Below are 57,671 nucleotides of genomic sequence, written 5' to 3'. Positions count from 1 at the left end.
CGATAATATAGGCGGTCGCGGGATTGTTCGTTTTTCCGTTGACTTCCCCGGGTACAGTTGCTACACTATTCATGCTGCCTGATCGCGAGTCATGCGATTTCGGGTGGCATTATCATGCCGGCGTGGAGAACACCCCGGGTGGAGGGATTGCATTGTCAACAGTCGTTGTTGTAGGTACGCAATGGGGAGACGAAGGCAAAGGAAAGATTACGGATTTCCTAGCGGAGAAGGCCGATGTGGTCGCTCGTTATCAAGGCGGTAATAACGCCGGACATACGATCCTTATAGAGAATAAAAAGTACAAATTGACGATGGTACCTTCAGGCATATTCAATCAGAATAAATTATGCGTCATCGGCAACGGAATGGTTATTAATCCCGGTGCGTTGGTGGAAGAAATTCAATATATTCGCGACAACGGATTTTCTACCGACAATCTGAAAATCAGCGATCGCGCTCACGTTATTATGCCGTATCACCTTGTGCTGGACGCTCTGGAAGAAGACCGCAAAGCGGACAACAAAATCGGAACGACCCGTAAAGGGATCGGGCCTTGTTATATGGATAAAGCCGCTCGCAACGGAATTCGCATCGCCGACCTGATGGTTGCCGAAGCGTTCGAAGAGAAAGCGCGCGCGATTATCGCGGATAAGAACCAAGTCATTACCCAGATGTATAACGGAGAAGCTCTGGATGCGGATAGCATCATCCAGGACTATCTGGCGCTCGCGGAACAATTGCGTCCGTTCGTCACCGACACGTCGGTTATTCTGAATGATGCGATCGATGCGGGCAAGAAGGTTCTATTTGAAGGCGCGCAAGGCGTCATGCTTGATATCGACCAAGGTACTTATCCGTACGTTACGAGCTCCAACCCTTCGGCTGGCGGCGTGTGCATCGGTTCCGGCGTCGGACCGTCCAAGATCCGGGAAGTCATCGGCGTTGCCAAAGCCTACACGACCCGCGTTGGCGACGGCCCGTTCCCGACGGAACTGAACAATGATCTCGGTCAATGGATCCGCGACAAAGGCCACGAGTACGGAACGGTAACGGGACGTCCTCGCCGCGTCGGCTGGTTCGACACGGTTGTCGTTCGCCATGCCCGTCGCGTCAGCGGTATCACGGGATTGTCTTTGAACTCCCTCGACGTGCTGACAGGCCTTGAGACGGTTAAGATCTGTACGGCGTACAAATTTCGCGGCGAACTGATGGAGCACTATCCCGCGAACCTCAAGCTGCTGGAAGAATGCGAAGCGGTGTACGAAGAGTTGCCGGGTTGGAGCGAAGATATCTCGGGCGCTAAAACATTAAGCGATTTGCCGGAAACGACTCGTCGTTTCGTCGAGCGGATTACGGAGCTTACGGGCATCCCGATCGCGATTTTCTCCGTCGGCCGTAACCGCGAACAGACGAATCAAGTAGCGAAGATCTACGGAGAGTAAGGGCTGCGATATAGAAAGCCGTTAGTGGGAATTCCACTAACGGCTTTTGTCGTTCGTGCGCCTGACGGTTAATTTTCCTCTTTAGGAACCCAATCGAATATCTCCCCGGATTCCAACGAATCGATAAAACGGTCAAGCCATTTGTAGTACCGGAGCGCTTGAGTCATTTTGGAAATATCGAAGTCGGTTTGGGCGATAAGCATCCCGTTGTCCAAGTTTTCTTCGCGTAGCTTGCGCATTTCCGCAAGCGATTTATTTAAGGCATGTATATTCATCTCCATCGACTTGCGCCACTTGATGGAGAAATAATCCACGAACGCTTGATGCCAATCCTCTTCTGCCTCGTAAAGGTCTTTCCTAGAGCCTTTTCCCCAAATTTTGCTGATCATCTTCAGATCGACGAGCGTCCGCATTCCGGTACTCATGCTCGTCTTGCTCATGCCCATTTCCTCGCCCATGTCGTCCAGCGTAACAGGACCGTCGTGGAAGTACATCATGCCGTACAAATGTCCTATAGAAGTGGTGACACCGTATAAGTCCATGTTATTTCCGATAGAATCGACGACGCGCCGACGCGACTTCTCGATCACTTTGATCTGTTCCTCATTTAATCCGTCGAATGGTGTCATGCCTTACACTCCCTATCTCGAACGTTTCGATTCACGAAACGATATACCCTTGTTCTTATTGTAGAAAAGAGTCCCGATTAAGTAAAGATTACGGCTCGGGAGGAAGTGTAAGGAAACCGGAGCATACACTAAATATAGTACGTAAAGTTAAAACTGTACGTACTATACGGACTTATATCCGTTTTGACCCCCTCCGGAGCGGGGGCTACACTTGTTTAAGCGGCTATATGAGAAAGATGAGAAGGATCGAAAGGGGGATTGCTATGGCGATCATAGAAGTCCAATCGTTAACCAAAGTATTCGGCAATGATCCTAAGCGGGCTTATAGCTTGCTAGACCAAGGCTGGTCGAAGGAACGCATTGCCAAGGAAACGAAGCTAACGGTAGGGGTCAATCGGGTCAGCTTCGCTATCGAGCCCGGCGAAATTTTCGTCATCATGGGTTTATCCGGAAGCGGAAAGTCAACGCTGGTCAGATTGTTGAACCGGTTGATCGAGCCCACTTCGGGGCAAGTACTCATCAACGGTAAAGACATCGTGCAATTAAGCGCGGAAGAGTTGCGTCAAGTCAGGCGCAAGACGATCAGCATGGTTTTCCAGAAGTTTGCCCTGTTTCCCCATCGAACCGTATTGGAGAACGTGGAATACGGTTTGGAGATTCAAGGGGTAGCCAAAGACGAGCGACGGGAGAAAGCGATTCGAACGTTAGCGCTCGTCGGATTGGCGGGACTGGAGGATAAACGCCCGGACGAGCTGAGCGGGGGAATGCAACAGCGCGTCGGTCTCGCCCGCGGATTGGTGAACGATCCGGACATCCTGCTGATGGATGAAGCCTTCAGCGCGCTTGATCCGCTCATTCGCAAGGATATGCAGGACGAACTGTTGGAGCTGCAGTCCACGATGAAGAAGACGATTATTTTCATCACGCATGATCTGGACGAAGCGCTGAGAATCGGGGATCGCATCGCGCTAATGAAGGATGGAGCCGTCGTTCAAATCGGTACGCCCGAAGAAATTCTGACCCATCCGGCGAACGCTTACGTTGAACGGTTCGTCGAGGATGTCGACCTATCCAAGGTGCTGACCGCCTCTCACGTGATGATCCGCGCCGAAACGATCACGATGGATCGCGGCCCTAGGGTGGCCTTGCAGCTCATGCGGGACCGGGGGATTTCCAATCTCTACGTCGTAGATAAATCCCGTCAGCTTATCGGCGTCGTTACGGCCGAAGACTCGGCCGCGGCCATTAAGTCGGGGCAGACGCTCGACGAGATTATGATTCGTGAGACGCCGGTCGTATCGCCGGACGTGCTGCTCGGAGAATTATTCGATGCGGTGAGCAGCGCGAAAATTCCGCTTGCCGTCGTCGATGACCGTAAGCGGCTGTTGGGCATTATTATTCGCGGCGCCGTGTTATCCGCACTAAGCGGCAATTCCGGATCGGGAGCGGGTGAGTCCCGATGAACGTGCCTAAAATTCCGATCGGCAAGTGGATTGAGTCACTGGAGACTTGGCTCGAAACGAACGCGGGACCGCTCTTCGACGGCATAAAGCTGATTATCGGATCTACTGTTAACGGGCTAGCGGAAGCGTTCAATTTCTTGCCTCCGCTGCTGATGATCTTGCTGTTGACGGCTATTGCTTACGGGATAGGAAGAACGAGAATCGCCGTTTTTTCCCTGATTGGGCTGCTCCTCGTCCACAACTTGGGCTACTGGGCGCACACGATGGAGACGCTGGCATTGGTATTGACGGCTTCGTTCATCTCTATCTTGCTTGGCGTGCCTCTAGGAATTTGGTGCTCTAGGAACGACAAGGTTCAGAAAATAATTACGCCGGTGCTCGATTTCATGCAGACGATGCCCGCTTTCGTTTATTTGCTGCCGGCGGTCGCTTTCTTCTCGCTCGGCGTCGTACCCGGCGTTATCGCCTCCGTTATTTTCGGCATTCCGCCGACGATTCGGTTAACGAACTTAGGCATTCGCCAAGTTCCGGCGGATCTGGTAGAGGCAGCGGACGCCTTCGGGTCGACTCCGATGCAGAAGCTGTATAAGCTTCAACTACCGATCGCTGCGCCGACGATCATGGCGGGGATCAACCAGACGATTATGCTATCGCTCTCCATGGTCGTCATCGCTTCGATGATTGGAGCGCAAGGCGTTGGAGCGGACGTGTACAGGGCGGTCACCCAAGCCAAGACGGGAGTCGGCTTCGAAGCCGGATTAGCCGTCGTCGTGCTTGCGATTATTTTAGATAGAATTACGCAAAATCTCGTAAGAAAAAGAAGAAAAGGATGAGTGATTGAATGAAGAAGAATCTAAATTTGATGTTAGCTGCGATAATGATCGTTACGTTGGTATTGGCAGGATGTTCGAATAAGAAGAACGAGGGCGGCGGTGACGCAAGCTCTCCGGCTAAGGATCGGGAGATCACGCTGGCTTACGTCGCATGGGACTCGGAAATCGCGAGTACGAACGTGGTGAAGGAAGTACTGGAAAGCAAGCTCGGATATAAGGTAAACATGCTCCAAGTAGACGCGGGGCCGATGTACGTGGGCATAGCGGACGGCAGCGCCGATGCGATGGTAGCGGCCTGGTTGCCTAGCACGCACGGAGAAAACTATTACGAGCCGAACAAAGATAAATTCGAAGACCTGGGAACGAATCTGGACGGAACGAAGGTTGGACTGGCCGTGCCGGCCTACATGGATATCTCATCCATCGAAGACCTGAAAGGCGATGTGGGCAAGTCGGTCAAATACACGATTACGGGCATCGAGCCCGGCGCGGGAATTATGACGGCCACTAGCAAGGCTATCGAGGAATACGGCTTGACCGATTGGAAGCTGTTGGAGAGCTCTTCGGCCGCGATGGCTAAAGTGCTTCGGGATGCTTACGACAAGCAGCAGCCCGTCATCGTTACGGGCTGGACGCCTCACTGGATGTTCGCCGAGATGGATCTGAAATACCTGGATGATCCTAAGGACGTATTTGGCGGAGACGAACAGATTCACACGTTGGTTAGGAAGGGATTGAAGGAAGATCAACCGGCCGCTCACCGTTTCCTTGATCAATTCGAATGGACGCCGGCGGACATGGAATCCGTGATGGTCGACATTTTCGCCGGAATGAGCGAGGAGGAAGCCGCCAAGAAGTGGATTGCGGACAACCAAGAAAAAGTGAGCAAGTGGATCGAAGGCATTTAAGGGACGATTGGTAAGGCGGTTATAGATTCAGAGGCAGGCCGATTTCCGTTATTCGACGGGAGTCGGCTTTTTTTATTTTCTCGGATTCCCGTCCCCTCAATGCGCCCTCACGAAATAACGTGAAATGTACAGTTATTTCAGCAGAGTCCTCGGACTAACCTATTCATCGCGCGATAATAACTGTACTTATACAGGTATTGCTTTTAAATGAAAACTCTCTCGTTAAATAACTGTACTTATACAGGTATTTTCTCAATCGCTGCCGCATTTGCATTCCAATATTCATCTATAAACCCGTAAAAAACGTACCGCCGCGCCAAGGACGGCGTAACGGGTTTGCGTTTACCGCGACACGAGAGACTTAGTCACCCCCCGCCCAAGGTCGAGGTACAAAAACATCCTCGGGGATATTTTGTCCCGTGTGGAAACAAATTACAATCAGTTCCGTAGACTTCCCGATCGACGATACATACAAGCGTGATTAAAAAGAGAAGTGGAGAGAGTGCATATGAAGTTTTTTACGAATTTTTCGCTGAGGAATCCCGTGGCCATCGTTCTGTTGGTCATTCTGGTGGCGGTGGGCGGGATGTATGCCGCTACGCAATTTAAGCAAGAGCAGCAACCGGAGATCGCGTTTCCGGGAGTCATGGTGTCGGCGGTATATCCGGGAGCGGCTCCTAACGAGGTCATGAATCAAGTGACGTTGCCTCTGGAAAAGGTGCTTAGGAACGTGGAGGGCGTGAAGAACGTCACCTCTCAATCCGGCAATAGCGTCTCCATGCTGCAACTGGAATTCAGTTTCAAAGACGACATGAAGAAAAAGCAAGAATTGGTGAAGCAAGCGATCGGCGACGTTCAGCTTCCTCAAGACGTTCAGAAGCCGGAGGTGCGCTACTTCTCCACGACGAACCAGCCAATCATGTATACGACGGTAACCGCCGGCGAGGGAGTGTCGCAGGAAGCGTTTAATACGATCGTCAAAACGACGGTGATCCCCGAGTTGCAAGCCATTGAAGGCGTCAGCGACGTGCAGGATATCGGGCTGAAAGACGATGGAGTGTACATTCGGCTAGATGCTCAGGCCATGGCGCAGAAGGGAATATCCTACGAGCAGGTCATGGGCGTTCTTCAAGCAAACAATCTCAGCGTTCCACTGGGAGAAGCGACTTTGCAAGGCAACAAGCTTCCCGTTTTCGTACAAGGAGATTTAAGATCGATCGATCAATTGAAGGAATGGAGCCTAGATGCGGCGGGTAGCGTTAAACTGACCGATATCGCGCAGATCGAACAAGGCAAAGACCTTAGCATGATCAGCTTGACGAACGGCAGTCCGAGCGTCACCTTGAACATCGTGAAATCATCGACCGCGAACACGGTGGAAGTGGCCGATAAAGTTCTTAAATTATACGAGGATGCCGAGAAGTCCGGCCAAGTTCAATCCTTGATCATGTATAACCGCGCAACGGACGTCAAGGATTCCGTCAATACGCTTGCCCGTGAAGGCGCGCTCGGCGCGTTGTTCGCTTCGATCTTGATCCTGTTCTTCTTGAGAAACTTCCGTGCTACCTTGATCGCGATCGTATCGATTCCGTTGTCCATGCTGATCGCGATGATCTGCTTGAAAACTTTTACGGACGTGACGTTAAATATTATGACTTTAGGCGGCTTGGCCGTCGCCACGGGACGTGTCGTTGACGACAGTATCGTCGTTATCGAGAACATCGTGCGGCGCATGAGGGGCGAGAAGATCAGCAAGGATCTGATCTTAACGGGAACGATGGAGGTCGGCCGCGCGATTACGTCTTCGACGATCACGACGGTCGCGGTGTTTGCTCCTCTCGGATTGTTGCAAGGCATGATCGGCGGATATTTCCGGCCTTTCGCCCTGACCGTCGGATTCGCGCTTTTATCCTCGCTCCTGGTCGCGCTCACCGTTGTTCCTCTGATGGCTTGGGTATTAATGAGGAATGCCACGCTGAAGGAAGTCAAGGAATCGGGGATGAGCCGCGGTTACAAGCGGGTGCTGCGCTGGTCGCTCGGGCATAAGGCCGTTGTCCTCATAGTGGCGCTGCTGTTATTCGTCGGCAGTCTAGTTCCGATCTTCGCGGGCAAGGTGGGAGTCGTATTGCTTCCGCAGTCGGACTATAAATACATTTTCGCGAGTCTGACGATGCCTAAGGGGACGTCCATTGAAGTCACGAAGAAAGAAACGGATCGATTGGACGCCATTATCCGCGGACATAAGGACGTTGAGAATACGAATGTGACTATCGGCGGCGGAATGAGCGGCGGAAGCGGCGATAATTGGGCGGAATGGTTCATCGGGCTGCGTTCGGAGGCGGATCTCGATCGGTTCTCGGAAGAAATCGGTCCGCAGGTTCAGGTCCCCCAAGGCTCGGAATTCAGCTTGATAAAAGACGATATGTCCGGCGGGGGAGCCGTATCGATTACGGTAACGGGATCTTCTATGGAGGACATTCGCGCGGCAACGGAGAAAATCACCGCAATGGTTAGCGGCATGCAAGGCATCGAGAACGTCAGCAACAATCTGCAGGATGGAACGAAGGGGATCGCCATCGAAGTCCGGCAGAAGGACGCTTCCCAATACGGACTCTCCGCGGCGCAAGCCTCGATGATTCTTCGTCCGTTCTTGACGGAGGCGAATGCGGGCCGTATCGGCGACGGCTCCAAGGCTAGCGATCTTTACCTTTCATTGAACGGCGCATCTATTACTTCTATAGAAGACATTAGCGGATTGAAGCTGAATACGCCTACCGGCAAACAAATTCAGGTAAAGGATATTGCCGAGGTCAACGAGATTCAGCTTCCTAGCACGCTGCAGTATAAGAACGGCTCGGAGTTCGCTACCGTATCGGCGACGATTACGGATAAGAATGTAAGCAAAGTGAATAAAGCGCTGGACAAGGCGCTTAAAGAGTTAACTTTGCCGACCGGAGCGGAGTACTCTCTTGGAGGCAGCGACGAGGAAATCGGTCAGATGATGAGCGATATGCTGATGGCAATGGGTATCGCCGTCGGAATGGTGTATATCGTCATGGTCGTCGCGTTCCGGGAAGGCAGAGCGCCGCTGGCCGTATTGTTCTCCTTGCCGTTCGCGCTGATCGGCGGATTGGTCGGAACGATGGCGGCGGGCGAACCGGTATCGGTCTCCAGCATGATCGGATTCCTGATGCTGATCGGTATCGTAGTAACGAACGCGATCGTGTTGATCGAACGCGTACAACAGCAGATCGAGCACGGTTCCACGATCCGCGAGGCGCTTATCGAAGCCGGCGGAACGAGATTACGGCCGATTCTCATGACCGCCATCGCTACGATCTGCGCATTGATTCCGCTGGCTATCGGTCTGGGCGGGGGAAGTATCATCTCGAGCGGGCTGGCCGTCGTCGTGATCGGCGGACTCGCGAGCTCGACGCTGCTGACGCTGGTCGTCGTTCCGGTCATCTACGAGCTGCTGTACTTTAAGCGTTCCCGTAAACAGCGCGCGATCAATTCGCAAACAAGAGCGGGAGTGGCGGCATAACGCGAAAGAGCAGTCGCTAGGGTAGTAGGAATAGTCGTTTAAGTAGATGAAAATCTAGCAGTCTGTGTGCCATATCGGACACCTCTTATCGCGAACATTGGAGCCTTCCGCTTGGAATGGAAAGTCCAATGAATCGTGCATAAGGGGTGTTTTTTGACGAAGTCGGACCGTTTAGTAGTAGATATTAAGGAGCGGCAAAATCTGGCGGATTATTGAATGTTTCTAGATAGGTTTGCCCATACTAAAACTATGAAAACCTTTTAACAGGAGGTACCTTGATGTTTAAGTGGGTAAGCTGGGTGATCCGGATGGGAGCGACGGCTTTGCTGCTCAGCTTCTTGTGCATATGGACGACGGGTTATATCGTGAACAGTTACATGGAGTCGGTGGTGAAGGGACTGGATTTGCCTATAGAAATACAACCGATCGCGATGTCGGGCGTGTGGGGGACGTTATGGGGAGCGGATAAAAAACCGAAGGCGGAAGCCGAGTCGACTGTTTCGACATCGAAGACGGCTGAGCGGGAGAGTGCGGAAACGGGCGAAGTAACGTCGGAGCCGCAACACTCGCAGTCGAGCGGCAATGTAGCGGACAAGCCTTCGGATGAACCGGAGGCACAAGCGGATCCTGGAGTCCTGCCGGGAAGCGACGGAGAGAATGGAACGGCTGGCGATGCAAGCCCGGGACCGGATAGCGGAGATGAGGGGAACGGTTCGGTTCCCGCGTTTAACGGCGATGCCGCGTTGGGTCAGCTAACGGATGCAGATAGACAAGCCTTGTATGCGATGGTCGTCTCCAAGCTGAACCCGGAACAGCTGTCGCTGTTATCGGAAGTTTTGAAGGACGGAGTGACTTCGGAAGAGTTAACGCAGGTCCAAGACATGCTCAAATCGTCCCTTTCCGAGGGGGAATATTCTCAAATGATGGAACTGCTCCAAGGCGTGAAAATACCGGACAGGGAAGCAACTCTCGAGTGAATAAAACGCTTACAATAACACAAGCCGCCGGGCGTGTAAACCGGTGGCTTATTCCATTTTTCATAATTCTAATGAACCCAAAAGGTTGATAGATTTGTCGGACCTATGCTAAAGTGAGGTACAAGCTTCTGCCAAAACCGGGAAATAGAATAACGAAAGCAAGGGAAAAGGAGAAGATCATGGCCGTTTTCAGGGGAATGGATCGAATCCGGAAAATAATTGCCGCACCTAAGCAAATCTTCCGGCATGTTCGGTTCACGCAATTGAAAGGTAAGACTCTATCCGACAAACCGACGCAGCCTAGTCTCAGCAACTTCATTCGAAATTATCGCCAGCCTTTCGTCGTAACTCTTTGCGGTATAGCCGTAGTGGTCGCGGTCGGAATAGGCGGACATAGATATGTGCAAGCCAATAGCGTAGAGTATTACAAAGTTCTCTTAAACGGAAAGCCCGTCGGAGAAATCAGCAGCGAGGAGAAAGTCGAGCAATTACTTGCGGCCAAAGCCTCCGAACTGGAGAAAGCGGACACACCCGTACTCCTGGCTCTGAATGACGATCAGGTCACCTACACGCCTGAAAGGGCTTACAAAAAGAAAACGGACGATGATGCGACGCTGACTCGTCTCGAAGGCATGCTTCAGACTCACCCGATCGGCGTGAAAGTGATCGTTGACGGCGAGGAAGTCGGAGTCGTACGGGATGAACTGACGGCCAAGAAGCTGCTGCAGCGGGTGAAGAACAAGTATGCGCCTGCTCGTCTCATTGCCAACAAAGCCGCGACCGAGGTGCGGTCCTTATCTTACAAAGCGACGAACGATGCTTCTCCGGCTAGCACGGCTACTCCGGCAAGAACGATCACTTCCGTCAGCTTCGAAGAGAAGGTCGAGATCGTATCGACGGATATCGAAACTCCGAAGCTGTCGGATCCGGACGAGCTGTTCCTTAAGCTTACGGAGGGAGAGCCGATCCCAAGGAAGTACACGGTTAAGAAAGGCGATTGCATCGGATGTATTGCCTCGAAGCTCAACATAAGCGAAGAGCTCATCTACCAAAACAATAAGTGGATTAAGAATGATTATATCAACGTCGGCGACGTGCTCGATCTGTCCGAGGAAGAACCGCCGATCCTGAACGTGAACTCCGAAGAGCAAGTGACGGAGATCGAAGTCATCGAACCTCCGGTCGAATACCGGAAGAGCGATGCCATGAAGCTTGGTCAGCAGAAGGTACTTCGCGAAGGTACGGAAGGCAAGCAGCAAGTGACTTACCAGTTGATTAAACGGAACGGTTCGCTCATCGAAGAAGAACAGATCGCCAAGAAGGTGCTGAAGGCTCCGGTCGCGACCATTATTCTCAAGGGAACGAAGGTCATCCGCGGCGAGGGCTCGGGTAAATTTGCTTGGCCGGTCTCCGGGGCTCGAATTACGAGCTACGTAGGAGCCCGTTGGGGACGCAACCACAACGGAATCGATATGATCGGCAAGAGCAGTATCATGGCGTCGGATGAAGGCGTAGTCGAATTCGCCGGGTACAAGTCAGGCGGATTAGGTAACGCAGTTATTATTAACCATAATAACGGATTCAAAACCACCTACGGCCATATGAAGAGCGTTAACGTGAAGAAGGGACAGATCGTCGAGAAGGGCGATGTCATCGGCATTATGGGAAGCACGGGGCGTTCCACCGGCACTCATCTTCATTTCGAAATTCATTTGAACGGCAAGCTCAAGAATCCGACAAGCTACTTATAATAGAAATAGAGAAAGCTTTCCCGTCGGTCCGTCAGGACCCGGGGAAGCTTTTTATTTTCTCTGGGTGTTGGAGTCAGCGAGTGAGAAGAGAGGTCGTTGATTGGCTAGCAATAACGGAACTGCTTTCCGTTAAGTTGGGTTCGATGGGGGAGTTGAGCGGGGATAGCGGAATGGAGATCCGTTATGACGGGTTCGATTGGGGCTTACAGGGAGTAACGGCGCGGAGCAGCAACGTTCAAACGAGGGCTTGGCAACAATAGCTGCAGTACAGAACATGAGAGAGAAACAATCAGAAAATGGTGTACGAGATATTGCTAGGCAAATGCCACGAAACGCCATTGGGCTCTCGTCCGCATTATGGTAAGATAGCTATAGATTAGCTTCCGAGAAGCGGAAGGCGGTGGCGAGTATGTTAGGTAAAATTCTGGTCGTCGACGATGAACGGCCGATTGCGGATATTCTTAAATTCAATCTTGAAAAAGAAGGCTACGAGGTCGTCTGCGCGTTCGACGGGGAAGCGGCCGTTCGGCTTGCTTTCGAAGAGGAGCCGGATCTGATTCTGCTCGATCTCATGCTTCCGATTAAGGACGGCATGGATGTGTGCCGCGAGGTTCGGACGCGCCTATCCACGCCGATCATTATGCTGACGGCGAAGGACAACGAGATCGATAAGGTGCTCGGGCTCGAGCTCGGCGCGGACGATTACGTGACGAAGCCGTTCGGCACGCGCGAGCTGCTCGCGCGGGTGAAAGCGCACTTGCGTCGCCAACGCAAGGTGGAAACCGCTAGAACGGATGATGAAACGCAGCCGGAACCCGAGCGGCAAGGATTAAAGCTATTTAATCTTTTTATCGATACGGATATGTATGTCGTCTATAAGAATAATCAACCGCTCGATCTCACCCATCGGGAATTCGAGCTTGTTCACTATCTGGCCAAGAATAGCGGCAAGGTAATGACACGGGAGCACCTGCTTCAAGCGGTTTGGGGCTTCGAATATTTCGGGGACGTAAGAACCGTCGACGTGACGATTCGCCGGCTCAGGGAGAAGCTCGAGGATGACCCGAGCCGTCCGGAGATCATCATGACTAGACGCGGCTTAGGTTATTTGGTGCGCAATCCGAGGATGACGGGCGGTCATTACGGATGAGAACCGTCGGTTTGTTCCGCAGCATTCAGATTAAGCTCATTATGATGGTGCTGCTGCTCATCCTGATCGCGGTACAATTGATCGGGGTGTACTTCATCAGCACGATGAAAAGTTCCTTGATCAATTCCTTCACGGACAATCTGAATAAGCAAACCAATCTGCTGACGGCCTACTTATCCACGTCGAATTTATTATCGGATAATAAGGACGCCAACGCTCTGGTAGGAACCGAAGCGACGTTAAACGCTCTTGTGAGCAATTTCGATACGATTAGCGGCGCGCAAGTTCAAGTTCTCGACGCGGGAGGGAAAGTACTCGCTATTTCCAATACTTCCCCGCAAGTCAATATCGGGCGCAAGAATACGTCTTTGCTCGTCAGCCGGGCGCTTCAGGGCGTTCGGGACAACGAGGAAGAAATCATAGACGAGGACAACACTCGCAGCAAGGTCATCGCTAAGCCCGTCATTAGCAAGGGCAAGATCGTGGGCGCAATCTATATCGTAGCTTCGATGAACGAGCCGTACCAGACGATGGAGAACATAAACCGGATTTTCGTGTCGGCCACTTTACTTGCGTTAGGGCTTACGGCCATTCTGGGAGTGTTGCTCGCGGGCACGATCACGTCGCCGATCAAGGCATTAACGCGGCAAGCGACCGCAGTGGCGGAGGGCCGCTTCGACGAGCGGGTTCCCGTGTTCGGGAAGGACGAGATCGGCCAGCTTAGCGCAGCCTTCAACGACATGACCGATCGTCTAAGCGATGCGTTATCCATCAACGAAGAAGAGAAGGAGAAGCTGTCGTCTATCCTCTCCAACATGAGCGACGGCGTACTGGCTACCGACGAGTTGGGCCGGGTAATCGTGACGAACCGAAGAGCCAAAGGAATGCTCGGTTTCAAGGAACTGGAGGACGGGGTAACGCTGTCCGAAGCCCTCGGCATCGAGAAGGCTCCGATCGCGGACACGCTTCAAGGAACGGAATCCTCTCTGTTGCTGAATCGGGTATCCTCCGATCAGGAAGAGGATATGGTATTCCGCGTCACGCTGACACCGATCCGCCGCAGGGACAAGGGAGTGGCCGGAGCGATAGCGGTGTTGCAGGACGTTACCGAGATGGAGAAGCTGGAGCAATCCAGGCGGGAGTTCGTCGCTAACGTGTCCCATGAATTGAGAACGCCGCTGACGACCATTAAGAGTTACGCGGAAGCGCTCGATGACGGGGCACTGGACGAACCGCCGCTTGCGGACCGGTTCGTAGGCGTTATCCGCAGCGAGACCGAACGAATGATTCGGTTAGTTACGGACCTGCTGCATCTGTCTCGGTTCGATTCCCGCCGGAATCAGTTGCGCAGGCAGAATACGGACTTGTCTGAGATGCTGGAGGAGGTCGTCGACAGGTTCTCGTTCCAATTACGCCAGAAGGCCATCACCGTCTCGGTGAAGGTCGAGAACAAGCAGAATACGGCATGGCTGGATCGGGACGGAATCGATCAAGTGTTGGACAATCTCGTATCGAACGCCATTAAGTATACCCTTGATGGGGGCTCGATCGATATTTCCGCGAAGAGCAACGAAACAGGACAATTGGCGATCGCCATTAAAGATACGGGGATCGGTATTCCGAAGAAGGACCTGAATCGGATATTCGAGCGGTTCTACAGGGTGGACAAGGCCCGTTCGCGGAATATGGGCGGTACGGGTCTCGGATTGTCGATTGCCCGGGAAATCGTCCGGGCGCATGGCGGTTCGATTACTCTCGAATCCGAATCGAACGTCGGAACCGTCGTGACGGTGCTGCTGCCGATCGTGCAGGAAGGGGGTGAGCCGGCATGATCGAGAAAGGCAAATCGGTACTTTTATTCCTCCTCGTCGTCTTCAGCCTCGTTCAGAGCTATTTGCTAGCCTATAGCAATCCTTACATGGATGCGAAGGTGAAGACGGAGTTGAATTACGTCACGACGGAGCCGCTCGGCATGGAGGAGCAGGTGGAGAACCTGATTTTTCCTGAAATGCTCGTGCTCCACCTTGGCAATGACAAGCATACGGTGTTCTATCCGAGCACGCCTCCCTTCTACGAGCTTATTCTGGATAAGCTCACGAGCCGAGAGTTCAAAGGAATGCAACGGGCTTCCGTAAACTCCGTGGACTGGGATCAAATCAGGGAAGAGTATCGCGGGGTAGAGCTTCGCTTCGGGCGCGCGGTTCCTTTCGAACTGTTGTCGAGAGTGTTTAAGATCGATCGCGATTTCTTGTTCTTCGGGGATTCCATCGATCGGATCTGGATCTACACGAGCGAAGTCCGCGATGAGGTTCGGACGTATTTCTTCAGCTCGGACGGTCGCTACGTCTATGAATCGCAACGCGCCGATCTGACAATCGGGGATGTCACGGGGTATGTCGGTTTCGGACAATATTGGGATCCGTACACGACCAAGGACGGGAATCTCTATCTCCCGGAAAAGCCGATGACGCGACTGCTTAAGATGGATGTCGACTTCGATAGCTATACGACCGAGCAGATGCAGGACAACTTATTCGTCGATCCGGGAATCACGCGAACGATTCCGGACCAACCCGGACAGTTCTTCTATACCGATGGCAAGAGAGGGCTCATGATCGAACAGGACGGGACATGGCTGTCCTTTACGGATCCCGTGGCGTCAACGGAAGGGGATAACAACCTGATCGATAACGTCCTGGGCGCGATCAGCTTCGTTAATCAGCATGGCGGCTGGAACGGGAAACATCAGTTCGTTAAGGAATCCGAATCGGAGACGGGCAGCGACGTGGTTCGGTTCCAACAATATTACAGGGATGTGCCTATCGTATCGGGGAACGCGTTGAACTTCGGGTTCATGCAACTGACGATGCGGCAAGGAGAAGTCGCTTCTTACTATCGTTCGTTGATCAATCTCGGCAAAGAAGTGAGCAATAAGAGCAGCAGGCAGTTGCCGGGCGGAGAATCTTTACGATCCATCCTTAACGGCATGGATTCGAACGGCAAGAACATCGAAGCGCTGTTCCCGGCATTCAAGCCGACTCTCTCGAAGGATACCGTGACCTTGAGTCCGGTATGGGCGGCTAGATTGCTCAGCGGGGAAGTCGTTATCGTGTCGGAATCAAGTCCGGTTCAATTGAAGTGATCTCGAATCAACGATAAGGAACGATCGGGAGGAGGAGGAGAAGGATGGACTGGAGACGAGCCAAGAGCGTGCTTATCTTTTCTTTTCTCATGCTGAATATCGTGCTTGGCTATCAGTTATGGACGGAATGGCGCGAGCGGCTAAACACGGCGGTAGACTGGACGTCCCTTCCTCCCGAGACGTTACAGGCCATGCGCGATAAGAATATCCAAGTAGACGACAACGCGAAGATCCCGACGGAGACTCCGTCCATGAGAGAATTAACGTATACGATCAAGCACCGCGCGGGAAGCGGGATCTCTGATCGAATCGCGATCAGCCCTGCCCCCGAAACGAGATTCGTCTTCTCCGAAGACGAGCTTGCCGGCGCGCTGGGCAAAGTCATTCCCGAGCTGAACAAATACACGTTGGATCTGTCGGCCAGCCGCGAGGGGGTATTCTTCGTCTTTAACCGGATGGAGGGCGGGTGGCCGATATTCGACATCCATTTGAACTTATTCTATAGCGAGCAGAAAATCAGGGCTTATTCGCAGGATCTGATCGAAATCAAACCTTCGACGGGCGTTAAGGAACAACAAGTTCTATCGGCGACGAAGGCATTGGCGAAAGTCATCGAACGAAACTTGCCGGTAGGTTCGGTCATTAAGGAAGTCCGCTTGGGCTATCATGGGGAAATATTCGCCGACGCGGAGGCGCAGGTTTCGGCGCCCTCCTGGAGGGTATTGTTGGAAAATGGCGAAGAAGTATATTACGTGAATGCGATCAGCGCGGAAGTGACGACAGAGAAAGGCGAATTTCCCGGTAACCCTTAGTCGGGCGGGAATTTGGCTGGGAGAGGAACAGGAAACGAATATGGGACTTCGATTCACGGTATTGTCCAGCGGATCGACCGGCAATGCGACAGTCGTGTCTACGGACTCGGCTAGCGTGCTTGTTGACGTCGGTCTCAGCGGCAAAAAGATAGATGAGTTATTGAGAGAAAGAGAGATTGCGGGACAGGATCTCGACGGGATCTTCGTGACGCACGAGCATTCCGATCACATCAAGGGATTAGGCGCTTTCGCCCGTAGACATCGGTTGCCTATCTACGCCAACGAGAGAACCTGGGGCGCGATGCTCCGCACGATCGGAGAAATTCCGGATGAGCAGCGCAAAATCTTGCCGACCGATAGCGTCATGGAAATCGCCGATCTGCGGATTGAGTCTTACGCCATATCGCATGATGCGATCGAGCCGGTCGGCTATTGTTTTCTAGCGGACGGCGCGAAACTAAGTCTAGCAACCGATCTAGGTTACGTGAGCGACAAGGTGATGCGTCAGCTGCAAAATTCGGACGTCATGGTATTGGAATCCAACCACGACGTCGATATGCTGCGAATGGGGAGATACCCGTGGAATATTAAGCGGCGTATCTTGGGAGATACCGGCCATCTCTCTAACGAAGCGGCCGGGGAAGCGTTGTGCAGGCTGCTGACGGGCAGCTTGCGAAGGGTTTATTTGGCCCATTTAAGCCAAGAACACAACCTTATGGATTTAGCCAAACTAACCGTGAATACAGTATTAGAAGACAACGGATATTTCTACCAGAAGGATGAATTCGCGCTCTGCGAAACGTATCACGATCGGCCGACTTTGTGGGATGTCGTTAAGTAATGGAGAGCAACCCGGCAACTTCTTCTCGGTCATCGATGGACAAGGAAGAGTTACCGGTTACAGCAGGAGCTGCCTGTCGAGCTCCGCTTCCATCTGCGAGGCTTTTTCCCTGATTTCGTCCGGAGTTAGGAGGCCCTTCTCGACTAGAAGCTCGATTAATGTACTGACAGCGAGAAGCTGTCTGTAGTGGTCATGTTTCATATCCGACACCTGCGATGCGAGATCAAGGAATTGCCAGCTAATCTCCGAAGTTTTCATTGGGAATCCTTCCTTTCTTTACATATGGATTATGAGGGGAAATCACTTGCTTGTCCTCTCTCATTCTATTACTATTCTAGTCAAAACCTTTATAAACATTCCTATTCTTTTCGTCGATAGTATAGAAGATCAATAATTAGTTATTATGATTAGTAGTGCAAGTTCAAAAAGTCCGGTTTTCAGCACCGAGAAGGTTGAAAGAAGCTAGGGAATGAGGATCGGAGCGTAGGCAAACCTGCGTGAGAACCGGAAGTCCCGGCTGAATTCAAGATTCGATGTCGAAATGACTCCTTGAAATGACTTCGTGATCAATTGGGCTTTTTGAACAACCTCTAGTAGGAAGACCGGCAGCGGCTTGGGGAACAGCGGATTTCCCCTAATAGAAGGATGGTGCATGACCATGAGCTTGTTCGATGATGATTTTTACTCCACACGGGTTAAGAGGCGTTCTCGCCATGCGACGAGATCCGAATCACGCTCCTATGGAGGGTACCGCCAAGGTTCCATGCTCCGAGTTGCGCTCATTTCTTCTATAGCAAGTTCCCTGTTGGTCGTGTTATTGTTCGTCCTCTTGAACGGAGGGGGGGACGCCAAGTCCGAGGCTAAGCCGGCGCTCGCCGGAGGACAATCGCTCGTAGAAACGTCCGAGAGGATTATTTCTGCATCCGAGAAAGTTCGCCCCGGAGTTGTCAGTATCATCAACATGACGAACGAAGCCTTGGAGATGCAGGGCGAGGAAGAGCTGGACGCCGATGAGCTTCCTTATCATGCGAGCATGGGGTCGGGCGTTATTTTTCAGAAAAAAGACGGAAAAGCCTATATCATTACGAATGCGCATGTGGTCCAGGATGCCGGCAAAGTCCAAGCTGTACTGGTTAACGGAGATAAGAAGGACGCCAAGATCATCGGCAAAGATATTGTTACAGATCTCGCGGTGTTGCAGGTGGATGCGGAAGGGATCGATACCGTCGTTGAAATCGGCAATTCCGACAAGCTTCGGGTCGGAGAAATGGTGATCGCCATCGGCAATCCGCTCGGCTTCGGGGATTCCTTGACCCAAGGAATCGTATCCTCGACGAAGAGGATCATCCCGGTATCGATTAACCAAGACGGCAACTACGATTGGGAACAAGAGGTCATCCAGACGGACGCGGCCATTAATCAAGGAAATAGCGGCGGGGCGTTGGTCGACCTTAACGGCAAGCTCGTCGGCATTAATAGCATGAAGGTAGCCGATACCGGAGTTGAAGGGATTGGTTTCGCCATCCCGATCGATCACGCCATGCCGATCTTGAGCGAGTTACTCGCCAAGGGCAAGGTTTCCAGACCGTATATGGGCGTCTACACGATGGACTTGGGATTGTATCTCGACAGTCCGGTAGCCGACGATTCGGACGGGGAATCGGGCAAAGATTCGGACGAAGGGGATGGAGAGGGCGACGAGTTCAGCGTTGAACCGCCCGTCATTCCGAAAGACGTCTCGGAAGGCGTCATCGTACTGGAATCCGTCGGACCCGCGCTCGATGCAGGGCTGCAATTCAACGACATTATCGTAGCTTTGGATAATAAGCCGATCGAGAGCACAATGGATCTTCGCAAATATTTGTATAACGCCAAAAAAATCGGGGAATCGTTGAAAGTAACGTATTATCGCGACGGAAAGAAAAAGACGATCAATCTCAAGCTAGAGGAAAAAGTAGAAGAGCCGGAAGAACGCTAAAGCAGGTTCTAGATAGCCGAACGGACGAGAAGGGAAAAACATCGATGTATTGTGTATGCCGCGAGCACGTTGAGCTCGCAATCGACAAATTCGTAGACGAATACGAGGATGCGCCGGACTTGGTCAATCTAGAATCGACGACGTTCTCGGCATGGACGGCTCCCGATCACTGCGAATGGTGCGGCAATAAGGCGGAAGTGCTGGTCGTATAGAGGAAGCGGGAAGAGGCGGTATGGGAGAGGGTTCCTGTGCCGCTTCTTTTTTCATTGGATAGGAAATTATACTCGATTAAGAATTGGGGAACGGCTATTAGACCGGTTTAGGGCTTTGCAGCAGACAACAAACGAGCGTTATTTTTCTAACGGCTGCCGTAGCCTCTATTTTATCGATAAGAAGTGTTTTAGAATTTTAACGGAACCAGTAGCCTCTATTTACGCGCAAAAGGCATGATTTCACTGGAAAACACACAAATAAGAGCGGCCATCTCCGTTAGATTTTGAAAAGTACCTTTTTGAGCAGAATAGCGGCTGCTGGTTCCGTTAGGTTGAAACCAACGTAGTGAGCCTAGAACACTAAGCCATTCCTAATACGATTGCCCTGCATCCATTCCGCTATAGGGTTTGTAAGTATGTGCAGTTTATTCAGGTCCAGGCAAAGCTCGACGAAAATCCGAAACTGTTGTCTTAACCGGTCGGAATTGAAACGAATGAAGCTTGTCGTACAAGTCATCGTATCCCGTGCCGCCCAAGAGCGGAGAAAATCTTGCTGGCGGATAACAACAGTTGCCGGGTCGTTATTTTCATTAAACCGTAGGTTCGATTCGAGCTGTCCGACTCGAAGGAAGCGAACAAATCGTCCAATACCTCGAATACCCGTTCATCCCCGTTCCGCAAGTATTGCCCCCGCTGAAACTCCTCCTCGAATGAAAAGCCTATGACATTTTCCGGCAAGGATCTGTCCATGCCGGCTGCACCCACGAGCTTTTCTTTTCCCAGTATGGCGCTTAAACAAGCAAACCTTATCGAGCGTTCTGAAGACAGCGTTACAGCCTCGTTGAGCGATAGAAACGACCCTTGTCAGGGGTCGTTTTTACTTGTTATTTTCTCCTGCGCCGCCGAACGAAATCCCGCCCCCACTTCCACAAGACGCCGATGACGAGCAGGAAAGCGACGGTCAGCCCGGTGAAGGTGACGCCGAAGGCAATCCATTGGAATGCCGAATAGCCGGCTAAGAAAGACCAGTCGAAGCTTCCTTCCAGATCCTCGATAACCTGATTCATGCCGTATATTCCGCTAATGACCGTATAGATGGTCAGGATGGTGAGCAGGTAACTGGATTGCTTGGAGGCATGGGTCTCCTGATATTTGAAGAGATCTTGTAACGTCTGCTTCACGTCTTCGAACAAGTCGTCGTTACCATAGACTTTCTTCAGTTGGTGGAAAATTTCCCGTCCTTCGGTCTGCGAGACGATCTCGACAAAATAATACTTGGCGGAAAAACAAGTAATGTCCCGAATGAGATTTTCCGTATGCTCCTGCTTGCGTTCCAACTGAACCTTGGAATAAGCGATGGACAGCTTCAGCAAGACGATTCGGTGAAACAGGTTAAGCAGAAGTCCGTAGTAATACTCTCCGTACATTTGATTGGCCAATCGGTTCGAAATCTCCGTCTTCTCGCGGGTGAGGCAGACGTAGCTGGTTTCGCCGGTTAAATAATAAGTGTTAGGAGCCCAGCGGTCGTATCCGAACGTCTCGCAATATTTTTCTATGTACGGCTTATGGCTCGCGCTGATCCTCGGATGGCCATCCAAGCCCAATCCGTCCAGCCGTCCCGCGCGATAGCGGTCATGCAGCGAAATATCGCAATCTTCGGCGAATGCGCAAAACCCGATCACGAACATTCTTTCGTCCACGAAAAAGGGCAGCTTCTCGAAGTGCGCTTCTTCCATTTGCGAACGATCCAAGAACGGCAGAACATGAGGAGCCACCGTTTGAAAAACGAAATTTTCGATTTCCTCGTAACGATTGCCGTCCGCTTCGACGAACGTAAGAAGATCCGGCTTATTCGTATCCTGCAGATGACGCATCCGGTCCGCGAATTCCAATGCCCGGCCGTAAGTAAGCTCGGCATCCGCATCGATTTCTACTCGCAAAGTTAGAAAGCCGGTATCAAAAGGACAGAGGAACACATCGACGGAGTGAACGGTGAACGGGAGGGTCATATGGCGAGTATGAAGAGCGGCCTGAATATTCTTGGATTTGGTTAGTCGCCGGAACGCTTCGGGGTCATCCCGGTTCGGAAAGAGAACATGGTTGGTGAAAGGCAGAAAATACCTCTCCATATCGCGATGGGAGACGCGGTTGTCCGGTCCGTAGAACCGATCCTCGATTTCCAGGTTTCCCAATTGAAAATCGACGTATTTTTCCGTAAGCAGGCTTTCTCGCATCCGGTTCTGGCAATCTCTCTTGAGCGCGAATGGGTATAGGAATTGAAATATCGCCTTTCGTAGTAAGGGATCCTCGCTTGGGGCCATTGTCACGTCAACCACCTCCGTCGTTCTATACATGTTACCCAGAGAGTATGCCGGCGCAAACATTGGAAGGAATAGCCTGGGAATGAGGGAATGTAAAAAACTTATATTTTTTTCCGTTTTGCCCGTTGACAGCATTTGGGGGGCGATGGTAAAGTGACAAATATAACTTTGATGAACGGAAAGGAGGGTTACGAACATGAGTAACGGATTTAGTAATATGTCCCATCTGCCTATTGTCGGAATCAATGCTAGTCATGGACGTAACCCTCTCGCGAACAATCACTAAGCAACCGGAGAATAGCGGATTCTCTTGGATGACGTAGTGAGGCGCATGGTTACGGTGACGTAATCGTGCGCCTTTTTTATCGCATTCGGTTGCTGTGGCGATCCTAGGATCGGTTCGGCTCCGAGCGCGACAGGGATGGGGAAACCCCATTCTGGAGGCGTATCGCTTACGGCGGTAGGCCTTTTTTGTTCCTCTACAAGTAAAACGGCTTCGTTATCCATTGGATGGCGATAGACGTTTGTATCGAGCGGCTGGATAGGCAAGAGGGAGAAAGGAAAAGTCCCGTTGCTTTCCAGGCGTTATAGAAGGGTGTGAACACATAGATATGTTTATCGTATTGAAGAAATTAAGTTGGTTTTTTCGCATGCACTGGAAGCGTTACGCGATCGCGATCTTGCTTCTGACGATCGTGGGAATCATGGACGTTATCCCTCCTAAGCTTATCGGAGTCGCGATTGACGGGATTAGGCAGGAAACGCTGACTTCGGGTAAGCTGACCGAGTTGCTCGTTTTCTGGATTGCGCTCACCGTCGTGGGCTACGGAATTACTTATGTGTGGCTATATCAGCTGTTCGGCGGCGCGTTCGTGCTGGAGCGGTTGTTGCGGTCTCGTCTGATGCGGCATCTGCTGAAAATGAACCCTACGTTCTACGAACGCAACCGGACGGGCGATCTGATGGCCAGAGCGACGAACGATCTGGGAGCCGTGTCGGTTACCGCGGGTTTCGGAATTCTTACGCTCATTGACTCGACTCTGTTTATGTTAACGATCCTCGTCGTTATGGCGGGCTTGATCAGTTGGAAGCTGACGCTAGCCGCTATGCTTCCGTTGCCGATCATGGCGCTGCTCATGCAGCACTTCGGCAAGAAAATTCACGATCGGTTCACGAAATCGCAGGACGCCTTCGGCCAACTGAACGATCAGGTGCTCGAATCGGTATCCGGCGTAAGGGTTATCCGGGCATTCGTGCAAGAGGACGCGGACCGGAAACGGTTCAGTGAATCGACGGATAACGTGTTCGACAAAAACCTTCAAGTCGCCAAGATCGATGCTTTATTCGAGCCGACGGTGAAAATTCTAGTAGGCTTGAGTTATTTGATCGGTCTCTGTTACGGAGCGGTGCTCGTATTCAGGGGCGAAATTACCCTTGGGGAGATGGTTTCGTTCAACATGTTCCTTGGGATGCTCATCTGGCCGATGTTCGCGATCGGCGAGTTGATTAACATCATGCAACGCGGTAACGCCTCGTTAGACCGCATCAACGAGACGCTGGGCATGAAAGAGGACGTGAAGGAAAGCGAGGCTCCGGTCGCCCTGGAAGTACCGGAGACGATCGCGTTCGATGGCGTAACTTTCCGATATCCATCTTCGTCGATAGACAATTTAGTCGATATCTCCTTCACGCTTCGCAGAGGTCAGACGCTCGGTATCGTGGGCAGAACGGGAAGCGGAAAGACGACGTTGCTTAAGCAATTATTGCGCGAATATCCTATGGGAGCGGGCAAGTTGACCGTCGGAGGAGTTCCCCTGACGGAGCTTGAACTGAACCGGCTGAGGAGTTGGATCGGCTACGTGCCGCAACAGCCGATTCTGTTCAGCAAGACGATCCGCGAGAATATCTGGTTCGGAACGGCGGACGCCGCGAAGGACGACGAGCAATTGAACCGCGCGCTGGAGCTGGCGTCATTCCGTAAGGACGTCGCGTTCCTGCCGGACGGCTTAGAAACGCTAGTCGGCGAGAAAGGCGTTGCCTTGTCCGGAGGACAGAAGCAACGCGTCAGCATCGCGAGAGCGGTTATCGCGGATCCCGAGATTCTGATGCTCGACGATGCCCTATCGGCCGTCGATGCTAAGACGGAGACGGAGATTCTGGAAGGAATCCGCAACGAACGCGCGGGGAAAACGACGATTATTACGACCCACCGGTTAACGGCGGTACAGCATGCCGATTGGATCGTCGTGCTCGATGAAGGGCGAGTGTCCGAAGAAGGCACTCATGAAGAGCTCCTACGGCTTAACGGATGGTATAAGGAGCAGTACGATCGTCAACAGCTCGCTTCCGTGGTGGAAGGGTAAGTATAGAAGGGCACAGTTATGAGCTAAGAAGAAAAGTAGGTGAGATGAATTCATGGGTAACAACGGCAAGCGATTGTTTCAATATGCTTTGAACTATAAGAAACCGATAATCCTAGCGCTGGTGCTGCTGTTGGTAGCGGTTGGCGTCGAGCTCGTCGGTCCTTTCCTCGCGAAGAGGATGATCGACACGAACATCATGGGAATCGAGAAGCCCTGGTACGAGACGAAGCAAGGCGAGAAATACGCGGTATCGTATCGGGAAGGCTGGTACAAGAGAGAGGATCACTTCCGGGAAGGCGAAGCGAAGGGCAAGGAAGTGCGCGTTCTGCAATCGGGGCGCAGCTATTATTTCGTCGATGCGGCAGGCGTACCGAATACCGGCAAAAGAACATTCGAGAGCGGTAAGCTTACGATCTCGAAGGAAGACGGGAGCAAGCAGCTCTATCCCGCAACCAAGCTGTCCGTAGGGGAGACTTACGAGTTTTACAAGCCCGAATTCCGCAGCATCTTCTTGCTGGCAATCAGTTATGTCGGGTTGTTGTTAATCGGCGCGATGCTTGCGTATTGGCAGAGATTGCTTCTCCAAGTGTCCGCGAATCGGATCGTCCGCAAGATGCGCAACGATGTGTTCAGACACATTCAGCGTCTTCCGGTGCAATACTTCGATAATCTGCCCGCGGGTAAAGTCGTGGCCAGGGTCACGAACGACACCGAAGCGATCCGCGAATTGTACGTATCGGTGCTGGCGAACTTTTTCTCCGGAATTATCTATATCGTGGCCATCATCGGCGCATTATTTTTGCTGGATACGAATCTCGCGCTTATCGCTTTGCCGTTCATTCCGATCTTGTACGTCTGGATCGTCATCTACCGCAAGTTCGCGGCGAAATACAATCACGTCATTCGTTCGCGGCTCAGCGATATTAACGGGATGATCAACGAATCGATTCAAGGGATGCCGATCATTCAGGCGTTCCGCAAGGAAAAGGAAACGATGGCCGAGTTCAACGAGATGAACGACGAGTATTTCAAGTATCAGAACAAGCTGCTTACTTTGAATTCCATTACCTCTCATAACCTCGTTAACGTATTCCGCAACGTGCTGTTCATCGCCGTCGTCTGGATGTTCGCCGGAGATTGGCTGGGAACGGCCGTGACGGTTGGCGTGCTGTACGCCTTCATCGACTACATGAACAGGATGATGCACCCGATCGTGGGGATCGTTAACCAACTGTCGAATCTGGAAGTCGCGCGCGTATCGGCGGAGCGGGTGTTTACATTGCTTGACGAGCCGGGTGTTGAAGTGTCGGACAGCCGGATGGACCGGTACAAGGGGAATGTGGCGTTCAAGGATGTTACATTCGGCTATAAGCCGGGCGAAGACGTGTTGAAGAACATCAACTTCAGCGCGCGCCAAGGGCAAACGGTCGCTCTCGTCGGACACACGGGTTCGGGAAAAAGTTCGATTCTTAATCTGCTATTCCGGTTCTACGACGTGGAGCGGGGAGAGATCTCGATCGACGGCGTCGACGTGAGGACGTTGACGAAGCAGCAGCTTCGCCAGCATATGGGCATCGTGCTGCAAGATCCGTTCTTGTTCACGGGAACGATCGCATCCAACGTTAGCCTGGACGATCCGTCTATTTCCCGGGAAAAGGTGGAGCAAGCGCTACGGGATGTCGGCGCGTACGATATGTTCATGCAGCTGCCGGGCGGATTGGATGAGCCGGTGATCGAGAAGGGAAGCACGTTGTCTGCGGGACAGCGGCAGTTGATCTCGTTCGCGCGGGCGCTCGCCTTCGATCCGGCGATATTGATCCTGGACGAAGCGACGGCGAGTATCGATACCGAGACGGAAGCGATCATACAGGGCGCGCTCAACGTGCTCAAGCGGGGACGGACGACGTTCGTCATCGCGCATAGGCTGTCGACCATCCGCGCGGCTGACCAGATTCTCGTGCTCGACCGCGGCCAGATCATGGAACGCGGCAACCACGACGAGCTGATGCAGCAGGGCGGCAAGTACTTCGCCATGTACCAGCTGCAGCAAGGCGCTGCGGCGGAGATCGTGGCGTAGTTGGGGGAAGAGCTTCGCGCTTGGGCGCGGGCTCTTTCTTTGTTTTGTGTTTTGGGGAAGCTGGGGGGCAGGATGGAGTCACGAGAGTAGCTTTTTCGCACCGCGCGCAGCTCTCAGCGCGCGGCTGTGGCGTTGCATGACGGTGGTCGACCACAGATAGTGCTGGAATCCGGCACTGTAGTGTTGGATATTATTCCCCGTTTTCGTTGGGCTGAACTTGGTCGTTCTTGAGTTAATAAGTACTGAGAGTATCTTAAATCCTCCGCAATGCGGTTGACGAACCAAATAGAGCACTGAGAGTAGAGTACCTTATCTTAACCGGTGACTAGGCAGCACGCCATAGAGACATCCAATAGAGCACTGTAAGTACCTTATCTCTGCCACAGTGTGGGTGACGATCCAAATAGGGCACTGAGAGTACCTAATAACCGCCGCAATGTGGTTGACGAACCCAATGAGCACTGAGAGCGTAACTACTCCGGTCAATATATCTGTTCTGTTTTCATAAAAGTATCGGACGTGAGCGCTGGAGGTGGCTATAGTGCTGAAATCTGGCACTATAGAGTTGGGTGGAGCGCGGAGAGTGGCTATAGTGCTGAAATCTGGCATTATAGAGTTGGGCGGAGCGCTGGGGGCGGCTATAGTGCTGAAATCTGGCACTATAGAGTTGGGCGGAGCGCTGGAGGTGGCTATAGTGCTGAAATCCGGTACTATAGAGTTGGGTGGAGCACTGGAGTGAGCTATAGTGAGCCGGAATCGGCCCGAAAACCGGCTTTCTGAGCGAAAGTGCTGTAATCCGCTGTGAGCGGTCTAAATGGTCGGAAACCGAGGAAAAGTGTGCTGCAAGCCGCTGAGGGCAGTCTAATTGGTCGGAAACCGAGGAAAAGTGTGCTATAAGTCGTTGAGAGCGGTCTAATCCCAGGACTAAAGCGTTGGTGGAGCGCCGAGAGTAGCTATAGTACCGGAAAGCGTGTTAATGCGGCGATTACGGTTTTTGGTGCACCGCGGACCACGTATGTTTGGACAATTTTCCTCATTGGTTGACAAGGTCTAATTTTGTATAATGTAGTCAATAAGAACAAGAGGGTGTGTAAACCCCGGAAAAGGAACTACGCCGACATGACGGATACGACGATTATTCGGTTCGAGAACGTAACGAAGACGTATGACCGGGATACGGTTGTCCTGGATAAGGTAAGCTTCGAGATCGAACGAGGGAAATTCTATACGCTGCTGGGTCCGTCGGGGTGCGGGAAAACTACGATATTGAGGCTGATTGCCGGGTTCATGGAGCCTTCGGAGGGCAGTATTTATTTTAATGGAAAACTGATTAACTCCGTACCGGCGGACAAGCGCCAAGTGAACACCGTTTTCCAAGACTATGCGCTGTTTCCGCACTTGAACGTGTTCGAGAACGTCGCGTTCGGCCTGAGAATCAAGAAGATGAAAAACGCCGCCATTACCGAGAAGGTGAACGAAGCTCTCCGGTTCGTCAATCTGGTCGGGTACGAGGATCGCGAGATTTCCGAGATGTCCGGAGGTCAACGGCAGCGGGTGGCGATCGCGCGGGCGATCGTGAACGAGCCGGAGATTCTGCTGTTGGACGAGCCGTTATCGGCGCTCGACTTGAAGCTCCGAACAGAGATGCAGTACGAGCTGCGGGAACTCCAGCGCAGGCTGGGCATCACGTTTATTTTCGTTACCCACGATCAGGAAGAGGCGCTCGCCATGTCCGACGAAATCTTCGTCCTGAACAAAGGGGAGATCCAGCAAAGCGGAACGCCTACCGATATTTATGACGAGCCGATCAACCGGTTCGTCGCCGACTTCATCGGGGAGTCGAATATCGTGCCCGGCCGGATGATTCGCGATTTCCTGGCCGAATTCGCCGGTAAATCGTTCGAGTGCGTCGACCAAGGCTTCTCTCCTAACGAGCCGGTGGAAATCATGATCCGGCCCGAGGATTTGGAAATCACGACCCCGGAACAGGGGAACATGCTGATCAAGGTAGATAGCCAATTGTTCCGCGGCGTACATTACGAGATTAGCGGTTACGATGAATCGGGCAACGAATGGCTTGTCCACTCGACGAAGAAAGCCATTGTAGGCGATAGCGTCGGTCTTCGATTCGATCCGGAGGCGATTCACGTCATGCGGTTCGGCGAGACGGAAGCGGAATTCGACAAGCGGCTGGAAGCCTACGGCGACCATGAGCATGAGCACGGGCAAGCTCCGTTGCCGGGCGGGGCGGTGGAATCGCGCGATGTCTAAGACGCGTAACCTATACCTAATTCCTTACGTGGCGTGGATGCTGCTCTTCGTGGCGACTCCGATCGTGCTGATCGTCTACAACTCCTTCTTCGACGTGGAAGGGAACTTCACTTTCGACAACTTTCAGAAGTTCCTGACTCCCGTTTACTTAAGAATGACGTTCAACTCCTTCTGGTATGCGTTCCTGATCACGCTCTTCTCGTTGCTGGTCGCCTACCCGACGGCGTATTGGTTGACCCGAACGAAGCACAAGCAGCTGTGGCTGCTGCTCATTATCGTGCCGAGTTGGATTAACCTGCTGCTGAAGACGTATGCCTTCATCGGGTTATTCGGCACCTATGGGTTCGTTAACGCCATATTCGAATGGGCAGGCATCGGAACGCAGCAAATTTTGTTCACCGATTTCAGCTTCGTGTTCGTGTCCGTGTACATTTTTATCCCGTTCATGATTTTGCCGATCTATAACGCGCTTGAGGAATTGAATCCTTCGCTGATCTACGCGGCAAGGGATCTAGGAGCTTCCCCGTGGAAAACGTTCCGCAGGGTCGTGTTCCCTCTCACGCTCGGAGGAGTGAAAGCGGGTTGCCAAGCGGTGTTCATTCCGGCGTTGTCGTTGTTTATGATTACGAGGCTGATCGCGGGCAACCGCGTCGTCACGTTGGGCACGGCGATCGAGCAGCATTTTCTCGTTACGCAGGATTGGGGAATGGGTTCGGCGATCGCCGTACTATTGATTATCGTAATGGCCGTCATCATGATGATGACCGGTAACCGGGGAGCGAGGAATACGATCCGATGAGAACAAACGGCAAGCTCGCCCAGCTATATCTCGTAATCGTGTTTATCATCCTGTACGCGCCGATCCTGTACTTGATGTACTACTCGTTCAATAGCGCGGGAACGATGCACGGCTTCGACGGATTTACGCTCGAATGGTACAAGGAAGTATTCCATGACACTCGACTGCTTATCATCGTTCTGAATACGGTCGTCATCGCGCTGCTGTCGTCGGCGATCTCGACGATCCTTGGCGTCGTTGGCGCGCTGGCTATTCAACGCGTACGAAGAAACCGGCCGAGAAATTCGTTGCTGGCGATGAACAACGTGCTTATCGTAAGTCCCGACGTCATTATCGGGGCGTCGTTTCTTATTTTCTTCACGATGATCGGCATTAAGCTCGGGTTCACCTCGGTGCTTCTGTCGCACATCGCGTTCAGCGTACCTATCGTCGTCCTCATGGTGCTGCCTAAGCTTCAGGAGATGAGCCCGACTTTGATCGATGCGGCCAAGGATCTGGGAGCAAGCGGATGGGGAGTGCTCACGAAAGTCGTGTTGCCGTTCCTTCGCCCGGGCATTTTCGCGGGATTCTTCATGGCGCTCACGTATTCGCTCGACGACTTCGCCGTTACGTTCTTCGTCACGGGAAACGGGTATACGACCTTGTCCGTCGAAATCTACTCGCGGGCGCGCCAAGGCATCTCGCCTTCCATTAACGCGTTATCGACGCTGATCTTCTTGTTCACGATCACCCTTGTCGTCGGTTATTACTTCTTGACCCGACGGGGGAGCAAGAAGCCGGATTGGGGGGTCGTGCAGCCATGAAGCAGCTCGTCCGACTGTTCGGCGCCGTGTTCATTATCGCGATCGGGCTTATGTATTTCACTTCCTACCTGAACTCTTCGCAGGGGTATTCCGGAGCGAATACGCTCACGATATACAATTGGGGCGATTACATCGATCCCGACCTGATCGCCGAGTTCGAGGAGGAAACCGGGCTTAAAGTCATCTACCAGACTTTCGATTCGAATGAAGCGATGATGACGAAGATCGAGCAAGGCGGAACCACGTTCGATATTAGCATTCCGTCCGAATACGCCATCGACAAGATGAAAGCAGAAGGATTGTTGCTTCCGATCGACCATAGCAAGATTCCGAACTTAGGCAACATCGATCCCCGGTTCATGAATCTGAGCTTCGATCCCGAGAACGAATATTCCATTCCTTATTTCTGGGGAACGGTAGGGATCATCTATAATACCGAATTGCTCGAGGGACGGACGTTCTCCAGCTGGAACGATCTGTGGAGCGAGGACCTCCGCAATCAAATTCTGTTGGTGGACGGGGCTCGCGAGGTAATGGGATTCGGGCTCAACAGTTTGAATTATTCGCTTAACGATACCGAAGAAGCGCATCTGCAAGAAGCGAAGCGGAAGCTGGGCACGTTGACCCCGAATATTAAAGCGATCGTCGGGGACGAGATCAAGATGCTGCTCGCTGGCGAAGAAGCGGCGGTCGGCGTCGTCTGGTCCGGGGATGCGTCCGAGATCATGGGAGAGAACGAGAAGCTGGACTACGTGATCCCGGAAGAGGGCTCGAACCTCTGGTTCGATAATATGGTCATTCCCAAGACGGCCAAAAATATCGAAGGAGCGCATAAGTTCATCAACTTCATGCTGGATCCCGAGGTTGCCGCGAGGAATACCGAGTATGTCGGTTACTCGACGCCTAACGCGAAGGCGCTGGAGCTGCTGCCCGAAGAGATCTCGCAGGATGAGCGCTTCTATCCGAATCCCGAGATGACGAGCAAGCTGGAAGTGTACAAGAATCTCGGCAAAAAAATGCTTTCCCATTATAACGAGCTGTTCCTGGAGTTTAAGATGCATCGAAAATAGTTCATAAACGACAAAATGCGCCGAGCCCCGACCCCTTATTGCGGTTGGAACTCGGCGCATTTGGCATGCGTTTCTTTACAGCTCATACTGACGAATCAAGTAAGTCGGCGTACAACTCCATGCATGGCAGTAACTGTTGATCAGATGACTGCCGTAGGGAGAGAAATTTTTATTTTGCGGATCGTATAGCTCCCAGAACGTATCGGCGCCATCGGTTAACATCCCGCCCCAATATTGTTTCAAACGATCAACCGCTTCTTCCCTGCACCCGACTACGATTAAGGCCTCAACGAAATGATGGTACATGTAAGGCGTGGTCGGCCCGACTTCCGGGTTAGCGGACAGCAGGCGAAGCATCAGAGCCTTGTTCTCGTCTTTCGGTAACACTTCGGCTAGAGCCATCCAAATCTGCGTTGCCCAAGACACCTGCCGTTGATCTCCGCTCACGAACAAGCCTTGCTCCGCATCCCATAGGCTCTCTTTAGTCGCGTTTTCGATGACGGTAAGCCGCTGTTCAAAATTCGCGCTTTGTTTACATCCGACAGCCTTGGCGAGAGGGATGGCGCGTTTCAACGCGTAAATGAGCACGGCTTGAGAAGGGGCTTGCTTGTTTAACTGCTCATGCCAGTCTATGAAACTCCACCAGGTATCGTCGTCCTTCACGATTCCGCGTTCATCCAACCGCTCCAAGGCTAGCTCGACTTGCCGTCTCGCCGTCGGCCATAACTCATTCAAAGTAGCTTCGTCGTTGGTTTCCAAGTAGTAATCGTAAAGCGTCACCGTAAAAAACAACGAGTAGTCGAATAAATAGGTGTCGTCGGCGATCAGATGAGGTTCGATGAAGAGGTTCGCGGACACCCGCCCGCTTTCGTCGGGTACGCTGGCGAACAGGTACAAGCATCTTTTCACTAGATCGTTATTTCGAAACGTTCGGTAATTGACCAATGCCTGAAGGCGAAGATCGCCCAGCCAAAGCCTGCGGTCGCGTTTGGGTCCGTCCTCGAACACGTCCTGCATGCAGTCCTCTAATGTCTTGACGCTGACGCGATCGATTTCTTGCAGCAACGGATCCGCATGGTTGAACGGGAGCGTATTCGATAGGTCGGCCGATGTGACGGTCGTGCAAGTGATATTGCGAAAGCTGACTTGATACTTACGGGAAGTATCAAGCACTTCCAGTTTCAAATATCGGAAGCTATAACGTCTTGGTAATTTCACTTGTCTAGGCAATACATCCACGATAAGAGTCTCTTCTTGGAGCCAGGAACTGCTGATCCACCCCTCATAGCTGGAAAAAGGCTCCGCCATCTCGACGGGCATCTCGCCGAAGGTTAACTTCAACTTAAGCGGAGCATCCGGAGGACTGCCCACGGGTTTGATATCGAAAGAAACATATCCGACCCGATGGTCTCCGAAATCCAGGATGACGGATTCCCCTTTGCCGAAGGCCCGATTCTCGAGCGTCCCGATTTCCGCTTCAGGTACAGCGCGCCAATCGTGCATCGCCGTCCTATCCGATTGTACGCGAACGATTTGCGTGGGCCGTATTCCTTTGTAAAACAAAGACGGTTTAAGATCGTCCGCCGTTTGGATAAAAGCGTCGTTACGAACGATCGTCGTTTGCGCGGATTGGATTTTGGCTTGATCTCCCATCTCTTCTACCGCCCTCTCTTAAAGCTAAAACGATAAGTTCCGGATCCGACCGAGACGAGGACTCCTTCGCTTGTTTCGACATACGATTGTATTCCATCGGCGGCTTGCAACGGATTGCCGCTCTCCGTAACGGAATCGATACGCGCTCCGTCTAAGAACACTTCCGCGCTAACGTTCGCGGGAATCGTGGAATCGACGTGAACGATTGCGTCAACCACGCGCCAATCGGACGTCATTCGCCCGTATGAGGACTCAAAGCTCGCACGCGCATAAGTCAAATCCCCGGACGAGATTCCGGGACGTATTCGCACGCGTTTATAGGCAGGCACGCTTTCGTCCATGTCCAGCCCCGCCACGTAGCGGTACATCCAATCGCCGATTGCCCCGTAAGCGTAATGGTTGTAAGAGTTCATGTCGTCGCTCCAGAACGAACCGTCCGGCTTAATACCGTCCCAATGTTCCCAGATCGTGGTGGCATCCTTCGTGATCGAGTAAAGCCAAGACGGATACTGATCCTGAAGCAAAAGCTTGACCGCGGTTCCGTGGTAACCTTTCTCCGATAACGCGAGGCATAGATACGGAGTTCCTACGAATCCGGTATCCAGGTGGTAGCCGTTGCGCGTGACCAATTCGTTCAGATCGGAAGCGATTCGCTCCCGCTCGATGCCGTCGACCAGACCGAACACCAAAGGCAGAATATTCGCGGTTTGAGTCGAAGCGGCCATCCTGCCCTCGGAGGTCAGGAACGATTGGCGGAATTTGTCCTTAATTCCATTCAGCAATTCGCCGTATACCCGATAATCGTCCTCGAAGCCCAGTACCGAAGCGGCATCCCGTAGAATCCGCGTCGATAACGCGTAATACGCCGTAGCTACCAATTCGACCGGGGTCGCTCCGAAATAACTGCCTTCATGGGCGTCCAGAGCAAGCCAATCGCCGAAATGAAAACCCGTGTTCCATAGATGCTCCTCTTTGCCCTGAGCCCGGATGAATTCCACCCAAGCTTTCATGCTTCCGTATTGCTGTTCCAGCAGGCGACGGTCGCCGTACACCTGATATACCGTCCAAGGGCAAACGGTGGCGGCGTCCCCCCATGCCGACGAAGTATAGGTTTCATCTCCCCACATCGTCGAAGTATAATCCTCGAGCGCATTCGGGATGACGTAAGGCACGCTGCCGCTAGGGCGCTGGTCCGCCTCCAGATCGCGCAACCACTTGGTGAAGAACGGACCGACGTGATAGTTAAAAGCCGCCGTCCGAATGAACACTTGCGCGTCCCCGGTCCAGCCCAACCGCTCATCGCGCTGAGGACAATCCGTCGGCACGTCCAGGAAGTTGCCTCTTTGACCCCATACGATATTGCTCTGCAACCGGTTGACCATCGGATCCGAACACTCGAAGCTGCCGGTCGGCAACATATCCGAATGAATCACTTCCGCGACGAATCCGCTCAGAAGGCGATCATCCGTCATCTCCTGAAGTCCTTCTACTAGCAAGTATCGGAAGCCTTGGAACGTAAAATGCGGAGCATACGACACTCGTCCGGCTTCGCCCGAGATGTACTCGACGATCTGCTTGGCTTTCCTCAGGTTGGCGGTATAGAAGTTGCCGTCCTTATCCAGCACCTCTGCGTGTTGCAGCCGAATATGCGTGCCGGCCGGCACGTCCAGCGTCATTCGAACCCGTCCGACAAGGTTCTGGCCCATGTCCAGAACCGTTTCCCCGCTCGGCGTTCGAACGATTCGCTGCGGCGTTAAGGTCTCGGTAACGCGGGTAGGAAAATTCTCTTGCGCTACCAGTTGGTCGAAGGGAAGCGGAACCGATACGGTTCCGAACCACTCTCCGTCCGAATAGCCTGCTTCGCTCCATCCTTCTTGATGCAAGCGGGCATCATAGACCTCCCCGGCGTAGAGCTCGGACATCCGAATAGCGCCCGTCGATGCTTTCCAAGAGGAATCGGTAGCGACCCGCTCTTCAGTGCCGTCCTCGTATTGGATGCAAAGCTGCAACAACGCAGCCCTTCTGTCTCCGTAAATATTCCGTTTGCTCAACCAGGTCAACTCGCCTTTATACCAACCGTCGCCGAGCAGGATTCCGATTCCGTTCTCGCCGTCTTGAAGGGCGGCGGTGACGTCGTAGGTTTGATATTGATGACGTTGACGATAGCTTGTCCAGCCCGGCGCGAGCAGGTCATCGCCTACGCGTGCGCCGTTAAGATAAAGTTCGTATACGCCTGCCGCTGTCGAATAGATCCGCGCGTTCCGGATGCCCGGCTTGGCGTGAAACCGCGTGCGCAATAGGAATACTTCCTTGGCATCCTTATCCAGCGCTTCCGAATCGGGAGTGATCCATTCCGCTTTCCATTCCTCGTGAGAGAGGAGCCCCGTCTCCCACCAGGAGGGAGTACTCCAATCCGACTCCCGGCCGTAATTATCCCAAGCCCTTACGCGGTAATAGTACCGAGTTCGAGACCGGACTTCCGGACCGCCGTAATCCACCAGAACGGACTTGTCGGATTCGATGATGCCGGAGTCCCATAAGGGAGCATCGAAATTCGCAGCCGATTCGGACACTTGAATCCGGTAGGCTTGCTGGTTCGTCCCTCTCCTATCCGACGACAGCTTCCAGCCGAACCGGGGAACCTTCACGTCGGTTCCGAGCAAGGTCTCTAGATATTCGCAGCTTAATGAATGTATGTTGAATGATGTCATGGTCGATCTTCCCCCTCCCTAACGTTTAGCCGTTCGGATATACGATAACTTTCAAGCTTCCGCTCTTGTTATGCAGAGCCCGATCCATCGCTTCTTGCGTCCGCTCCAGCGGATAACGATCCGTGATGAGCGAGTTGACGTCCGCGATGCCGGAAGCCAAGATTTCGATTCCCGCGGGATAAGTGTCGGCATATCGAAATACGCCGTAGATATCCACTTCGTGATTGGTCATGAAATGCACGTTCAATGGAATTTCCGCTTGAATGGGAAGGCCTACGATCGCCAGCTTGCCTCCGCGACGCAGCGACAGCAGAGCCGATTGAAGCGCCTTCGGATTGCCTGCCGTTTCCCATGCGACGTCGACACCCAACCCGCCGTTCAATGTTTTAATCGTCTCCACGGCGTCTTGTTCCCGAACGTTGATGGCATGCGTGGCGCCCAACTTCTTGGCGGCTTCCAATCGGACCGGCTCCAGATCGGTCACGTAAATCCGGCTAGCGCCGTAGGCTTTCGCCGCGACGACGGCCAACAATCCGACAGGGCCCATGCCCATGATCGCGACCGTGTTGCCCGGCTTCAGCCCCGTCCGATTGGCCGCGTGAATCCCGACGGAGAACGGCTCTACAAGCGACGCTTCTTCATAACTCAAATGATCGGGGATCGGAAACAGGAAATCTTCGCGCGCTTTCACGTATTGGGCAAAAGCTCCGTCGATCGGCGGAGTAGCGAAAAAAACGACTTCCGGGCACAGATTATATTTACCGGATTTGCACGCGGGACAACGGCCGCACGTCGTTTGAGGTTCGATCGCCACGCGGTCGCCCGGACTTACGCGGGATACGGATTTGCCCGCGGCGACGACTTCGCCGGCGCACTCATGGCCGAGAATCATCGGATACTCGACGGCGGCGTCGCCGATTCTTCCATGTTCGTAATAGTGAACGTCGGAACCGCAGACGCCGACCGCCATCACTTTCACGAGAACCTCGTCGTCGTTCAATTCCGGAATCGGCCGTTCCTCCGTGACGATCCGGCGCGGCTCCGTCATCACGGCCGCTTTCATCGTTGCGGATATATTCATGCTCATCACCTTATTCCTCATTATTGCAATTCAGGTACGATGTAAATTTGTCTGTCCTTCAAGAGTCCGCCCACAAGATTGTTCGCGGCTACCATCGCCATATCGAATCGGGTTTGCGCCGTGGCTGAACCGATATGAGGCAACGTAATAACGTTAGGGAGCGAGAGCAACGGATTTCCGGCATCTACCGGCTCCGTCTCATAGACGTCTAAGGCAGCCGCATAGATCAGTTTCCTCTGCAACGCGTCGATCATGGCCGGCTCGTCTACCAACTGTCCCCGTGAAGCGTTAACGAACACGGCGGTCGGTTTCATCCGTTCGAAATGCTCGATGCGAATCATGCCCGCGGTTTCGCTCGTCAACGGCGCCATCAGAACGACGAAATCGGACTGCTCCAGTAACTGTTCCAGCGAACGGTACTGCGCTCCGTAAGCTTTCTCGGCATCCGGCTTGCGGGAGCGGTTGCTGTACAGAACCTTCATGTCGAAGCCAAGCGCCGCCCTTCGGGCGACCGCTTCCCCGATTCTGCCCATCCCGACGATGCCGATCGTGGCGTGGTGTACGTCCACCCCATAGTGGGCTTCCCCGCCGTTTCCGGGCTCTCCCCATTTGCCTTGCTTGACCAAGGAATCCAGTTCGGGAACGCGCCTAGCCGCGGCCAGAATCAACGCAAAGACGAGATCGGCCACGGTGCCATCGAGAACATAGGGCGTATGCGTACCGATAACGCCGCGCGCTTTCATTGCCGCGAGATCGAAATTGTTGTAGCCGACGGACTGATTGCTGACGATCTTGAGCTGTTTGGCTTCATCCAATAGCTCGGAATCTATTCTTATATCGTTCGTGAGAAGACCGTCGACGTCCGAGATCAACTCCGCCAGCCGCTCGCGGCTGATGTGGCTCTCTTCCGGTTCGATCATCGTGCAGCGTTCCCGGATGATCGTCTTCGCTTCTTCCGGCAACGGCTTCAGCACGAGCACTTTAGGCTTCGCCATATCGTTCCTCCATCATTAAAGTTATGAGTGTAATGAATCGTGTAATTAAAACTCTCGCGACTCTGTTCCAAGCCATCATAACCTTGCGGAAGGTACATTAACTTTAGCGAATCGGGTGCACTATTTTTAGACCAATCTAGGGTTTGCCCTGCCAGTTTTTACGGAATTTCAAAGGAGTCGCGTTTTCCCGGATTTTGAACGTATGGATAAAATGGGTCGCGTTCGTGAAGCCGGTCCGGCGAGTGATTTCTTCGATCGTGAGGTCCGTCGTTTTCAGTAGCTCTTTGGCCGCGATCATGCGCAGGTTTAACAAATATACATAAGGGCTGTAGCCCGTATATTTCTTGAATTCTCGCGAGAGATGATACTTGCTGACGGCGAATTCCTTGGACAGATCGTCCAGGCTGATACTTCTCTGCAACCGGTCGCCCAACGCTTGTTTGATCCCGGTAATGTAGGGAGGAATTTGTTTGTCGTTCCGATGGTCTTGCAGCGCCGATTGGAGAATCTCCGTAATCAGCCGGACCAGAATCGAGGAAGTGAGCAAATCCGATCTTTCGTCCCGTTGCTTCTGAAGCTCTTTAACCCGCTGAATGTCCAATAGGAGATCGTCGTTAACGGATTCCGCCGCCAAGGGACCTCCCAGCTTTAGAAAATAATCAACGTAATCCTGAGCCGTATTTCCGTTGAAATGGATCCAGACGAACTCCCATAAGTCTTCGGGGTCCGTATGGTAGAGATGATATTGTTTGCAGTCGATCAGGAACGCTTTCCCCTGCTCAAGTTCATGCCGAGTTCCTTGGTAGTGCAAATAACCCTTGCCCCTTATCGTGACCAAGAGTAAGAACGAGTCGAGATCATCCCGTTCGATGGAATATCCGGGGCGAGTATAATAATGCCCGATAAACTGGACGTACAACAAAGACGACTTAACGAACGAAGTCGGAGCGGTTCCCATGCTGGATGAACGCAGCCTATCCAAATCCTCGACGATTTTCATTGCAAGCACTCTCCGCAGCAAGATTACTGGATTTTGTAGCAAGATCATCGGATGATCGTAAGACGAAATCAATATATCATACAAATAGGAGCGCTTACTATGAAAGCAACAATACGAGATGAACAGATTAGGATGTGATTCGAATGACAACGATGGCGGATCGTTTCCGAGCGCCTTCCTCCGAATATAGACCTGCTCCGTTATGGGTGTGGAACGACGAAATATCGGAGCAAGTGATTGAAAATCAATTACGCGAACTGAAAAACCACGGCTTCGGCGGTGCTTTCGTGCATCCCAGACCCGGACTCGTTACAGAGTATTTGTCGGAAGACTGGTTCGCTAAGTGGGACTATGCTTTGGCCACGGCCAAGAGATTGGATATGAAGCTATATATCTACGACGAGAATTCCTATCCGTCCGGATTCGCGGGAGGGCATGTCCCCGCCGAACTGCCGGATTGTCTCGCGACGTCGGCTACCTACCGGATCGAATCGATCTCGAAGTTCCGGGAAGGTGCCGGTTCCGCCCCGAAGTGGGTCGTGAATAGCAATTTCTTGAAGGCTTATGCGGTAACCGCGACGGATGACGGCCAGACTTTGATTAGCATCGACCGCGATATGACCGACATTCCGCAGGAGGAATGGCACGAGCAGTGCGAATGGATCATGACCATCGAGATCGTTCCCCCTCAGACGATGTCGTGGCTTGGCGGTTTTGCGTACGTGGACATGATGAGACCGGAGGTCACGCAGGCGTTCTTGAAGTGCACGTACGAAGCTTATTATGAAAGGTTCGGGGCTGACTTCGGCAAGCATATTCCGGCGATATTCACCGACGAACCCGCCGTGACGGGCAGCGGAATCTATAACGTGAAGAAAACGGAGCTTCCGTTCAGCTATTGGTTCGCGGCCGAATTTCGGAAGCGTCGGGGCTATGACCTGTTAAGCCATCTTCCGGCATTGTTCAAGAACGTGGAATGCGACTGGTACGAGAAATCTGCGGTGAAAGTCCGTTACGATTATTACGATACCGTGCGCGAGCTATGGGTGGAAAACTCCATCCAGCCGATCGCCAAGTGGTGCGAGGAGCACGGCGTCGCCTGGACGGGGCACTTCCTCGAGAACTTCTGGCCGCTCGCCGGAGGCATGATGGTCTCTCCATCTATCATGTCCGCTTACGAGTATTTCCAGTGGCCGGCGATCGATCTGCTGCTGGGCAGTCCGCTTCGCGATAAACCTACGGACGATTTACTGGTCACGTTGCTTGAAGCGAAGAGCGTCGCGAATCAACTCGGCAAGGAGCGCGTGCTCTGCGAAGCCTATGGAGCGGGGGGATGGGACTCCTCGTTGGACGATTATAAGCGCATGGGGGACTGGCTGTTCGTTCACGGAATCAACTTCTTAAACCAGCACTATACGCTCATGACGACGGCCGGCGCGCGCAAACGGGACCATCCGCAGTCGTTCGATTGGCGACAGCCGTGGTGGAACGACTACACCGAGATGAACGATTATAACGGCCGCGTCTCTTACCTCCTGTCTCAGGGTACGATGAACCAGCGTATTCTCGTCCTGCACCCGACGACGAGCGGCTATCTGATTCCCAAGGAAGAAGAAGATTCCGATATCATGTGGAACAAGCCGCCTCTAAATCCCGATATGCGAGCTTATCTGGCAATGCTGCAAGCAATGACGGCCGCCCAATGGGATTTCGATCTGGGGGACGAATATATCATGGAGCGGCACGGAAGCGTGACCGGGAATCGTCTTTCGATCGGCAAGCAGTCCTACGACGCGGTCGTCCTATCCGGCGACACGACTAATATGAAGGCTTCCACGCTTGCCCTTCTTCTTCGGCTGATGGATGCCGGAGGAACGGTCTTGGCGCAGGGAGAAGCGGGTCCTTACGTAGACGGGGAAATCATGCCGGAAGCGTTCGCCGCCTTATCGGCGCATCCGAATTACCGGTTGGTCGGCGGTCAGGAAGCTCTTGCAGATGAACTGAGCAAGGTAGTCAGCCTTCGAATGGTCAGCAGCGTTCCTTGGCCGCTTGGGATGGCTCATATGCGCAGGGAACTGGAAGGAAATCGCACGGCGTACTTCTTCGTGAACCATAGCATGGAGGAATTTCGCTCTTTCATCGAATTCCAGGGCGGAACGCTTGAGCACTGGAACCTCTGGAACGGAGATACGGAACCCGTCGCCGTAATCCGGACGGAATTCGGAATCGGATTGGATTTCAAGCTCCAACGCAACGAGTCGATTGTTCTTATCGTGAGCCCAGATGAGCCGATCGCAACGGCTGGAATAGCCGCAACGAACGAGTCCTTGAAGAAGACGAACTTACCGGCGGTCCTGCAGAACGTCGTTCCGGAAGAGGCGAACGTCATCGTAATCGATTATTGCGATCTCGCGGTCGACGGCAAGACGTATTCGGACATGAACACCATCGAAGCCGGCCATCTGCTGTTTCGTCGACGCGGCTTTAATCAGAACCCGTGGGACAATTCGGTTCAATTCAAACGAAGGATTCTGGACCGCAACGATTTCGGGGCGGACAGCGGATTCGCGTTGACCTACCGGGTGATTACGGAGGGGGAACTGCCGGACGCCCCGGTGTACTTTGTCGCGGAGAGACCGCAATCGTACGCCCTGAGCGTAAACGGCCGTCCCGTTCCTTGGCTCCGCGGGGACGCATGGCTGGACCATCACAACGGGCAAGCGGATATTAGGCCATTCCTTAAGCAAGGCGCTAACGAACTGATCTTAACGGCCGACCGTTTCGACGTTATGCTGGAGGTCGAGCCCGTCTATCTGCGAGGCGACTTCTCGATCGGCTCTCGGAATGGCGACTGGGTGATGAGCCGTCCCGAATCCGTATCGATCGGCGAATGGACAAGGCAAGGATATCCCTTCTATTCAGGAGCTTTCCTGTATCACTATCGCGTCGAGGTGCCGGACAACGCCGCTTCCGTCCAAGCTTTGCTTCCGAAGGAGTTGGAAGCTACGGCTTGTTCGATATTCGTTAACGGCGAACGGGTCGGACTGATCGGCCTTGACGATGGCGGGACAACGGATCTGACCAGCCGGATGCTAGCCGGAACGAACGAGATTACGCTTCGCGTGTGCGGCGGCTTGAAGAACGTCCTAGGCCCTCACCACGATCCGGACCGCAGCCGCCGAACGGCATGGCCGAATATGTGGAGAAAGGCTCCGAAATACGGGAAACCCGCTGCTGACGATTACGACCTTATCTCTTACGGAGCCGGCGATCACCTTCGGTTCGAAGCGATCATTCGAGAATAACTAGCGGGAAGGAAGAAGTGGATTAAGAGCGCCTCCAGCGCTCTTTTTTCACATGGATATTACGAATGATGGTATACTATCTTTAGATATACGGCCAAAAGCGGAGGATTAACAATGATTTATCGCAACATTAGAAACAAGCTTTTTTTCGTCTTCTTGGGCATTTCCGTTATCCCGATCTTTATCGTGACGCTCATCTCATATAATGCTTATACGAGTCTTGTCGCCAAGCAGGTTTCCCTTGTTTCGACCGGAACGATCGACAATACCGTGGAACGGATCGATAACATCTTTCAGAACATAGATCGCATTACGTTGTCTTTCCAGCAATTTTCGACCCGGCCCGGCGCGTTCACGGTTTCGCATGAATTGAACAAATTGATCAACAATCCGAACGCGGACGAATACGATTTGTTTCTCGCCCGATCCAACATGCTTTTCTTTTTCAACAATTTGGTTCTCGGTAATCCCTATTTGAACGGTATCTACATCTTCTTGCCGGATGGCAAGTCGATCAGTTACGGAATCAGCACCGATCTGGTTATCGACTACAACCCGCTGCAGGACGATTGGTACGTTAGAACGCTGGAGAAAAGCGGCGGATTGTACATCAGCGACGCGAACAAGAAGGATTTCATTATCAACGCCAAACCGTCCATTACCTTCTCGCGCGCCTTATACGATGCGGATACCCGTCAGCTTCTCGGCGTATTGATGCTCGATAGCGGATTGGACATCTTCAAAGGGATCGACAAAGGGATCGTACCCGATATCACCAATATGTTTCTCGTCAACGGGAACGGCACCATTCTGTATGATAACTACAAGAACCGTATCGGACAACAATTGCCGGAACCGCTGAACGGTCAGATTGCAAACCGATCCGAAGAAATGTCCGAGGAAACGAGCGACGGAACGCTAACCGTCATGAAGCCGTTTCCCGATAACGATTGGAAGATCGTCGCTTCGATCAGCCTGTCCAAATTGTACGAGCAGTACGGCGTCTCGCAACGGCTGCTGCTCTATATTGCGATCACTTGCGCGCTGATCTTCATCCTTCTTTCCGTTATTTTGTCTAACCTGATCACGAAACCGATCATCGATCTGAGCAAGACGATGCGCAAGAACAAGTTTCTGAATCTCGTGACGGCCAAAAAATATATGGAACGGACGGACGAGATCGGGGTGTTGTACGCGGAATACAACAAAATGATCCAGGACATCAATCGCTACATTAAGGAGAGTTACCAGAACAAGCTCATTACGCTCGATTCCCAGATGAAGGCGCTGGAAGCCCAGATCAACTCCCATTTCTTATACAATACTTTGGAATCCATCAATAGCATCGCCGAGATCGAAGAGGTCGAAAGCATCGCGATCATGACCAAAGCGCTTGGAGACATGTTCCGCTACAGCATCAAGACGGAAAGCGAATTGGTATCGATAGATGAGGAACTCGCGCATGTGAATAACTATTTGGCTATCCAGAAAATCCGCTACCAGGACAAAATAGATTTCCGGTTCGACATTCAAGAGGGCTTGTCGCAGCTGAAAATCTTAAAGCTTATTCTTCAACCGATTATCGAGAATGCGTTGTACCATGGGCTTGAAAGCACGAAGAAAAAGGGATCGGTTACGGTGAGGGCGATCGAACGCGAGGAACGGATCCTCTTCGAAATCGCGGACGACGGAGTCGGCATGTCCCCCGATCAGCTTCGAGAGCTTCAATCGTTGTTGAGCGAGCCGCCCGAATTCAGCGAATTGGGCCGTCGGGATAAGCGCAGCATCGGACTGAAAAACGTGCATTCGAGAATATCCCTGTACTACGGTTCGCAATACGGCCTAACCTTGGAGAGCGAGAAAGACATCGGAACGAAAGTCATCATTAACGTTCCCATCCTGACTTAGAGGTGTTACGTATGTATAAATATATCGTCGTGGACGATGAAGTGCTAATCCGGCGGGGAATGCTCAAAAAAATACGAGCGGCCGATTTCGGAGACCGGCTCGCGTACGCGGGCGAGGCGGATAACGGAGAAGACGCTTTGGAGCTGATTCGCAGCGTAAACCCGGACATTATCATTACGGACATGAGAATGCCGGAGATGGATGGAAAGCTGCTCCTCCAAACGTTGCAGAAGGATTATCCCGACAAGAAAGTGATCGTCGTCAGCGGCTACTCCGATTTCGAATATATGAAGGAAGCGATCTCCGCCAAAGCGGTCGGTTATTTGTTGAAGCCGTTTAGCCGAGACGAAATCCGGGATACCTTAACCAAAGCGATCTCCATCCTGGATGCCGAACAATCCGCGTTGCAGCAGTTGGCGCATCAAGAAAACGAGAAGCAGGAGATCAGCTACGACGTGGATTTGCAGTCCTTGGGCAATCTCATTCTGGGGCTCCATCACAAAGAAAAAGCTCCGGTGTTAAGGTCCAGCAAGCTGCGGGAGGTTGCCGGTGCCAAGCATTACCTGCTTATGACGATTTACTCGACGGACATCCTTAACTCCTCTTCATTATCGGCTGGGGATCATTACGTATATATCCCGCATGCGCAGAACGATCATATGTCTTTTTATCTTTTCTACATGTCTGGGGAGAGCGAGGGTATTCTGGAATATGCTAAGTCCGTTGCGGAACGGATCGCGGGGAATGCCTCCAACAATCCGAAGTTCGGCATAAGCGGCCCGAAGACTTCCTTGATCCAACTATCGGAAGCTTACGAGGAAACCGTCGAGGCGTTGAACGGGGGGCGGATCGGAGAGGACAACTCAGCCATATCGGTATTTTGCGGAACGAAATCGGTCACCCCTGCCTTGAGCTGGGAACGAATGGACGAACTGCTGTTTTTCATCGAATCGGGTAACTCGGCCAAGGCGACCGAATGGACCGGTAAGCTGTTCGACCATTTCTACGGACTGCCCGAATCGACTCTGGGAGAGGTTAAGAGCACTTGCAGACTCCTTATCCAAGAAGTTCGCAGTCTGTTGCACCGCAACTTTCATATTGACGGAAACGCGTCCCCGTCCTCGAGCTTCGAATCGGCTCTATCCGGCATTTTCGACATCGAAGCGATCAAGGCTCACTTATTGACGGTTCTGCCCAACATCGCGGAAATGATGAACGAGCAGAACGTTTATTCGTCCGAGCACGTCGTCGATAACATCAGGTCTTACATTCGGAACAATTACAACAAGGTACTGACTCTCGAAAAGATTTCGTCTCTGTTCTTCATCAATCCGAGTTACTGCAGTTATTTGTTCAAGGAGAAAACGGGAGTCAACTTTTCCGATTACGTGAATCAGGTCCGAATCGACAACGCCAAAGCGTATCTTGAAAACACGGACGATAAAGTGTATAAAATCGCCAAAACGCTGGGGTTCGACAACAGCAAATATTTCTTTCGCGTATTTAAGAAGCTGACCGGTCAGACGCCGGAAGAATACAGGCAAACCATAGCGAAACAAAAAGAACAGGCCTGACACTCGGGCCTGTTCTTTCGTCTTAATGCTGCATAAATCAACCTTTGACCGAACCGACGGTAAGTCCGCCGATAAAGTACTTCTGCAAGAATGCGAAAATCACGAGCAGCGGAAGCGCGCAGAGGAAACATGCCGCGAACAGAACGTTCCATGCGGTCGGGTTCGTCTGATCCCCCATGAAGCCGAGCATCGCAAGCGGTAACGGAGATTCCGCGGCCTTGGAAATGAAGATCATATTAAAGAAGTAATCGTTCCATATCCATACGCCTTGCGTAATCACGACGGATACCGTTACGGGCAGCAAGAGCGGGAATACGATTTGCCAGAACCTGCGGAGCAATCCGGCTCCGTCGATCAGAGCGGATTCTTCAACCTCGATCGGGATGCTGCTCTTAATAAACCCGGTGTACAAGAAAGAAGAAAACGGGATACTGCACGTAATGAACATCAGGATCGGAGTATATTGAGAGCTCGGAATATGGAGTCCTTGGATCGTCTGAACGATCGGAATAATGACCATTTGACTCGGAACGACGAGACCGCATAGGAAGAACAAGTACAATACTTTGCTGAGCCGGTTATTGATCCGGGCGATCGGATAGGCCGCCATCGACGTGAAGAGCACGACTACGACGACGGAAATAATCGTCAGCATTAAACTGTTGCCTAGCGCTTGCATGAAGTGCATCTTCGTGAAGGCGACCCGGTAACTTTCCAGCGAGAACTCGCTGAACAGCTGCAACGGATTGGTCATGTTCTTAACCGAGCGGAACGAGCTCGATAGAGCGATGAGAAGCGGCAGCACGTTCAGCAGGAGGACAAGGGAGATTCCGACATGGGTGAGTGTTTTTTTCAAGGTGCCGCTCATGCCGATACCTCCCTTTTATTCAGCTTCAGAACGAAGAACGACGTTATGACGATAATAAGGGCGAAGGAGATGACGGCCAACGCGGAAGCTTTGCCGTACTGTTGCTCGCGGAACGCCATCCGGAATATTTCGAATAGCAGCGTGCTCGTCGCCCGCCCCGGTCCGCCGTTCGTCATGATGAAAGAATAGTCGAAAGCTTTCAAACCGTTGATGACGCTAAGCGTTAAGTTAATCGTGATGGAGGTTGCCAGCAACGGAAGACGGATAAACCGGGTGATTTTCCAGGCGTTCGCTCCGTCGATTTTCCCGGCTTCTTCGAGATCGACCGGTACGGTCTGCAATCCCGCAAGGAAAATGACCGTGCTTGTTCCGATGTGTTTCCAAATATCGACCGTGGTGATCGCGTATAACGCGGAATCGTAGTTGCCTAGCAGGTTAAGATTCGCACCGTCGAAACCAAACCAGCTTAATACGGTCGCGATCAAGCCGCTATCCGGCATATAAACGTAACTCCATATAAAACCAACGACAATCGCGCTGAACAAAGTCGGAACATATGCAGCTGTACGATACAGGCCGGTGGCTCGAATTTTCATATTCAGGAGAAATGCCAAACCCAAAGCGATTAAGTTGCTGAAAACGACGAAAACTAACGTATAGATCAATGTGTTGGTAAGGGAAGTTCCGGCTACGCCGTCCTTGAAGATCTGCGAAAAGTTGTCGAACCCGACATAGTTAAAATCCTGGACGAAACCGTTGTAATCGGAAAAGCTGTATTGGAACAGCCTCAAGATCGGATAAATCCAAAACACCAGATACATCGTCAAAGCGGGCACAACGAACCAGTACATCGTTTTTTTCAATACCGCTGAATTCATGCCGTGAATTCCTTTCTATATCGAATGGGAAGGGGACCTTGTCGGGTCCCCCTGATTCGAATCTAGTGATGACGGATTATTTCTTCCAAAGCTCGTCGAACTTGGCTTGCATCGCGCTCGCGACGTCTTCCGGAGTCGTTTTGCGACCGCCGATGATTTCGCCGAATTTCACCTGAAGGGTATCGGCTACGCCGTTCGGCCACATTTGATTCGCGAAGTAGCTCGAGTTGCCGCTGGATTGATAGAGCTCGTAAGATTCTTTGTAAAGATCGTTGTTCAACGGAACGCCGTTAAACGCGCTGATCGAAGGATTTAGCTTAACCCACTCTTTGAACAAGTCGGATTCGCTGTCGAACCAGTAGTTCAATACTTGCTTAACCTCTTCCAAGTGATCGGTTTTCGCGTTAACCGCCCAGCCTGCCGCCGTCGAGACCGCCTGCCATACCGGTTGGCCTTTCTCATTGCCTGGAAGCGGGAAGAACCCGCGTTCGAAACTCGCTGCGCCTTGAGCCGTTAAAGTCGGGTAATCCCAAGTTCCGTCGAAGATCATGGCCGCTTTGCCGTCGATGAACATTTGCGTAGCTTGAGGGCCGCCCAGCCCTAGGGTGTTCTTCGCGATGTACCCTTTGTCGTACAGTTCCTTGTACATCGAGATCGCCTTAACCCAAGTCGGATCCGTGAATTTCTTTTCTCCGGTTTGAAGCTTGAGGTCGAAATCCTTGTCGGCCGAGTAAACCGTGTTCGCCGCTAATTGGTAAGCGCCGAATTGAATCCACCATGGATCTTTATCGCCCATGACGATCGGCGTAATGCCTGCGTCCTTCAGCTTCTGGCTAGCGGCAAGGAACGATTCCCAGTCTTGCGGGATTTCGGTAATGCCGACTTGCGCGAACAGGTCTTTGTTGTAATACGTTCCCAGCATGTCGATGCCTTTGGCGATTCCGTATACTTTGCCGTCGTTCGACATGTCTTCTCTTGCGCCGTCCGTGATGTTGCTCATGAAAGGCAAGTCCGATAGATCCGCAAGATAGCCCGCTTTGGAAAGATCGATAATGCTGGCCGCGGAGCCCATTCTCGGCCATACACGGAAGAAGTCGGGCGCTTCGCCTGCGGCAAGCTTCGTCTTAATGGAGGTGTTGTACTGATCGTCCGGAAGCTTCTGTACTTCCAGTTTAATGTTCGGGAACTTCTCGTTAACCATTTTAGGAAGGACGTCTAGTTCGAAATCTTGGCCGTCCGCGGCTTTGTTTCCGGATACGACCATCGTTAGCGTTACGTTTTTCGTGCCGTCTTTGCCGGTTTCCCCGTTGTTGTCGGAGCTGCCGCAGCCGCTGAGCAATCCCACGGTCGTCGCAAGGACCGTTATGCTCGCAAGGATCGTCGACAGCTTTCTTTTCTTATTAATCATTGTTTGATTCCCCCTAATCTTGTTGAACTTCAGTGTTTCCTGATTACGTTTTCATCTTACAATCAGCGCCAGTGTATTAACTTTAGCACTTAAAGTGCACTATTTTTAGATAAACGATGAAAGGACGAAGTCGATCGCACTTGTGGCGGCGGTCGGAGCCGATATGGTATAACAGCTATGTAGCAGTAGAAGTCAGGCTGGCGGGAGTGACGAATCATGCAAAACGGAAAAGCCATTATCGGTATCGACATCGGAACGACCAGTACGAAAAGCGTTGCGTTCGGAGCGGGAGGGAGCATGCTCGGCAGCTTCGCCGTGGAGTATCCGCTCATTCAGGAGCGGCCCGGTTGGGCGGAGCAAGAGCCGGATCTGATTACCGCGGCTGTTGTTCAGAGCGTAAGAGGGGCGCTGGATCGCAGCGGGTTGAAGAGCTCGGACGTGGCTGCCCTAGGAATGAGCTCGGCCATGCATTCGGTCATCGCGGTGGATGCGGGCGGTCGCCCGTTGACGCGAAGCATAACATGGGCGGATGGGAGAAGCGAGATGGAGGCGCGAGGGATTCGCGATCGGCTCGGCGGGATAGAAGTGTATCGCCGTACGGGCACGCCGATTCATCCGATGTCTCCTCTCCCGAAGCTGCTGTGGATCAGGGACCATCTTCCGGAAGTATGGTCCGGCGCGGCCAAGTTCGTATCGATCAAGGAATACGTGCTCTACCATCTGTACGGAGAATGGGTCGTAGATCACGCGCTTGCCTCGGGGACGGGTCTCTTGGCGTTGGATACGTTGGAATGGGACGAAGAGGCGCTAACAATCGTAGGATTGGATGCCGGGAGATTGTCGGCTTTGCGGCCGGGAACGTATAGATTGCAAGGCATGGCAACGAGTTATGCCGAGCAGATGGGAGTAAACCGCGAAACGCCGTTTTTCCTCGGGGGAGCGACGGACCTCTTGCGAATCTGGGAGTCGGCGCGATCGGCGTAGGAGAAATGGCGGTAACCATCGGAACGAGCGCGGCGGTACGGATGATGACGGACAAGCCGCTAACGGACGAGAGGCATCGGTCGTTCTGTTATCATGCCGGCGATTCCTCCTACGTCATCGGCGGAGCGACCAATAACGGGGGGCTTGTTCTGCAGTGGCTGCGGGATTCCATGTTCGCGGCAGGCAATGAGCAGTTAACCTATGAGAGGCTACTCGAGGTGGCGTCGCAGGTGAAGCCGGGAGCGGAGGGCTTGATGTTCCTTCCGTTCCTGACCGGCGAACGGTCTCCGATCTACAACTCCGAAGCGCGCGGTACGTTCTTCGGGACGAATCTGGGCCATCGGCAGGAGCATTTCATCCGGGCTGGCCTAGAAGGCGTGATGCTTGCGGTGCTGTCGGTGGCCGACGTGCTGAAGGAGCTTGCCGGACCCGCGCGCGAGGTGCGGGCTTCGGGCGGCTTCGCGAAATCGCCGTTATGGCGGCAGATGCTCGCGGACATGCTGGGGCAGGAAGTCCAAGTGCCGCGGGTGACGGAGGCTTCGGCGCTAGGCGCGGCGATTATCGCCATGCAAGGGCTAGGGGAAATTCGCGATTGGAGCCAAGCGAAGGAATGGATGCCGATCGCGGAGCGCGTAGAGCCGAACTTGCGGAATACGGAGCTGTATCGCGAGTTGCTTAACATCTATAAGGGCTTATTGGCGCAGTTGCCGGAGCATTTCTCGGCGATCGCCGAGTTTCAGCGCAAGTATCGCTAACAATAAAATGCGATGAGTGATAATAGTTCTCAATGTTGGATACAATACAAGGGAACAAGAATTGGCGGTTATTGCCGCAAATCGAGTAACTTTCCGCCGCAGCGCCAAACACGTACGAATTACTCGAAAAAATCGAGTAACTTTCCGCCGCAGCGCCAAACACGGACGAATTACTCGAAATAATCGAGTAACTCTCCGCCGCAGCGCCAAACACGGATGAATTACTCGAAAAAATCGAGTAACTCTCCGCCGCAGCGCCAAACACGGACGAATTACTCGAAATAATCGAGTAACTCTCCGCCGCAGCGCCAAACACGGACGAATTACTCGAAATAATCGAGTAACTTTCCGCCGTAGATCCAAATACGGACGAATTACTCGAAATAATCGAGTTTAATAATCCTTTGAAACGTTCAAAAAGGCATCCGAGCGGATGCCTTCGCCTTGCAGGATGTGTGAGCGCACAGCCTAAATTTTCGATTCGAACGTTTTGCAATCCGTTTCTTCCGAATGGGAAGCTTGCTTGTTGCGGTTGTTCACGACGTAGATCGAAGAAGCGTTACAAGCATTTCCCGGCGCCCAATGCTTGCATGAATTCACTTCGCATAGAACATCTTTAGCCATTGCGTATTTCACCTCCTTCGCGGAACCGAAGTTTGGTTTGTTCTTTAACTAGGATGGTCGAAGGCGGTCTCTTTATACGTGCACAAACCCGTAACCTTCCCGAAAAGGGGAGATTTCGGGTTGTTTGCCGTTTTTCTCCCTATTTTCAAAGGTAAACAAAAAACTTTTACTCTAATGGGAAATGCTTCAAAGGAAAATTTTATTAAACGTAGAATAGAAAATAGAGTCGAAATAGGCAGAATCTCGTAGAAAATAGTAAATTCGAACCAGAAGTTTCGGTTCGTTAGTCATAAGAGGAGGCGCGAACGTAAATGGCAATCGTTGAAGTCGTCAAATATGATGGACCTGCGGACGTATACGCATGGAAATATCCCGAGCAAGAGCTTGGAACTTGGACGCAATTAATCGTACATGAAACGCAGGAGGCTGTTCTGTTCAAAGGCGGCAAAGCGTTGGACCTATTCGGAGCGGGTAGGCACACGTTAAGCACGCAAAATATACCCGGTCTGCAAACGATCGTTAATCTTCCGTTCGGAGGACGTTCTCCGTTCACCGCGGAAGTGTGGTACGTCAACAAGATCAACTCCCTGGACGTCAAGTGGGGAACCGCGACGCCCCTGCAGCTGCAAGACCCGAAATATCAAATCATCGTATCCGTCCGTTCCTTCGGGCAATTCGGATTGCAGATCGAGGATACCCGGAAGTTCCTCCTGAAGCTGATCGGTACGATCCCGGTATTCGATAAGGACGCGATGACGAGGCATTTTCGCGGATTGTTGATGATGAACATCAAAGAGTTGATCTCCTCGTACTTAATATTCAAGAAGATTAGCATTCTCGAGATTAACGCGTACATATCGGAGATCTCCAAACATATCGAAGAGCGGATCGGTCCGGTGTTCTTGGAATACGGCATCCGAATCCTTAATTTCTTCATGGATTCGATCAATATCCCGGATGATGACCCGGCGACGACTAGATTAAAGGAAGCGCTCGCCAAGAAGGCGGAAATGGATATTCTGGGTTATACGTATCAACAGGAGCGAACGTTCGATACGCTGGAAGGCGCCGCGAGGAACGAAGGCAGCGCAAGCGCGGGCGTCATGGGAGCGGGGATCGGGCTGGGCATGGGCTTCGGGATCGGAGGAGTCGTCGGCAATCAGATGTCGGGGTTAGCCGGACAGTTAAATATGGCTCCGGTCGCTCAAGTTGCTGCGGCTTATAATAAGCCATGCCCGAAATGCCAGACGCTGAATAGACAGGAATCGCAGTTCTGCGCTTCCTGCGGGCATCATTTCCTGGCGGCGGCAGCAGCGGCTCCATCGGTTACGGATGTGGAATGCAACGCCTGCGGCAAGTCGTTTCCCGTTGGCGCCAAGTTCTGTCTGCATTGCGGCGATCCGAATAACGCCTGCGCCAAATGCGGGGCCGACAACGCGGCGGATGCGGCAAGCTGCGTGAAGTGCGGACATGCGATCGGAGGGAACCCTTGCCACAACTGCGGCGAGTTGGTCGATCCCGCAGGCAAGTTCTGCATGAACTGCGGGACGAGCATGATTCTGAAATGCGGACAATGCCAGCATGAGATTAAGCCCGGGCAGAAGTTTTGTCTGGAATGCGGCAATAAATTAATCGAGTAGGAGGAGCGACATGGATAAGCAAAGGGATTACGCGCGCGTTGTGACCCTCATTTACGCGCTCGGCATATTGATTACCCTCGCGGTCGTGTTTTTGGCCGTTGCGCCGTACTCGCGGACTAGCCATACTTGGCTTTCGTCATTAGCTTTGCTCTTGGCGGAAACCGCGATCTACGGGCTGGTGCTCCACTATTTGTCCCAAGGGAAACGATCGAGCGGACTCATTCCCGGATACCTCGCGTTCAGCGCGATCGCCGGACTGTATTTGATCGTCGTTATCGTATTCATTATCGTCTTCTCGTTGGTGCTCGACGTGTCGACGACTTCCTACGTTCTTCTGCATTTCATTGCCTTAGCGATAGCGGCCATTATGGCGAGTTTAGTGACGCTGTACGTCAGGCATTCGGAGCAACAGGATGGCGACCCCTCGTCTTCCTCCATACAGTGGGTCCCTGAAGTGCGCGATTCGCTGCTCTCGATTAAGCAGGAGCTGGAAGGTTGGAATGACGAGGCGAGCTCTCGCCTTTCGAAAGACGTTGCGAATTTGGACGAGAAAGTCCGCTACAGCGATCCGACGTCCCATCCTTCGCTTGCCGATACGGAAGCCGACGTACTGAATCAAGTTCAGTTGTTGGCGAGAGAGATTAACGGTCTGAAGAAGGCGGCGGAAGCGAACGGGCAATCCGAACGGATCGGCAGGCAAATTCAAGAGATCGGGAATCTAATCGCAAGAAGAAACCAGAAGCTCATTCAATTGAAGGGATAAGAGAGGGATCGCACCTTGGCTATAGACAAACCTAAGATTCATACCGCTATCGTTCTTATTTCCATGTTAGTATTTTTTCCGGTAGGAATCATCTTGCTAATCATCCGGTTCGCGACGCATTATAAATATAATCATTTGAGAGCGAAGGATTATGGGGTGGTCGGGCACTCTTTTATGATTCTCTATGGGCTAATCTTGTTGATTACTTTCGCATCGTCAACCGGATCGGACGACATTATTCCTATGGTCGTGGTTTTTGGGATCTTTCTGGGTCTTCCCGGAGTGATCTTCTACATTCTCGGGTCGACGAGAGAGAAGAAAATGAAAAATCTGTACAATATGTATTATCATCTTACGACCGCGCAGGGAATTGAGTCCGTTAGCCGCATTTCTGAATTAACGGGGGTGAGCCGGCGTAACGTGACCCAGGATTTAACGTACATGATCGCATCTCACAGATTGCCGGATGCCAGGTTCGACCCGGTAGCCCAAGTGGTTACGTTGGGTAGTCGCAGAGCGACGGATCCGACTTCGGCCGCGACTTCGACGGGACGACCGAACGAAGCGACAAGAGAGCAGATCATCCTGACCGAACAGGCCGCGGCATCCGGTCTTACCGCTCAATCCGTCACTTGTACGGGATGCGGATCGACTTCGTCGGTTATTCCGGGACGATCGAGGGAATGCGAGTTTTGCGGCAGCGTATTGTTCGTTCCCGCGTAAGTAAAATACAACTTTCGTATAATATCCGAGGTCAGGCCGTCATGCTATGATTTACCTTGTTATGGAAAAACGAACGGGGTGAGCAGATGAGCAGGCTAAGGATTTCGCTGCTTCTCATGGGATGTGTTGTTCTACTGTCGGTTCTTGCCGGCTGCGGCGGGAAGAAGGATAATGCGGCCGCTCTCGGCGCGGAAATCGAGAAGGCCGTGGAAGAAGCGCAAGTTTCGCAGGAAGTCGTGGACAACGAAGCGACGATTCCGTCCGATTATCCTCAGGATCTTCCTATTTTGGCGGATGACGCATCTAATATTAGGTACTATAAAGAAGAAAAGCCGGAACCGGGGGGCGTTTACTTCGATATCGGCTTCAGCACGAAGAAGTCCGTCGAAGAAGCGATCCAACCCTATCGCGATTACATTAAGGAAAAAGGTTACAAGTACGAGGAGCAACCCCCTGTAGGCGGGGGGATTACCGCAACGGGCGAAAGCCCGGAGTGGGGGTTCCGGCTTACCGTTCTTGTCGACAATCTGATCGAAGGAAACACGTTGGTTGGGATCATTTATTACAAGCCGTCGTAAGCCGGCGATAAGGATACGACTGCATGAACGAACACTACCGGACACCTCGCGGCCATCGTGGGGTGTCTTTTAGTTACATGCGAATCGGTTGGATGTGGTAAGATAGGGGGTAATGACTAAGAATCGGATGAGTTAGGGAAGCCGACTTGGGTTTGGATTAAGAGGATGGAGTGGATCAAGTGACGGATTTTGCGGGATTAGGCGTGTCAGAAGGCCGGGTTGCGATACTGAAAGAGATGGGAATCGTAACGCCGACGCCGGTACAGGAGGAAACGATTCCGATCGTGAAGGCCGGACATGACGTGATCAGCCAAGCGCAGACGGGTACGGGGAAAACGTTGGCGTTCGTGTTGCCGATGCTGGATAAGATCAGGACGGACGTGGCGCAGGTACAAGGTTTGATCGTGACGCCAACGCGGGAGCTGGCGATTCAGATCACGGCGGAGATCAAGAAGCTGCTGACGCGCGAAGACGGGATCAAAGTGCTGGCCGTATACGGCGGTCAAGACGTAGAGGCACAGCTGCACAAGCTGAAGGGCGATATGCATATCATCGTCGCGACTCCCGGCAGGCTGCTCGATCATCTGGGCAGGGAAACGATTAAGCTGGACGGCGTGAAAATGCTCGTATTGGACGAAGCGGATCAGATGCTTCATATGGGCTTCCTGAAGGAAGTCGAGGACATTCTGCGTCATACGCCTTACAAGAAGCAGGCGATGCTGTTCTCCGCTACGATGCCGGCTTCGATCCGCGAGATGGCCGGACGGATTCTGCGGAATCCGCAGCACGTAACGGTGAAGAGCGAGCGCGTGACCGTGAAGGATATTCGGCAATGGGTCGTGGAAACGTCGGATCGGGAGAAGCAAGCGACGTTGGTGAAGCTGCTGGAGGAGACCCAGCCTTATTTGAGCATTATTTTCTGCCGGACGAAGCGGCGGGCGAATACGTTAAACGTGGCTTTGCAGGAAATGGGCTACTCTTCGGACGAACTGCACGGCGATCTGTCGCAAATGAAGCGGGAGCAAGTCATGAAGCGGTTCCGCGACGCGAGGCTGCAGCTATTGGTGGCAACGGACGTTGCGGCGCGCGGGTTGGACGTCGAAGGCGTCACCCACGTGTTCAACTACGACGTTCCGCTAGACGTGGAGAGCTATATTCACCGGATTGGCCGTACGGGGCGCGCGGGAGAAAAGGGTCTGGCGATCACGCTGATTTCTCCTAAGGATCGCCGGGAGTTGGCGGATATCGAAGACGGCATTCAGATGATCATGGAACGCCGGAGCGAAGAAGGAGCCCCTCTTGGCGGCGGCGGACTGGAAGGGCCGCGGAACAGCGGCGGGCTTGGCCGTGCGGGAAGCGGCGGCGGTCGTTCGCGCGGGAGCAGCGCGGGCGCGGCGAAAGGCCGCAGCATAGGAGGCAGTAAGGCTCGCGGCGGCGATAAAGCATACGGCGCGGCCGGTGGACGCGGCGGGGACAAGCGGCGCGGCGCGGCGGTTGCGAAGCCCGGCATGGGCAACCGCTCGAGCACGGGCGAGTGGGTCGATCGCGGGCAGAGCCGCGATGCCGAGAAAGCTGGGCGCAGCAGCAGGTCTACGGTAAGCGCGGCGGCAGCGGCTTCGGCATCGGACGAAGCGATCGGGTTTACGTTCAGCGATCGCGGTGAACGCGGCGGAGCATCCGGCGGCAGAGGCAGAGTCGGCGGCGGGGCTGGGCGTAAGCCTGCTGGCGATCGCGGCGGATTTGGCCGCTCGGCGGGAGCGGGTCGCGCTGGCGGTTCCGATCGCGCGGTAGGCGGGCGCGCCGGGTTCGGACGTTCCGCGGATGAACGCGGAACGGGACGCCCTAGCGGCGCGGGCGGGTCGAGCAGACGGAATTCGTCCGAGCGGCTGGCGGAACGCGCGGCGGAGAACGCCAAGTTCGATCGCAATGGCGAAAGCCGCGGCGGCGGTTATGGCGGCGGCGGTCGTTCCGGAGCAGGCGGGTTTAATACCGGCGGAGCCAAGGGCGGTCGCAAGACCGAAGAGCGCGGCGGCAGCTTTGGCGGCGGGCGCTCGTCCGGAGCCCGGAGCGGCAGCGGATTCGGCGGCGGCGGAGCCAAAGGCGGCAGCTTCAAAGGCCCGAAAGGGCCTTCGGGCGGCGGCGGTCGTGGCGGACGCGGATCATCCCGCGGCAGATAGTTTTAAGCTTAAATAGAAACAGACTCCCTTTCGCTTAGGCGGGGAGTCTGTTTTATTATTTTCCGAGTAAGACCTCACTTCAACCCCATAGAGGCGAGCGGCCCATGATTGAAGATGCGTGATAGAATGTGGCCGATTTCTTGGGGGGATTGTTGAAAGTCCGTCTGAATCCAGTGCATGACCACTCCGAGATTGGCGGAGGAAATATACGCGATCAAGTAGTCGAGCGGCACGAGAAGACCTTCCCGAGTGGGCTTATAATAGTCCATTTTGCCGAATATGTGGCTGATCATTAATTCCCTATACTGAGTCATATAAGCCGGGTCGCCCTTGGGACCGAACATGGTTTTGAAAAAAGGGGCATTACGCGCAATTTCTTCGAATATCGATACCATTTTCGGATAGGGTTCGTCTCTCTGGGCGTATTCCCTAAGCTCCATAACGTCCAATTGGCGTACTAGGCTTCGGATATGCTCGAACGCTTCTTCTTTCCATTGCTCGAGCATGTCGGCGACGTCCCGGTAGTGCAGATAGAACGTTCCGCGGTTAATGTCCGCCCGGTTCGTAATATCCGTCACGGTAACCCCATCCGAACCTTTCTCCTGAATGAGTATAATAAGCGCTTCATGAAGAAGCTGTTTTGTTCTCGCTTTTCTGCGA

44 protein-coding genes and 1 pseudogene (1 of these 45 cut by a window edge) are annotated in these 57,671 nt (G+C 52.8%); 31 read left to right on the top strand and 14 right to left on the bottom strand.

Going from position 1 to position 57,671, the window contains the following annotated elements; translation table 11 throughout:
* Window positions 1-152: 152 nt before the first annotated feature.
* Window positions 153-1,442, top strand: a complete 1,290-nt coding sequence (locus tag HH215_RS22840) for an adenylosuccinate synthase (protein WP_169282003.1) — start codon at window positions 153-155, stop codon at window positions 1,440-1,442.
* A gap of 68 nt (window positions 1,443-1,510) precedes the next feature.
* Here HH215_RS22840 and HH215_RS22835 read toward each other — a convergent pair whose 3' ends face one another.
* Entirely contained in the window at window positions 1,511-2,071 is a 561-nt protein-coding gene (locus tag HH215_RS22835) for a GbsR/MarR family transcriptional regulator (protein WP_169282002.1), read from the bottom strand.
* Window positions 2,072-2,334: 263 nt separating this feature from the next.
* On the opposite strand from HH215_RS22835, the gene proV reads away from it, so the two are divergent.
* The 12 genes from proV (at window position 2,335) to HH215_RS22775 (ending at window position 17,492) form a co-directional block, all read left to right on the top strand.
* Entirely contained in the window at window positions 2,335-3,534 is a 1,200-nt protein-coding gene (gene proV, locus HH215_RS22830; protein WP_169282001.1) for a glycine betaine/L-proline ABC transporter ATP-binding protein ProV, read from the top strand.
* Window positions 3,531-4,367, top strand: a complete 837-nt coding sequence (locus HH215_RS22825; protein WP_169282000.1) for an ABC transporter permease — start codon at window positions 3,531-3,533, stop codon at window positions 4,365-4,367. The genes proV and HH215_RS22825 overlap by 4 nt, the downstream gene beginning before the upstream one ends.
* An 8-nt stretch (window positions 4,368-4,375) precedes the next feature.
* Window positions 4,376-5,275, top strand: coding sequence for a glycine betaine ABC transporter substrate-binding protein (locus HH215_RS22820; protein ID WP_169281999.1), 900 nt, complete (start codon window positions 4,376-4,378; stop codon window positions 5,273-5,275).
* Window positions 5,276-5,783: 508 nt separating this feature from the next.
* The gene (locus HH215_RS22815) at window positions 5,784-8,819 is read left to right on the top strand and encodes an efflux RND transporter permease subunit (RefSeq protein ID WP_169281998.1); all 3,036 of its coding nucleotides are present in this window, start codon (window positions 5,784-5,786) and stop codon (window positions 8,817-8,819) included.
* Window positions 8,820-9,097: 278 nt separating this feature from the next.
* Window positions 9,098-9,796 carry a hypothetical protein gene (locus HH215_RS22810; RefSeq protein WP_169281997.1) on the top strand — a complete coding sequence of 233 codons (699 nt, stop codon included), beginning with the start codon at window positions 9,098-9,100 and terminating at the stop codon, window positions 9,794-9,796.
* Window positions 9,797-9,975: 179 nt separating this feature from the next.
* Window positions 9,976-11,547, top strand: coding sequence for a M23 family metallopeptidase (locus HH215_RS22805; RefSeq protein WP_169281996.1), 1,572 nt, complete (start codon window positions 9,976-9,978; stop codon window positions 11,545-11,547).
* 80 nt (window positions 11,548-11,627) lie between these two features.
* A complete protein-coding gene (locus tag HH215_RS22800) occupies window positions 11,628-11,807 on the top strand; it encodes a hypothetical protein (protein WP_169281995.1) in 180 nt (59 codons plus the stop codon).
* 149 nt (window positions 11,808-11,956) lie between these two features.
* Window positions 11,957-12,697, top strand: a complete 741-nt coding sequence (yycF, locus tag HH215_RS22795) for a response regulator YycF (protein ID WP_169281994.1) — start codon at window positions 11,957-11,959, stop codon at window positions 12,695-12,697.
* Window positions 12,694-14,529, top strand: coding sequence for a cell wall metabolism sensor histidine kinase WalK (gene walK / locus HH215_RS22790; protein WP_169281993.1), 1,836 nt, complete (start codon window positions 12,694-12,696; stop codon window positions 14,527-14,529). Before yycF ends, walK begins: the two co-directional genes overlap by 4 nt.
* Window positions 14,526-15,839: a YycH family regulatory protein gene (locus tag HH215_RS22785; protein WP_169281992.1), complete on the top strand. Its 1,314-nt coding sequence runs from the start codon at window positions 14,526-14,528 to the stop codon at window positions 15,837-15,839. The genes walK and HH215_RS22785 overlap by 4 nt, the downstream gene beginning before the upstream one ends.
* Before the next feature lie 44 nt (window positions 15,840-15,883).
* Entirely contained in the window at window positions 15,884-16,651 is a 768-nt protein-coding gene (gene yycI, locus HH215_RS22780) for a two-component system regulatory protein YycI (RefSeq protein WP_169281991.1), read from the top strand.
* Window positions 16,652-16,691: 40 nt separating this feature from the next.
* Entirely contained in the window at window positions 16,692-17,492 is an 801-nt protein-coding gene (locus HH215_RS22775) for an MBL fold metallo-hydrolase (protein ID WP_169281990.1), read from the top strand.
* A gap of 57 nt (window positions 17,493-17,549) precedes the next feature.
* Here the strand turns inward: HH215_RS22775 and HH215_RS22770 are convergent, their stop codons facing one another.
* Entirely contained in the window at window positions 17,550-17,750 is a 201-nt protein-coding gene (locus HH215_RS22770) for a hypothetical protein (RefSeq protein ID WP_169281989.1), read from the bottom strand.
* A gap of 394 nt (window positions 17,751-18,144) precedes the next feature.
* On the opposite strand from HH215_RS22770, the gene HH215_RS22765 reads away from it, so the two are divergent.
* Both HH215_RS22765 and HH215_RS22760 read left to right on the top strand, forming a co-directional pair.
* Window positions 18,145-19,470: a S1C family serine protease gene (locus tag HH215_RS22765; protein WP_310735496.1), complete on the top strand. Its 1,326-nt coding sequence runs from the start codon at window positions 18,145-18,147 to the stop codon at window positions 19,468-19,470.
* A gap of 44 nt (window positions 19,471-19,514) precedes the next feature.
* Window positions 19,515-19,682 carry a CxxH/CxxC protein gene (locus tag HH215_RS22760; protein ID WP_169281988.1) on the top strand — a complete coding sequence of 56 codons (168 nt, stop codon included), beginning with the start codon at window positions 19,515-19,517 and terminating at the stop codon, window positions 19,680-19,682.
* Between the two features lie 513 nt (window positions 19,683-20,195).
* Here the strand turns inward: HH215_RS22760 and HH215_RS22755 are convergent.
* Both HH215_RS22755 and HH215_RS22750 read right to left on the bottom strand, forming a co-directional pair.
* On the bottom strand, window positions 20,196-20,432 hold the full coding sequence (locus HH215_RS22755; protein WP_169281987.1) for a hypothetical protein: 237 nt from the start codon (window positions 20,430-20,432) through the stop codon (window positions 20,196-20,198).
* A 134-nt stretch (window positions 20,433-20,566) separates the two neighbouring features.
* Window positions 20,567-22,003 carry a magnesium transporter CorA family protein gene (locus tag HH215_RS22750; protein ID WP_169284528.1) on the bottom strand — a complete coding sequence of 479 codons (1,437 nt, stop codon included), beginning with the start codon at window positions 22,001-22,003 and terminating at the stop codon, window positions 20,567-20,569.
* 611 nt (window positions 22,004-22,614) lie between these two features.
* Here HH215_RS22750 and HH215_RS22745 point away from each other — a divergent pair.
* The 7 genes from HH215_RS22745 to HH215_RS22715 all read left to right on the top strand — a co-directional run bounded on the left by HH215_RS22745 (window position 22,615) and on the right by HH215_RS22715 (window position 31,386).
* Window positions 22,615-24,366 (top strand): ABC transporter ATP-binding protein, encoded by a 1,752-nt coding sequence (locus tag HH215_RS22745; RefSeq protein WP_169281986.1) that lies wholly within the window; start codon window positions 22,615-22,617, stop codon window positions 24,364-24,366.
* Between the two features lie 52 nt (window positions 24,367-24,418).
* Window positions 24,419-26,443, top strand: coding sequence for an ABC transporter ATP-binding protein (locus HH215_RS22740; RefSeq protein WP_169281985.1), 2,025 nt, complete (start codon window positions 24,419-24,421; stop codon window positions 26,441-26,443).
* 541 nt (window positions 26,444-26,984) lie between these two features.
* Entirely contained in the window at window positions 26,985-27,182 is a 198-nt protein-coding gene (locus tag HH215_RS22735) for a hypothetical protein (protein WP_169281984.1), read from the top strand.
* A gap of 380 nt (window positions 27,183-27,562) precedes the next feature.
* Window positions 27,563-28,714, top strand: coding sequence for an ABC transporter ATP-binding protein (locus tag HH215_RS22730; protein WP_169281983.1), 1,152 nt, complete (start codon window positions 27,563-27,565; stop codon window positions 28,712-28,714).
* Window positions 28,707-29,513: an ABC transporter permease gene (locus HH215_RS22725; protein WP_169281982.1), complete on the top strand. Its 807-nt coding sequence runs from the start codon at window positions 28,707-28,709 to the stop codon at window positions 29,511-29,513. Before HH215_RS22730 ends, HH215_RS22725 begins: the two co-directional genes overlap by 8 nt.
* Window positions 29,510-30,316, top strand: a complete 807-nt coding sequence (locus HH215_RS22720) for an ABC transporter permease (protein WP_169281981.1) — start codon at window positions 29,510-29,512, stop codon at window positions 30,314-30,316. Before HH215_RS22725 ends, HH215_RS22720 begins: the two co-directional genes overlap by 4 nt.
* Complete coding sequence (locus HH215_RS22715) at window positions 30,313-31,386, top strand: ABC transporter substrate-binding protein (protein ID WP_169281980.1); 1,074 nt, start codon at window positions 30,313-30,315, stop codon at window positions 31,384-31,386. Before HH215_RS22720 ends, HH215_RS22715 begins: the two co-directional genes overlap by 4 nt.
* Before the next feature lie 75 nt (window positions 31,387-31,461).
* Here HH215_RS22715 and HH215_RS22710 read toward each other — a convergent pair whose 3' ends face one another.
* From HH215_RS22710 to HH215_RS22690, 5 genes are all read right to left on the bottom strand, one after another.
* Window positions 31,462-33,039, bottom strand: a complete 1,578-nt coding sequence (locus HH215_RS22710; protein ID WP_169281979.1) for an alpha-L-rhamnosidase-related protein — start codon at window positions 33,037-33,039, stop codon at window positions 31,462-31,464.
* Window positions 33,040-33,044: 5 nt separating this feature from the next.
* Window positions 33,045-35,750: a family 78 glycoside hydrolase catalytic domain gene (locus tag HH215_RS22705; protein WP_169281978.1), complete on the bottom strand. Its 2,706-nt coding sequence runs from the start codon at window positions 35,748-35,750 to the stop codon at window positions 33,045-33,047.
* Window positions 35,751-35,775: 25 nt separating this feature from the next.
* The gene (gutB, locus tag HH215_RS22700) at window positions 35,776-36,837 is read right to left on the bottom strand and encodes a sorbitol/xylitol/iditol dehydrogenase GutB (protein ID WP_169281977.1); all 1,062 of its coding nucleotides are present in this window, start codon (window positions 36,835-36,837) and stop codon (window positions 35,776-35,778) included.
* Between the two features lie 14 nt (window positions 36,838-36,851).
* Window positions 36,852-37,826, bottom strand: coding sequence for a 2-hydroxyacid dehydrogenase (locus HH215_RS22695; RefSeq protein ID WP_169281976.1), 975 nt, complete (start codon window positions 37,824-37,826; stop codon window positions 36,852-36,854).
* 136 nt (window positions 37,827-37,962) lie between these two features.
* The gene (locus HH215_RS22690; RefSeq protein WP_169281975.1) at window positions 37,963-38,826 is read right to left on the bottom strand and encodes a helix-turn-helix domain-containing protein; all 864 of its coding nucleotides are present in this window, start codon (window positions 38,824-38,826) and stop codon (window positions 37,963-37,965) included.
* A gap of 143 nt (window positions 38,827-38,969) precedes the next feature.
* Between HH215_RS22690 and HH215_RS22685 the strand changes: the two genes are divergently transcribed.
* The 3 genes from HH215_RS22685 (at window position 38,970) to HH215_RS22675 (ending at window position 45,613) form a co-directional block, all read left to right on the top strand.
* The gene (locus HH215_RS22685) at window positions 38,970-42,131 is read left to right on the top strand and encodes a glycosyl hydrolase (RefSeq protein WP_169281974.1); all 3,162 of its coding nucleotides are present in this window, start codon (window positions 38,970-38,972) and stop codon (window positions 42,129-42,131) included.
* A 114-nt stretch (window positions 42,132-42,245) separates the two neighbouring features.
* Entirely contained in the window at window positions 42,246-44,039 is a 1,794-nt protein-coding gene (locus HH215_RS22680) for a sensor histidine kinase (RefSeq protein ID WP_169281973.1), read from the top strand.
* Between the two features lie 11 nt (window positions 44,040-44,050).
* Window positions 44,051-45,613 (top strand): response regulator transcription factor, encoded by a 1,563-nt coding sequence (locus tag HH215_RS22675; protein ID WP_169281972.1) that lies wholly within the window; start codon window positions 44,051-44,053, stop codon window positions 45,611-45,613.
* A gap of 37 nt (window positions 45,614-45,650) precedes the next feature.
* Here HH215_RS22675 and HH215_RS22670 read toward each other — a convergent pair whose 3' ends face one another.
* The 3 genes from HH215_RS22670 to HH215_RS22660 form a co-directional block, all read right to left on the bottom strand.
* A complete protein-coding gene (locus tag HH215_RS22670; RefSeq protein ID WP_169281971.1) occupies window positions 45,651-46,481 on the bottom strand; it encodes a carbohydrate ABC transporter permease in 831 nt (276 codons plus the stop codon).
* Window positions 46,478-47,359 (bottom strand): carbohydrate ABC transporter permease, encoded by an 882-nt coding sequence (locus HH215_RS22665; protein ID WP_169281970.1) that lies wholly within the window; start codon window positions 47,357-47,359, stop codon window positions 46,478-46,480. The genes HH215_RS22670 and HH215_RS22665 overlap by 4 nt, the downstream gene beginning before the upstream one ends.
* Window positions 47,360-47,435: 76 nt before the next feature.
* Window positions 47,436-48,767 (bottom strand): ABC transporter substrate-binding protein, encoded by a 1,332-nt coding sequence (locus HH215_RS22660; protein ID WP_169281969.1) that lies wholly within the window; start codon window positions 48,765-48,767, stop codon window positions 47,436-47,438.
* 216 nt (window positions 48,768-48,983) lie between these two features.
* Here HH215_RS22660 and HH215_RS22655 point away from each other — a divergent pair.
* A pseudogene (locus HH215_RS22655) lies at window positions 48,984-50,506 on the top strand (gluconokinase).
* 468 nt (window positions 50,507-50,974) lie between these two features.
* On the opposite strand, the gene HH215_RS22650 reads toward HH215_RS22655, so the two are convergent.
* Entirely contained in the window at window positions 50,975-51,130 is a 156-nt protein-coding gene (locus tag HH215_RS22650) for a DUF1540 domain-containing protein (RefSeq protein WP_169281968.1), read from the bottom strand.
* 311 nt (window positions 51,131-51,441) lie between these two features.
* On the opposite strand from HH215_RS22650, the gene HH215_RS22645 reads away from it, so the two are divergent.
* The 5 genes from HH215_RS22645 (at window position 51,442) to HH215_RS22625 (ending at window position 57,011) form a co-directional block, all read left to right on the top strand.
* Window positions 51,442-52,770: an SPFH domain-containing protein gene (locus tag HH215_RS22645; protein WP_169281967.1), complete on the top strand. Its 1,329-nt coding sequence runs from the start codon at window positions 51,442-51,444 to the stop codon at window positions 52,768-52,770.
* Between the two features lie 10 nt (window positions 52,771-52,780).
* Window positions 52,781-53,533 (top strand): hypothetical protein, encoded by a 753-nt coding sequence (locus HH215_RS22640; protein WP_169281966.1) that lies wholly within the window; start codon window positions 52,781-52,783, stop codon window positions 53,531-53,533.
* A gap of 15 nt (window positions 53,534-53,548) precedes the next feature.
* Complete coding sequence (locus tag HH215_RS22635) at window positions 53,549-54,256, top strand: hypothetical protein (RefSeq protein ID WP_169281965.1); 708 nt, start codon at window positions 53,549-53,551, stop codon at window positions 54,254-54,256.
* An 86-nt stretch (window positions 54,257-54,342) separates the two neighbouring features.
* Window positions 54,343-54,834 (top strand): hypothetical protein, encoded by a 492-nt coding sequence (locus tag HH215_RS22630; protein ID WP_169281964.1) that lies wholly within the window; start codon window positions 54,343-54,345, stop codon window positions 54,832-54,834.
* Window positions 54,835-55,004: 170 nt separating this feature from the next.
* On the top strand, window positions 55,005-57,011 hold the full coding sequence (locus HH215_RS22625) for a DEAD/DEAH box helicase (RefSeq protein ID WP_254450185.1): 2,007 nt from the start codon (window positions 55,005-55,007) through the stop codon (window positions 57,009-57,011).
* Window positions 57,012-57,085: 74 nt separating this feature from the next.
* Here the strand turns inward: HH215_RS22625 and HH215_RS22620 are convergent, their stop codons facing one another.
* Window positions 57,086-57,671, bottom strand: the 3' portion of a protein-coding gene (locus HH215_RS22620; RefSeq protein ID WP_169281963.1) for a TetR/AcrR family transcriptional regulator. 17 nt of this gene lie beyond the right edge of the window; only the last 586 of its 603 coding nucleotides appear in the window; its start codon lies off the right edge, out of view — the gene reads right to left on this strand; the stop codon is at window positions 57,086-57,088.

The sequence above is a fragment of the Cohnella herbarum genome (assembly GCF_012849095.1).
GTDB lineage: Bacteria > Bacillota > Bacilli > Paenibacillales > Paenibacillaceae > Cohnella > Cohnella herbarum.
This window is presented reverse-complemented; position numbering and strand designations above follow the sequence as displayed.

Bases quoted from the DNA above. Each gene is read 5' to 3' on its own strand.
- HH215_RS22640 (WP_169281966.1), top strand. From the start codon at position 52,781: ATGGATAAGCAAAGGGATTACGCGCGCGTTGTGACCCTCATTTACGCG.
- HH215_RS22760 (WP_169281988.1), top strand. From the start codon at position 19,515: ATGTATTGTGTATGCCGCGAGCACGTTGAGCTCGCAATCGACAAATTC.
- HH215_RS22710 (WP_169281979.1), bottom strand. From the start codon at position 33,039: ATGGGAGATCAAGCCAAAATCCAATCCGCGCAAACGACGATCGTTCGT.
- HH215_RS22810 (WP_169281997.1), top strand. From the start codon at position 9,098: ATGTTTAAGTGGGTAAGCTGGGTGATCCGGATGGGAGCGACGGCTTTG.
- HH215_RS22775 (WP_169281990.1), top strand. From the start codon at position 16,692: ATGGGACTTCGATTCACGGTATTGTCCAGCGGATCGACCGGCAATGCG.
- HH215_RS22715 (WP_169281980.1), top strand. From the start codon at position 30,313: ATGAAGCAGCTCGTCCGACTGTTCGGCGCCGTGTTCATTATCGCGATC.
- proV (WP_169282001.1), top strand. From the start codon at position 2,335: ATGGCGATCATAGAAGTCCAATCGTTAACCAAAGTATTCGGCAATGAT.
- HH215_RS22825 (WP_169282000.1), top strand. From the start codon at position 3,531: ATGAACGTGCCTAAAATTCCGATCGGCAAGTGGATTGAGTCACTGGAG.
- HH215_RS22705 (WP_169281978.1), bottom strand. From the start codon at position 35,750: ATGACATCATTCAACATACATTCATTAAGCTGCGAATATCTAGAGACC.
- yycI (WP_169281991.1), top strand. From the start codon at position 15,884: ATGGACTGGAGACGAGCCAAGAGCGTGCTTATCTTTTCTTTTCTCATG.
- HH215_RS22690 (WP_169281975.1), bottom strand. From the start codon at position 38,826: ATGAAAATCGTCGAGGATTTGGATAGGCTGCGTTCATCCAGCATGGGA.
- HH215_RS22750 (WP_169284528.1), bottom strand. From the start codon at position 22,003: ATGGCCCCAAGCGAGGATCCCTTACTACGAAAGGCGATATTTCAATTC.
- HH215_RS22650 (WP_169281968.1), bottom strand. From the start codon at position 51,130: ATGGCTAAAGATGTTCTATGCGAAGTGAATTCATGCAAGCATTGGGCG.
- HH215_RS22785 (WP_169281992.1), top strand. From the start codon at position 14,526: ATGATCGAGAAAGGCAAATCGGTACTTTTATTCCTCCTCGTCGTCTTC.
- HH215_RS22745 (WP_169281986.1), top strand. From the start codon at position 22,615: ATGTTTATCGTATTGAAGAAATTAAGTTGGTTTTTTCGCATGCACTGG.
- HH215_RS22685 (WP_169281974.1), top strand. From the start codon at position 38,970: ATGACAACGATGGCGGATCGTTTCCGAGCGCCTTCCTCCGAATATAGA.
- HH215_RS22670 (WP_169281971.1), bottom strand. From the start codon at position 46,481: ATGAGCGGCACCTTGAAAAAAACACTCACCCATGTCGGAATCTCCCTT.
- HH215_RS22835 (WP_169282002.1), bottom strand. From the start codon at position 2,071: ATGACACCATTCGACGGATTAAATGAGGAACAGATCAAAGTGATCGAG.
- HH215_RS22680 (WP_169281973.1), top strand. From the start codon at position 42,246: ATGATTTATCGCAACATTAGAAACAAGCTTTTTTTCGTCTTCTTGGGC.
- HH215_RS22815 (WP_169281998.1), top strand. From the start codon at position 5,784: ATGAAGTTTTTTACGAATTTTTCGCTGAGGAATCCCGTGGCCATCGTT.
- HH215_RS22665 (WP_169281970.1), bottom strand. From the start codon at position 47,359: ATGAATTCAGCGGTATTGAAAAAAACGATGTACTGGTTCGTTGTGCCC.
- HH215_RS22660 (WP_169281969.1), bottom strand. From the start codon at position 48,767: ATGATTAATAAGAAAAGAAAGCTGTCGACGATCCTTGCGAGCATAACG.
- HH215_RS22695 (WP_169281976.1), bottom strand. From the start codon at position 37,826: ATGGCGAAGCCTAAAGTGCTCGTGCTGAAGCCGTTGCCGGAAGAAGCG.
- gutB (WP_169281977.1), bottom strand. From the start codon at position 36,837: ATGAGCATGAATATATCCGCAACGATGAAAGCGGCCGTGATGACGGAG.
- HH215_RS22645 (WP_169281967.1), top strand. From the start codon at position 51,442: ATGGCAATCGTTGAAGTCGTCAAATATGATGGACCTGCGGACGTATAC.
- walK (WP_169281993.1), top strand. From the start codon at position 12,694: ATGAGAACCGTCGGTTTGTTCCGCAGCATTCAGATTAAGCTCATTATG.
- HH215_RS22630 (WP_169281964.1), top strand. From the start codon at position 54,343: ATGAGCAGGCTAAGGATTTCGCTGCTTCTCATGGGATGTGTTGTTCTA.
- yycF (WP_169281994.1), top strand. From the start codon at position 11,957: ATGTTAGGTAAAATTCTGGTCGTCGACGATGAACGGCCGATTGCGGAT.
- HH215_RS22765 (WP_310735496.1), top strand. From the start codon at position 18,145: ATGACCATGAGCTTGTTCGATGATGATTTTTACTCCACACGGGTTAAG.
- HH215_RS22805 (WP_169281996.1), top strand. From the start codon at position 9,976: ATGGCCGTTTTCAGGGGAATGGATCGAATCCGGAAAATAATTGCCGCA.
- HH215_RS22675 (WP_169281972.1), top strand. From the start codon at position 44,051: ATGTATAAATATATCGTCGTGGACGATGAAGTGCTAATCCGGCGGGGA.
- HH215_RS22730 (WP_169281983.1), top strand. From the start codon at position 27,563: ATGACGGATACGACGATTATTCGGTTCGAGAACGTAACGAAGACGTAT.
- HH215_RS22755 (WP_169281987.1), bottom strand. From the start codon at position 20,432: ATGGACAGATCCTTGCCGGAAAATGTCATAGGCTTTTCATTCGAGGAG.
- HH215_RS22770 (WP_169281989.1), bottom strand. From the start codon at position 17,750: ATGAAAACTTCGGAGATTAGCTGGCAATTCCTTGATCTCGCATCGCAG.
- HH215_RS22820 (WP_169281999.1), top strand. From the start codon at position 4,376: ATGAAGAAGAATCTAAATTTGATGTTAGCTGCGATAATGATCGTTACG.
- HH215_RS22720 (WP_169281981.1), top strand. From the start codon at position 29,510: ATGAGAACAAACGGCAAGCTCGCCCAGCTATATCTCGTAATCGTGTTT.
- HH215_RS22725 (WP_169281982.1), top strand. From the start codon at position 28,707: ATGTCTAAGACGCGTAACCTATACCTAATTCCTTACGTGGCGTGGATG.
- HH215_RS22740 (WP_169281985.1), top strand. From the start codon at position 24,419: ATGGGTAACAACGGCAAGCGATTGTTTCAATATGCTTTGAACTATAAG.